We start from the raw sequence: 56,832 nt of genomic DNA, 5'->3' as shown, positions 1-56,832 counted from the left end.
CGCCACGATCTTCCCGACCCAGCTCGGCATGGCCGCGAGCTGGGACCCCGAGCTGGTCGAACGGGTCGCGCGGGTCACCGCGGTCGAGGCCGCGGCGACCGGTGTGCACTGGACGTTCTCGCCGGTGCTGTGCATCGCCCGCGACCTGCGCTGGGGCCGGGTCGACGAGACGTTCGGCGAGGACCCGGTGCTGATCGGCGAGCTCGCGGCGGCGATGGTCCGCGGCTACCAGGGCGACGGGCTGACCGACGAGACCGCGATCCTCGCGACCGCCAAGCACTTCGCCGGGTACTCGGAGACCCAGGGCGGCCGGGACGCGAGCGAGGCCGACCTCAGCAGGCGCAAGCTGCGGTCGTGGTTCCTGCCGCCGTTCGAGAAGGTCGCGCGCGAGGGTTGTGCGACGTTCATGCTCGGCTACCAGACCACCGACGGCGTGCCGATCACCGTCAACTCGTGGCTGCTCGACGAGGTCCTGCGCGGCGAGTGGGGCTACCGGGGCACGCTCATCACCGACTGGGACAACGTCGGCCGGATGGTCTGGGAGCAGAAGGTCCAGCCCGACCACGCGCACGCCGCCGCTGCCGCCGTGAAGGCCGGCAACGACATGATCATGACCACCCCGCAGTTCTTCGAGGGCGCGCTGCAGGCCGTCGAGTCCGGGTTGCTGGCCGAGTCCGACCTCGACAGCGCGGTCACCCGCATCCTCACGCTCAAGTTCGAGCTCGGCCTGTTCGAGAACCCGCGCCGGCCCGACACCGAGCGCCAGCGCACGATGATCAACCACGCCGACCACGCCGCCCTGAACCTCGACGTGGCCCGCCGGTCGCTCGTGCTGCTGCGCAACGACGGCGTGCTGCCCGTCCGCAAGGGCAGGATCGCGCTCGTCGGCCCGCTCGCCGACGACGCCCAGACCCAGCTCGGCGACTGGGCCGGCTCGTCCGGTCAGGCCGACTGGCTGCCCGACGGCCAGCCGCGCGACATGATCACCACGGTGCTGGACGGCCTCAGGGAGTTCTCCGAGGTCACCTACGCGCGCGGGGCGGACATCCTCACGCTCGAAGCCGACCCCGAGGGCGATACGTTCCCGGACGGCCAGCCGCGCCCGCAGGTCGTCGCGCCGTGCCCGCCGAACCCGGAGCTCATCGCCGAAGCCGTCGCCACCGCCCAGGACGCGGACCACGTCGTGGCCGTCGTCGGTGACCGCATCGAGCTGGTCGGCGAGGGCCGGTCCACCGCCACGCTCGACCTGATCGGCGGTCAGATCGCGCTGCTCGACGCGCTCGCCGCGACCGGCAAGCCGCTGATCGTGGTGCTGCTGGCCTCGAAGCCGCTGGTGCTGCCCGACAGCGCCCGCAACGCCGCCGCGGTGATCTGGGCGGCGAACCCCGGCATGCAGGGCGGCCGGGCGATCGCCGAGCTGGTGCACGGCCTGATCGAGCCGAGCGGCCGGCTGCCGATCTCGTTCGCGGCGCACGCGGGCCAGCAGCCGACCTACTACAACCAGATCCGCGGCCAGCACGGCACCCGCTACGCCGACCTGACCCAGGAGCCGGCGTTCGCGTTCGGCGAGGGCCTGTCCTTCACCACCGTCGAGTACACCGACCTGCACGTGGACACGTCGGTGCTGGGCCCGGACGAGACGGTCCAGGCCTCGATCACGCTGCGCAACACCGGGTCGCGGCCCGCGCGCGAGACCGTGCAGGTCTACGTGAGCGACGCCGTGACGTCGGTCAGCTGGGCCGACAAGGAGCTCAAGGCGTTCCGGCAGGTCGACGTGGCGCCGGGCGAGAGCGTGACGGTGCGGCTGGAGGTCCCGGTCTCGGCGTGCTCGATCGTCGACGCGCTGGGCAACCGGGTCGTCGAGCCCGGCGACTTCGTGCTGCTCGTGGGGCCGTCGTCGAAGGACTCGGCCCTGCGCAGGGCCGAGTTCACCGTCAAGGCGCCGTGCTGATCGTCAGGTAGCGGGGCGGGAGCGCCACCGCAGCGGTGACGGCCCGCTTCACGGCCGGCACGAGGTCCGCGTCCACCAGCGCGACCGCGGGCCGGCCGGGCGGGTCCACCAGCAGGCTCGCTCCACGGGCACCCGCCCGCACCGCCGCACGCACCACCACGTCCTGCTCCTGATCGGGGTCCTGGGCGTGGTGGTAGGCGGTCAACGCGGCCCCGAGGTCGTCGGTGTCGCGCACGAAGGGCCGTTCGCGCTGCGGTTCGACCCGGCGCACCCGCGTGTCGACGACCAGCAACCGCTGCCCCGGCAGGTCGAGCGGCACGACGGGCTCGTCCTCGAACGCCACGCCGGCCAGCTCGCGCAACGCCAGCCCCACGGCCGTCCGCAACGCCGGCCCCGCCGACAGCCCGCTCCCCTGCGGCAGGTCCACGCTGCACATCAGCGTCGCCCCACCACCGACGCCTCGCACCGGCGAAGCCCACGCGGGCACCTCGTCCGACGGCAGCAGCGCCCGTTCGGCCGGTCGGTTCACCGACACCAGCTCCAGCAGTCCGTCGTCGCGCCGGTCACCCGCGACGATCGCACCCCACCTGCCCGGCACCCGCACCAGGCCACCCAGCAGCCGCAGCACGCCGGGCGCGTACCAGACACCGGCCGCGGACCGGCCGAAGGTGCGCCGGAACGCGTGCGGCACGAGCCTCAGCTCCGGTGCGACGTCCGGCCGGTCCGCGAGGTCGACCGGGGCGTTCATGCCTTGAGCGCCAGCAGCCGGTAGGCGTTGCCGCCGTCGCTGCGCGCGGCCAGGAACCGGTTCACGGTCTGGTCCAGCGCCATCGCCACGAAGAACGCCGGGATGCCCAGCGCCCACACGCCGAAGCTGCGCAACCGGCGCAGCCGCACCCGTTCCGGCCGCCACGGCGCGGGCGTCCGCGGGGCCTTGGCACCCAGCCACAACAGCAGCGCCAGCGTGAAGTCGTTGCACAGGTGGGCTTTCGACCGTTCCCGCGCCACGGTCACGAGACCGCGGTCGGCCAGTGCGTGCTCCAGGTTGCCGATCGGCATCATGTGCTGGTGCTGCGGCTGGAACCACGGCATCCAGTACTGCCCGAACAACCGCCCGAGCCGCCACTCCGGGTCCGGCAGCTCGATCAGCAGGTAACCGCCCTGCGGCAGCACGTCCGCCGCGATGTCCAGCTCCTCCCACGGGTCCCGCACGTGCTCCAGGTAGTGGTGCATGCTGATCACGTCGTAGCGGCCCTTGAGCTCGCCCGCGAAGTCCTTGAAGCTGCCCCGGTAGGCGTGCTCGATCCGGCCGAGCCGGGCGGCGTCCTCGATCGCGGCGCCCTGGTCGAGCCCGTCGAACGCGGTGTCCGGCAGGACCTCCTTGGCGCCCAGGCAGAAGTGCGCGTGCCCGGAGCCGACGTCCAGCCACCGCTCGGGTTTCACGAACGGCTCCACCATGCGCGCCCGGCCGTAGTACGGCGAGGTCTTGCCGGAGAACACCGCGTCGGCCGACGACTCGCCCAGGCCGTCGTAGAAGTCGCGGTAGTAGAAGCCGAGGCCTTCCTCGGTCAGCCGCGGGTTCTGCCAGACGTGCGCGCACCGGACGCAGCGGTCCATGGTGAACGTGCCGGGCTTGCGCTGCACCAGGTCGTGCGCGGTCACCCACCGCCGCAGGTCGCTGCTGCCGCAGGACGGGCAGGTGTCGCGCCGGGTCTCGTGGAAGTCGCGCCCGAGTCGCTCGGTGTACCAGGGCGCGGCCTGCTCCAGCGTCTCGGCCTGCCGGAGCTCGGCGGTGGACTTCTTGCCACCGGCCGTCTTGAGCCACAGGTAGGGCGTGCGCAGGAACCGCGGCACCCACAGGTCCCTGGGCCGCAACGGGGTTCCCGCGAACACGAGGAGCGGGTGCGCCCAGTAGGCGGCCAGCGCGGCCAGGCCCCACGGCCAGTCGACGACCACGGCGGCGGCCACCACCGCGTAGCCGATCATCGAACCCGCGATCCACAGCGACGGCCGCTTGCCGATCTGCCGCAACGTCGCCGCGCGGTACCCGAGGTCGTAAGGCCCGGCCTTCAGCCCCGGCGCGACCGCGAGGTCGACCTCGGCGGGCACGTGGTCCTTGACGCGGCGCACGAACGCGACGAGCTCGGTCGGGTCGTCCGGGTCGACCTCCTCGGCGTACCTCTCGCGCACCAGCACGGCCTGTGCCGCGCTCGCCCCGCGCACCCACCGGTCGGCCCGGTACCGCGCGGGGTCGACCGCGCCGAGCAGGTCCAGCGCTGCCGCGGTCGGCAGGTCGCGCGGCACCAGGTCGACCAGGTCGGCGTCACCGGCGTCCCAGGAGCCCTCCGGGTGGACACCGGTGGCGGTGACCAGGGCGTGCCCGCTCACGCCCGGTGCCAGCACGCGCAGTTTCGCCGCACGGGAACGCAGGCGCACGACGTCGACCAAGACGACCAGCACCACGAGCACGGTGAGGATCACCCCGCCACCACCTTCTCCAGTCGATCGGCGGCGGCTGCGGCGCCGCCAGCCGCTGTGAACGACTTCCGCACGAGCTCCGCGGCGGCCGCGTACTCCGGCTCGCCCAGCACGGATTCCAGTGCGCTGCGAATATCTGTCGCGCGGGCCCGCGAGTAGGTCAGCCGGACGCCCGCTCCGGCCGCGACGACCTGGGCGGCGACGGTCGGCTGGTCGTCCCGGATCGGCGCCACGACCAGCGGCAACCCGTGTGCCAGCGCCTCGCAGACCGTGTTGTGGCCGCCGTGCGTGACCACCGCGCTCAGGTGCGGCATCAGCGCGAGCTGCGGCACCGAGGGCTGCACCAGGACGTTGGCCGGCGCCGGTCGTTCGGGCGCCACCATGACGACCTGGACGTCGAGGTCGGCCACCGCCTCCACGGCCTGGGTGAAGAACCGCTCCCCCGCAGGGCCGTTCAGCGTGCCCAGCGAGATCAGCACGGCGCGGTCGCCGAGCCGGTCCCACGGGAACCGCGCCCGTTCGACGCGGTGGGCGAGCGCCGGCCCGACGAACGCCACCTCGTCACCGAAGTCACCGCGCACCAGCGCCTTCGAGCTGTAGACCAGCACCAGCCGGTCGGAGAACCGGACGTCGCCGCCCGCGAAGTCGTGCAGCAGGCCCCGCACCCAGGCGTCGACCTTCGGCATCGTCCGCAGCGGGTTGACCAGCTCGGCCGAGGTCGCCGCGGACGTCGCCCACGGCACCCCGGCGTTCTTCGCCACGCACGGCCCGGCCAGCGCCTGCTGGTCCGCGACGACCACGTCCGGCGCGAAGTCCCGCACCGCCGCGGCGACGCCGGGCACCATCGCGTGGCCGAGCGGGATGAGGAACTCCTCCCAGAAGAACTTCAGCACCGCCATGCCGCGCAACGCGAGCCACCGCTCCCGCTTGGCCCGGATGTCGTTCTCCAGCACGTCGTCGATCGCCGGGTACACCACCGCGCCGTCGGGCAGCAGCGGTGCCAGCGTGCCGGGGTGCCCGACCCACGCGACGGCGTGGCCGCGGGCGAGCAGCTCACCGCCCACGGACGCGGTCGGGTTGACGTGACCGGTCAGCGGCGGCACGACGAACAGGAACCGGCTCATGACGGCAACCAGTCGCAGAGGACGTCGAGCAGCTCGCCGGTGGCCTCGCGCAGCACGGTGTGGCCGAGGCCGGTCACGACGTGCAGCCGGCAGGACGGAATCCGCTCCGCCAGCTCGGCCGCGGCGCCGACCAGCTCGGACTCCGCGCCGAACACGCCGAGCACCGGGCAGCGCACCTCGGTGAGGTCGAGCTTGGCACCGGAACCGAGGTCGTCGATCAGCGTGGTGCCGTTGAGCAACGCGTTGGCGTTGACGGCGAGCTTGGCGATCTTGCGCTGCCCGAGGGCCATGAGCTGGTCCTGGGTGCGGTCGAACTCCAGGCCGAGTGCGGCCACGGTCAGCGTGTTCGTGATGTCCTCGAACCACGCGTCGCCGACCACTCCCCCGACCGCCGACTCGACCAGCACCACGCCGGCCACGCGGTCCGGCGACCGGACCGCGGCGTGCATGGCGACCACACCGCCGTAGCTGTTGCCCAGCAGGAACACCGGCTCGGTCACGCCGATCTCGTCCAGCACGGCCACGAGGTCCAGCGCGCTCTCCTCGGGCGTGTACCCCGACGGCGGGCGTTCGGACAGGCCGTGGCCGCGCAGGTCGAACAGCACGGTGCCGAAACCCCTGGCCGCCAGCGGAGCCGCCAGCGTGTAGTAGAAGCTGGACAGGTTGTCCATGACCAGGCCGTGCACGAACACGATGGTCGGCACGTTCCCCGTGGGCCCGAGCCGCTGCACGTGGAACCGCAGCCCGCGGGCGTGGACCTCAGACACGGGCCGTGATGTGGTCGACGAGCCGGCCCACGGACATCGCCATGATCTCGTCGATGTCCATGTCCGCGAGGAACGCCACGAGGTCGATGCCGTAGTGGGCGTTGAGCTTGTCGGCCAGCGCCACGAACTCGATCGACTCCAGGCCGAGGTCGTCGCTGAACGTGGTGTCCCTGGTGATCTCCACGCCCAGCAGGAAGTCCGGGCCGACCACCTCGGTGATGAGTTCCGCTACCTGCTGCAGCACCTCGTCCATCACTTCTCCGTCTTCACGCGTGCGGCGGCTTTTCCCTGTTCGGCAACGACTTCGAGCTGCGGCACCGCGAACGCCCCGCGCACCCGCGCGTCGGCGGACACGGTCAGCTCCGCGGGGTGGACCGGTCCGGCACCGCGGTTCCACAGCCACGAGCGCACGGCGTCCTTCACCGCGATCACCCGCAGCAGCCAGTCGCGTTGCGCGGGCACGTCGAGCCCGGCGTAGTGCGCCCGTTCCGCGGAGTTCAGGTAGCGGCGCATGATCAGGTCGCGGGTGGCGCTGTCGGACCAGTTCTCGGTGACGCGCAGCCACTCACCGTCCGGAGTGGACAGGATCTCGGTGCCGGGGCGCAGCTTGACCCGCCAGATCCGGTCGTCGGTGGTGAACCGGCGGGTGGTCCAGCCGGTGATGCGGCACCACAGCGCCCCGGCCGCGGTCAGCTCGGCGTCGGCGACCATCGTCTGCGCGGTCACCTCGCGGATGCGGGCCGTGCAGCGGACGTCGCCGGTCGGCGCCGGGCCGTGGAACGACACCCGCTCGATCCCGGTGGGCAGCACGGTCTGGTCGACGGTGTGCACCACCTGCATCCAGTGGCCGATCAGCTGCCCGGCGCTGTCGAGCAACGCCCCCGGTGCGGGCAACGGCGTCAGCACGCCCGCGATCCCGTTGTCCGCCAGCGAGTCGATCCGCGTGACACCCGCGTACGCCGGACCGTGGAACATCCAGTTGTCCCGGTACAGCTCCTCGGCGCTGACCGGTGGCACGCGGGTGCCGTGCAACGCGATCTCCACCGGCTGCGGTGCCACGGGTGCCATCAGCACCACGCCCTCGGCGTAGTCGCCGACCTTCACCGCGACCCGGTCGGGCCCTTCGGAGCGTGCGCTGATCTTCACGGTCGTAGCGGGCAGCGCCGTGAGCCAGCGCTTGGCCTTCACGTCGGCGAACCCGTGCACGGTCCCGCCGGTGAGCCTGCGGGCGGCGTCGGCGAAGACCTCCAGCAGGCCGGTCGCCGGCACGATCGGGAACCCGTCCGCGAGGTCGGGCCACCCCGGTGCCTGCGGGAACACCGAGTGGTCCACCAGCTCCGGCATGGTGCGCAGCGAGAACTCGCGGGTGAACCCGGCCTCGCTGGGCCGCAGCGCACCGGCCACCTCGCGGGCGACGGCGTTGGTGTGGGCCAGGAGCTTGGTGACCGCGGCCGACACCGGGCTGTCGCCGGCGACCACAACGGGATCGGTGCCGAGCGGGTCGACGGTGATCTTCGGGGTGCCCAGCCGCAACCGCACCCGGTGGGAGGTGCCGCGCTTGAGGCCGAACGCCCACAGCGCTTCCGGGGCGATGTCGGCGTTCACGGCGAGGTGCGGCCGGTCGGACAGGGTGTCGGCGACGAACCCCGGCAGGCTGCCCTGGCCGACCTGGACGAACGCGCGGAACCCGGCGGAGTGCAGGCGGTGCAGCAGCGGCCGGAACCGGACCGGTTCGACCAGGTGCCGCAGCACCAGGTCGCGGACGTCCTCCGCGCGCATCGGTTCCAGTGAGTTGGCCGACCACACCGGGACGTCCGAGGTGCGGACCGGCAGCTGGTCGAGCATCTCCTTCGCCCGGCCGAGGTAGGGCGCGAGCGCGGGCGTGTGGAAGCCGGTGCGGAACGGCATCAGCTGCGCCATCACGCCGTTGGCCTTCAACGTCTCCAACACGGGTTCGAGCAGCTCGACCGGGCCGCAGACCACCGACTGGTGCGGGCAGTTGTCGTGGCTGATCGTCACACCCTCGACCAGGTACTGCTCCGCGGTGTCCGCGGAGCAGCCCAGTGCGGCGTAGGCGATGTCGACCACCGCGACGGCGCCGGGACCGAGCACGTCGACGAACCGGTCGATCGTCGGGTAGATGCCGCCGACGACCATCGCGGTCCACTCGCCCATGCTGTGCCCGGCGAGCGCTCCGGGCGTGATGCCCTGCGCCATCAGCTCGCGCGCCGCACGGCGGCCGTCCTGCAGCAGCTGCACGGCGTGGTCGACGACCTCGCCGGTGAACTCGCGTTCGAAGCCGGGGAACACGAACGCGACCTGGTCGGTGCTGCTCAGCAGCGGCTGCGGGGAGAACCAGATGTCGTGCCTGCCCGGCCAGGCCTTGCCCTGGGCGATGACGCGTTCGGCGAGCTTGAGCCTGCGGTCGTCGGGGTTGCCGACGGCGAGCCGGAACGCGCGGTCTGCGGTGGAGGGCCTGCGTTCCCGCACGGCCTCGGCCAGCTCCGCAGCGGTGTCGGCGGCGAAGGTCATGACGGGCTTGCGCGGCCGGGCGACCGTGTGGCCGTCGAGCACGGCGTGGGCGTTGATCCCGCCGAACCCGAAGGCGTTCACGACCGCGCGGTGCGGGCCCTCCCAGTCGCGGGCCTCGGTCACCGGCGCGAAGCGGGTGCCGGTCAGCGCCGGGTGCGGCCGCTCGACGTGCAGGGTCGGCGGCAGCGTGCGGTGGTGCAGCGCGAGAGCGGCCTTGATCAGCCCGGCCATCCCGGCGGCCGGCATGGCGTGGCCGATCATAGACTTCACCGTGCCGATGCCGATCTCGTCGCCCTCGGCACCGAAGGCGTTGATCATCGTGGCGAGCTCGGCGGCGTCACCGGCGGGCGTCGCGGTGCCGTGCGCCTCCACCAGGCCGGGTGCGTCGGTGCGCGGGTCGAGCCCGGCGTTGGCCCAGGCCCGGTGCACGGCCAGGAGCTGGCCCTCGGGGTTGGGCGTCATCATGCTCGTCGCGCGGCCGTCGCTCGCGGTGCCGATGCCGCGGATCACGGCGTAGACGCGTTCGTCGCCAACGTCCTCCAGGCGCTTCAGCAGCACCATGCCGACACCCTCGGACAGCAGCGTGCCGTCGGCGTCCGCGTCGAACGGCCGGATGCGCTCGCTCGGGCTCAACGCGCGGAGCTGCGTGAACACGCTCCACAGCGTCGGGTGGTGGCAGACGTGCACCGCCCCGGCCAGCATGGCGTCCGCGCGGCCCTCCTGGAGCTCGCGGACGGCGTGCTCGACGGCGACCAGACCGGACGCGCAGGCCGCGTCCACCGTGTACGCGGTGCCGCGCAGGTCGAACCGGTTGGCGATGCGGGAGGCGGCGAGGTTCGGCACCAGGCCGATCGACGCCTCCGGCTGCTCGGGGCCGAACCGGTCGCGGACCGCCTGCCGCACCGTGCCGAGATCCGCGCCGCCCAGTCCGGGGAACAGGTCGCGGACCACCGACAGCACCTCGTCGGCGAGCCGCACGCGCTGGTCGAGCCGGGCGCAACCGGGCGTGAGGTAGCCGCCGCGACCGACGACGACACCGATCCGCTCCCGGTCCGGCAGGGCGGTCTCGCCGCCGGCGTCCGCGATCGCCTCCGCGGCCGTGGCGAGCGCCAGCAGCTGATCGGGTTCCGCACCGTCCACCGTGGACGGCATGATGCCGAACCTGGTCGGGTCGAACTCGGCCAGGTCGTCGACGAACCCGCCCCTGCGGCAGTAGAACCGGTCGCCGCTGGTGCTGTTCTGGTCGTAGTAGGTCGCCGGGTCCCACCGGCCGGGCGGGACCTGGCCGACGGCGTCCACCCCGGACGCGATGTTGCGCCAGAACGTCGTGGCGTCGGGCGCTCCCGGGAAGACCGCGCCGATGCCGACGATCGCTACGCCTCCCATCGGTAGACCACCTGCACGTCGTTCCCGGCGGCGATCTCGTTCAGCAGAGCGGCAACGCCTTCGTCGGGCTGGATCAGCGGGATGCCGCGGCGCTCGTACTCCGCGGTGAGCCCGACCGCCATGCCCGCGCCGGCCCAGGGCCCCCAGTCGACGGCGACCACCCTGCGCTGGGTGCCCCAGAACCGGGCCATCCGGTCGAGCGCGTCGTTCGCGGCGCTGTAGTCGGCTTGGCCGCAGTTGCCGAACACGCCGCTGACGCTGCCGAACAGCACGAGGAAGCCCTCGTCGAACGCCTTGACACCGTTGACCTTCGTCGCCCAGACCCGGTCGAACGACTCCTGGGTCTTGTCCGCGATCAGCCTGTCGTCGAGCACACCGGCGCCGTGGACCACGCCGTCGAGCCGGCCGAACCGGGCGCGGACGTCGTCGAGCACCCGGCCCACCGCCTCGACGTCGGTGACGTCGCATTCGTGGTAGCGCACGCTCGACGCCGTGGCGCGCAACCGTTCCAGCGTCGCGCGCACCTCGCGTTCGGCGAGCACCCCGCGCGCCTTGGCGGGCACGTCGTCGGTGACGCCGAGCTCGAACAGCGCCTTGACGACCTCGGGTTCGGTCGTGGCGTGCGCGAGCCGGTGGTCCTCGGGTGCGATCGGGGTGCGGCCGATCAGCTCGACGTGGCAGCCGGTGCGTTCGGCGAGCGCGACCGCGGCCAGTGCGGTGATGCCGCGGGCGCCACCGGTGAACAGCACCACGCTGTCGGCGTCCAGCGACAGGGTCCCGCTGGGCAGCTCGGTCGCCACGGCGTCGAGCACCTGCCGGCGACCGGCCTGGTGGCCGACGACCGCCGGGCCGGGACCGAGCTCGTCGAGCAGCGCGGTGGCGATGTCGCGGTGGCTCTCCTTGGGGTTCACGTCGACCGCGCGCACCACCAGCTCCGGGTGCTCCAGCGCGGCGGTGCGGACGAGCCCGTGCAGGCCGATGTCCGCGGGCAGCTCGTCGGCGGTGTGGTCGAAGCCGAACGTGCCGCCGCCGGTGGTGACCACGACCAGGTGCACACCGGTGGTGACGCAGGCCTTGACCTCGCTGAACGCCTCCGGCAGCCGGGCGCCCAGCCGCACGACGACGTCGACGCCGGTCAGGTCGGCGGGGAACGACGGCTCGACGCGCGGGCGGGCGGTGTGCTTCTCCAGCAGGTCGGCGAGCTCCAGGCCGATGCCGTTGTCGTCGACGACCAGGACGGTCCTGCCGGTGAGGTCGACCGGTTCGGCCGGTCCGGCGGGGACGACCTGCGGGACGCGCCGGACGAGCTTCCCGCCGGTCACCGTGCGCGCGGGCCGGCCCGGCACGGGCTGCGGGGTGGCCTCGCCGAACCAGCCGACGATCCCGTCGATCGTCTTGAGCTGCGCCAGCTCGTCCACCGAACCCGCTGCGCCCAGCTCCTGCACCAGCTCGCCCACGATCTCGGCCCGTTTGATCGAGTCGATCGACAGGTCCGCCTCCAGGTCGAGGCCCGGTTGCAGCATCTCGACGGGGTAGCCGGTCCGCGTGCTGATCGTCCGCAGCACCACGGCCCGCACGTCCTTGCCCGGCACGGCCACCGGGGCGGCGGCACCGAACCAGCCGACGATCCCGTCGATCGTCTTGAGCTGCGCCAGCTCGTCCACCGAACCGGACGCGCCCAGTGCCTGCACCAGCTCACCGACGATCTCGGTGCGCTTGATCGAGTCGATCGACAGGTCCGCTTCCAGGTCCAGTCCCGGTTGCAGCATCTCGACGGGGTAGCCGGTGCGGGTGCTGATCGTCCGCAGCACCACCGCGGCCACGTCTTCCTGCTGCGGCACCACGGGTTCCGGTGCCTTGACCACGGCGTCGACCACCGGCATCGGCGGCGGGACGGCCGCGGGCGCGGTGCCGAGGTAGCTCAGCAGCACGTCGCGCTGGGCGCTGACCGCGTCGCGCATGCCGTCGAGGAACTTCTCCACGATCTCGTCCCGGCCCAGGCCCGGCCCGAGCCGCAGGGTGGGGAGCTCGGTCGCGGGCCGCAACCCACCGGGCAGTGCGTCTCCGTTCGCGTCCCGCACGAGACCTCCGTCCACGTACCACTTCGGCCGCGGCGGCACGGCCGTGGCGGGTTCGGCCCTGTCCTCGAACAACGGCGCGGCGTCCACCTCGACACCGGCGACCGCGAGTGCGGCGAGCGTGCGCAGGAACGTCACGTGGTCGTCGCAGCGCAGCGCCCGGTGCGGCCGGTCGCCGAGCGTCCGGCCGACCAGCGCGGTCAGCACCCCGCCCGGCCCGGCCTCGACGAAGATCCGCGCGCCCGCCGCGTACATCGACTCGACCTGCTCGGCGAACCTGACCCGGCCGGCGAGCTGGTCGGCCAGCCCGGTGCGGACGTCGGTGTGCGGTGCGGCGGTCACGTTCGACCACACCGGGAACCGCGGCTCGCCGACCGGCACGGCCGCGAGCTCCTCGGCGAACCGGTCCCGCGCCCCTGCCATCAGCGGGCTGTGGAACGCGGCAGCGACCGGGATGGGTTTGACGGTCAGGCCGGCGTCCCGCAGCAGGGCGACGGCGTTCTCCACCGCGGCCGTCGGCCCGGAGACCACGACCTGGTCGGGCGCGTTGTGGTTGGCCACCACCACGTCCGGCGGGAGCAGTGCCTCGACCTCGGCCACCGGGGCGGTCACCGCGGCCATGGTGCCGGGGTCGTCGCCGGCCGCGTCGAGCATCGCCCGCGCCCTGGCCGCGCTGAGGTCGAGCAGGTCGGCGTCCTCGACCGCCCCGGCGGCGGTCAGCGCGACCAGCTCGCCGTAGCTGTGACCGCCGGCCAGGTCCGGCCGCACGCCGACGGAGTCGAGCAACGCGGTCACGGCCAGCCCGGCGATCCCGAGCGCGGGCTGGGCGTTGCGGGTGTCGGTGAGCTCCGCGCGCTGGCGGGCCACGTCGTCCGCGGTCAGTGCGGCCGGCGGGAACATCACGCGTTCGTAGCGCGGGTCCACCAGCTCCTGCAGCCACGGGAACGCCGTGACCAGGTCCAGCAGCATGCCCGGTCGTTGGCTGCCCTGGCCGGGGTAGAGGAACGCGACCTTCGGCCGTTCCCCGTCCCGCAGCAGCACGACGTCCGACGCGCGCCACGCCTCGACGTCCGCCAACGCCCGGCTCAGGCCGTCGTGGTCGCTCACCACGAACGCCGCCTGCACCGTGCCGCTGCCGCAGGCGGCCGCCAGGTTCCGCAGCGGCGTGCGGTCGTCGACCAGTGCCTTGAGCCGTGCGGCTTCCCGTTGTGCTGCCTCGGGGTTCTCGCCGCGCACGAGGAACAGCTCGGCCGGCCACGCGGTCAGCCCGTGCCGCGGCTCGTCCGCGCCGGTGTACCCGGTGAGCACGGTGTGGAAGTTGGTGCCGCCGAAGCCGAACGCGCTGACGCCCGCGACCCGGTCCCGCGCGGCCCAGGTGCGGTGGCCGAACGCGAACGGGCTGGTCCGCGCATCCCAGAAAGCGTTGGGCCGCTTGACGTGCAACGTCCCCGGCCGGATTCCGGTGTGGACGGCCAGTGCCGCCTTGATCACCCCGGCGAGCCCTGCCGCGCACTTGGTGTGCCCGATCTGCGACTTCACCGAGCCGATCGTGCAGCTGCCCGGTTCGACGCCGGCGAACATCTCGGTGAGCGCGGCGAGCTCGGTCCGGTCGCCGACGACGGTCCCGGTGCCGTGCGCCTCGACCAGGCCCACGTCCCGCACGGACACACCCGCCGACGCGTACGCCCGGCGCAGTGCCCGTTGCTGGCCTTCCGGTCGTGGCGCGGTGAGCCCGAGCGAGCGGCCGTCGCTGGACGCGCCGATGCCCTTGACGACCGCGTAGATCCGGTCGCCGTCGCGTTCGGCGTCCTCAAGCCGTTTGAGCACCACGCACGCCACGCCCTCGCCGAGCGCGATGCCGTCCGCCGCCGAGTCGAACGTGGCGCAGCGGCCCTGGGCCGACAACGCCTTGACCGAGGCGAACATCTGGTAGTCGTGGGCGCTGTTGTGCAGGTCGACGGCACCGCACAGGACCATGTCGCTGGTGCCGCCGACGAGCTCCTTGCACGCCACGTCGAGCGCGGCGAGGCTGGACGCGCAGGCCGCGTCGACCGTGTAGTTGGCGCCGCCCAGGTCGAGCCGGTTCGCGACCCGGCCGGCGATCACGTTGCCGAGCACGCCGGGGAACGAGTCCTCGGTCAGCGCGGGCAGGTGGTCGTCCAGGCCCTTGACGCCCAGCGCGGGCAACGCCGTGCGGACCGTGTAGGCGTTCGCGAGGTCCGCACCGGCCTCGGCGCCGAAGATCACCGAGGTGCGTTCGCGGTCGAACACCCGCGTGGCGTACCCGGCGTCCTCCAACGCCCGCGCGCTGACCTCCAGTGCCAGCAGCTGAGCGGGTTCGATCGAGGTCAGCGACGCGGGCGGGATGCCGTAGGCCAGCGGGTCGAACGCCGTGCGCGGGAGGAACCCGCCCCAGCGGAACGGGCTGCCGTACCGCTCCGGCGACCACCGGTCCGGCGGGACCTCGGTGATGGAGTCGGTGCCCGCGAGCACGTTGGCCCAGAACTCGGCCACGTCCCGCGCACCCGGCATGATCGCGGCCATGCCGACGATGGCGACGTCCAGCGGCTGAGCCGTCCCGTCGGCGCGGGTGTGCTCCGGCAGGACGCCGGAGACGATCTCCTCGTGCAGCGCGGCGATCGTGGTCCGCTCGGATCGCAGGGTCGCGACCTGGCCGATCATGAACATGCCCTCGCGGCGCTGCTCGTCCTCGCCGACCTCGACGAGCCCGTCGCCGGAGCGCACGAGCCCTCGGCTGGCCAGCCGCAACCGGCCCAGGTTGAGCTGTTCGAGCCGTTCCCAGCTCTCCTGCCGGGGCAGGTCCGCCAGCTCGGCCCGCGCCTGCTCGAACGTGTCCACATAGGACGTCTGCGCGCACCGGACGGCGTGGCCGGGCGAGGTCTCCAGCAGCGCCGTGTCCGCGCACTCCAGCGCGACCTGCTGGAACACCGGCTGGATCGCGCCGTGCTCGACGGCCTCCTCGGTGAACAGGTAGGCCGTGCCGACGAGCACGCCGATCGCGGCACCGCGGGCGGCGAGCGGGGCCGTCAGCGCGTCGACCATCGCGGCCGACCGGGCGTCGTGGACACCGCCCGCGAACAGCGCGACGACGCCCTCCTCCCGCCCGCGCAGCACGTCGATCTGCTGCTGCCACAACGTGAAGCTGGTCCGCGGCCCGGTGTGCCCTCCGCACTCGGAGCCCTCGAAGACGAACTTGCGCGCGCCCTCGTCGAGGAACCGGCGCAGCAGAGCGGGTGACGGGACGTGCAGGAACGCCTCGATCCCGGCGTCCTCCAGCTCCCGCGCCTGGGCCGGGGTGCCGCCGGCGACGATCGCGTACCTCGGCCTGGTCCTCAGCACCGCCGCCAGCTGCCGGGCCCGCAGCTCCGCAGGCGCGAAGCCGAGCAGACCCACGCCCCACGGCCGGTCGCCGAGCTTCCCGGCGGTCGCCACGAGCAGCTCGTGGACCTGCTCGCCCTCCATCAGGGCGAGCGCGAGGAACGGCAGCGCACCGCCTTCCGCCACCGCCGCGGCGAACGCGGGCTGGTCGCTGACGCGGGTCATCGGCCCCTGGGCGATCGGGTAGCGCAGGCCGGGAACGCGGTCGCAGAACGGCCCGCCGACGCGGATCGAGCGGTGTTCGCCCGCGTGTGCGAGATTGTCGCCGATCGCCCGGTCAATGGCCCCGACGACGCCTCCGACGGTGCCGAACGAGGTGCGGTTGAATTCCGCGAACGCACCTTCCTGGCCTATTTCGAGAGCGTTCTGCCGAACATGAACACGCACGCCTTCACGGACAACGGTGTCGGCGCCGTCCATCACGCTGATCGCGTTGACAAATTCGCCGGAAATATGTTTTCGCGCTTCGCGCACGAGTGCCAGCTGGCCTTCCAGCACCACCCCGCGCGCACCGCCGGCGACGGCCGCGGCAGCCGTGTCCGCACCGATGCTCCCCCACAGCCAGACCGGCAGATCGGTCAGCGCGATCACCTGCTGGAGCAGCACGAACGCGGGCGAACCACCCACTCGGCCGCCCGCCTCGGCACCCTTCGCGACCAGGCCGGTCGCACCCCACCCGATCGCCGCAACCGCCTCCGCCACCGAGGTGACGACCACCAGGACACGGCGTTCGCCCAGTTCAGAGCGGTCGGGAACGGGGTCGGCCAGGTCCACCACGGCCGTGTCGGCGGCCTCGGGCAACGCGGCGGTCAGCGGCCCGCGCACTCGCACCCCGAACGTGCCGGAGTGCCGTGCGCGGACCTGGGAGAGGTCTCTGACCGCGTGCGGCCCGAGGTCGAGCACGCCGAGGCCACCCGCCCGTTCGGCGGCGACCACGAGGGCCGGGTTGGGGGTGCCGAACGGACTCAGGCACAGCACCCGTTCAGGATCCGACAGCATGTCCACTGCGCTCACTTCCTCACCCTGCAGGGTGGGGAGAAAGGAATTCAGCTTGCGTTCCTACTGGCCGGTACGGTTACTTCGTGATCACCGTACGCACAAACCACAGGTGCCGTCGAGGGGGGTGCTGAAACTTTCTCACGTACGTAACCTGGCGAATGAAGCCGAACGGCCGGGTCTGGTACTCCGGATCGGTGATGGTGCGACGTGCTATGGCCTCCGGGGTACCGGTCCGACCGCTCGTCCGCGCGAAACACCCGCGTGATCCCGGTCGATGCCGCCAGTTCGTCGAACGGGAGCCGAGCTCCTCAGGCCAGCACCTCCGCGACGTCGGCCCGGATCGACGCCGACCGCCCGGCCAGGTCGCCGGGCACCTCCGCGTGGTCGCGGTTGATCCGCACCAGCCGTGCGTGCGGAAGACCGCGCACCAGCGACTCCACCGGCCGGCGGATCACGGTGGGCGTGCTGAACCCGGCCCCGATCTCGACGACGACCAGCTTCCCCGCCGCCGCCAGCCACTCGCGCAGACGGGTGCCGTCCGGCTCGTAGTGGTCGGGCACGTACTCGGGTCCCTTGTGCACGTTGAGGAACACCGCACCGCCACATCGCGGGCACGCCGGGACCGCCGAGGTCTCCCCGGTGTCCGGGTCGTACGCCGCCAGTGCCGCCTCCACGACCGGCCGGCTCTCCCAGGTTTCACGGGTGCACGGCGTTTCGCACTGGTAGCGCCCGTAGTCGCCCTGCGGTGACCAGACGTCGGCGAAACCGTTGCGCGCGAACAAACCGTCCACGTTGGAGGTGAGGACGAAGTTGTCCTTCCCGCCGACGACCTCGCGCAGCCGGGTGTAGACCGGGTTCGGTGCCGGGGCGAAGCGGATGTCGTCGACGTGCACCGCCCAGTAGCCCCACAGCAGCCGTGGCGGCAGCGGCAGCCCGATGAGCTGGTAGCGGGCCCGCAGCCCAGTGCGGTGCAGCACGGGGAACAGCTCGGCGAACCGTTCGGTGTCGGAGTAGTCGTACCCGGCCGCCGCCGACAGCCCCGCACCCGCCGCGACCAGCACCCGGTCCGCGTCGTCGAGCCAGCGTTCCCAGGTCATCGCAACGCCTTCCGGTAGGCCGTGTCGTCGTCGCCGCTGAAGGTCGTGAAGACGACGCGGTCGAGTCGCCCGGGGTGGGCGGCGAGCCAGTCGCGGACGACCTCGACGGCGATGTGCGCCGCCGGCTGTTTGGGGAAACCGAAGATGCCGGTGCTGATCGCGCAGAACGCGAGCGTGCGGATCGTGCCGACCTCGGCGGCCAGGTCGAGGCACGACCGGTACGCGTCGGCCAGGGCCTGTTCGTGCGCGGGCTTGACGGTGCCGCGCACGATCGGCCCGACGGTGTGCAGCACGAACCGCGCCGGCAGGTGGTAACCGCGGGTGATCTTCGCGAGGCCCGTGGGTTCCGGTGCGGCCTGCGCGGCCATGATGCGGTGGCAGTCCTCGCGCAGCCGCGGGCCGGCTGCGGCGTGGATCGCGTTGTCGACGCACGGGTGCATCGGCTGGAAACAGCCCAGCAGGGCGTCATTCGCGGCGTTGACGATCGCGTCGGCCCTGAGCAACGTGATGTCGCCGCGCCACACGGCGATCGGTGCGGCCAGCCCGCCCGCGTCGGCAGGCGCGCTCTGCTCGCGTTCACCGCCGAGGACCGCGTCGAGCACCGCCTGCAGGTCGGGAGCGACCGGGGCGGGTTCGCGCACGGTCAGCAGCGACCGCAGCAGCAGGCGGCGTCCGGCGGGACCGCGCGGGAGGGTGGGGCGACCCACCCGCGGGTCCTCGCCGAGCAGCCGCAGCGCGAGCCCGGTCAGCCCGTCGAGGTGACGGGCCGGTGCGGGCGGGCGGAGCGGGTGGAACGGTTCGTCGAGCGCGACCGCGTCCCGGTAGTCGCGCAACGGCAGTGCGGTGATCACGGCTCAGAACAGGCCGTTGCCGTGCGGGAGCTCCGCGGGCACCGGGGTGATCACGTCCCAGTGCTCGACGATCCGGCCGTCCGCGACCCGGAACAGGTCCCAGTACGCGACCGGCTCGCCGAACTCGCCCTCGGACTGCAGCAGCACCAGGTCGCCCTCGGCCACGACCCGGTGCACGGTCTTGTAGACGAGGTGGCGGCCCTGCTCGGCCCACCGCGCGGCGGCGGCGCCGAACCCGTCGAGCCCGTCGGCGGCCTCGGGGTTGTGCTGCAGGTAGGTCTCGGTGGAGATGTAGTCGGTGAGCACGGAGTAGTCGGCGTCCTGCAGCACGCGCTGCGCGAACTCGGCGACCAACGCGCGGTTGTGCTCGGTGCCGGTGCCGGCGGGCCCCGCCGGACCGTCCGTCTGGGACCGTCCGCTCACCGTCGGATCGACGACCGGCGTGAGCGCGTCCCAGTGCTCGGCGAGCTTGCCGTCCTCGACCCGGAACAGGTCGAACGCGACCAGCGGCTGCGGCCCGAAGCCGTGGTAGACGCCGTGCAGCGCAACGAGATCGCCGTCGGCGACCACACGGGCCGGTTCGTAGCGGAAGCCGTCCGGCAGGCTCGCGACGAGCCCGCGCAACGCCTCGGGTCCGTCGCCGATGAGCGCGCTGTGCTGGCGGTAGTCCGGTGCGACCCAGCGGTCCACAGCGGACGGGTCCCTGTCGCCGAACAGCTCGCCGGTGGCCTTGAGCACGAGTTCTTTGGTGTCCATGCGGAGAACTCTGCCGCTCCGGCAGCCGCCGGACGAGGTAGGATCCGGCTTCACCATGGTCAGAAGTGGACAGCTTGCCGAGTTCGGCTTCAGCAACCCCGACCGGCCGAGGCTGGGGTTGGAGGTGCTGGACCTCGCGCAGCTTCGCGGCAGGCTCAGCGAGAACACCCTGCTCCAGGTGCACAGGACCGACTTCCACCAGCTCTTCGTGATCACCGCCGGGCGGGGTTCGTGCATGGTCGATTTCGTGGACCACCCGTGCGCGCCGGGCACCGTGCTGCACGTCAGCCCCGGCCGGGTGCTGCGGTTGCCCGCCGGGGCGTTGAAGGCGCACGCCGTGCTGTTCACGCCCGCGTTCCCGCCGCCGCTGGACGGCGCCCGTCCGCTGCTCAGCCCGTTCGGCCCGGTGCGGTGGCAGGTGCCGGCCGGTGACCGGGCCGCGCTGGACCGGTCGGCCCGCGACCTGCGTGCCGAGTACCGGCGGGTGGTCGGGTCCGGTGAGCCGGTCGACCTGCTGCGTCAGCTCGCGGGCGTGCTCCTGCTGCGGGTCGCCCGGCTGCTCGCGGACACCGGCGGACCCGGCGACCCGCGGTTCGAGCGGTTCCAGCAGGAGCTGGAGCGGTCGTTCGCCCGCAGCCGCAACGCCGCCGACTACGCGGCGCGGGTCGGCTACTCGCTGCGCGGCCTGAACCGGATCTGCGTCGCGGCGACCGGCCGTTCGGCCAAGGCGCTGATCGACGCGCGGGTGGCGTTGGAGGCCAAGCGCCTGCTGGTGCACACCGACCTGTCGGCGGCGGCGATCGGGCACCGGCTGGGGTTCAGCGAGGCCACGAACTTCGCGAAGTTCTTCACCCGCGAGGCGGGCGTGTCACCCGGCGCGTTCCGCCAGTAGCTGCTCGATCGTCCTGCTCGCGATCCCGGCGAGGAACGGGTTGGTGTCGCGGTAGTACGGCAGCGCGAGCACGGCCAGGTGCAGCGCCCAGCCGCGTGCGCGGGCCCAGGTGGCGTCGTCGAACTCGGCCAGCTCGCGCCGGAACGCCCTGCGGCCGCGGTCGTCGAGGTAGAGCCAGGCCGTCATGAGGTCCGCCGCGGGGTCACCGACACCGGCGGCGCCCCAGTCGATCACGCCGGTCAGCACCCCGCCGGTGAACAGCAGGTTGCCCTCGTGCAGGTCGGCGTGCAGCCAGCGGGCCGGCCGGTCCCAGCGCGGCGCGGCGAGCGCCTCCTCCCACAGGGCGACCAGCCGCGGGTCACCGCCCAGCTCCGCGATGCACCGGCGCACCGCTTCGTCGTCACGCGCGGCGTCCGTTCGCCCGCGGTAGTCGGTCCACGGCCGCCCGGTGGCTTCGACGTCGTGCAACGCGTGGACCAGTTCGGCCAGGCGGAACGGGGTGTCGCGGGCGACGGCCTCGACCGGTGCGGTGGTGCCGCCGAGCCAGCGCACCACCGACCACTGCGCCGGGTAGCGCTCGGTGGGTTCCCCGAGTGCGAGCGGTTCCGGCACGGCGACCGGGAGGTGCGGTGCGACCACGGGAACGGTGGCGGCCTCCTTGGCCGCGTCGTCCCTGGACCACTCGCGCCGCGGCAGCCGCACGGCCAGCTCGTCGCCGAGCCGGTACATCGCGTTGCTGGTGCCGCCGTCCCCGACCGCGCGGATCGGCAACCCGTGCCAGTGCGGGAACTGCGCGCGGACCAGTTCGTCCACGAGGGACACGTCCGTGGCGATCACGCCGTCGAGCATCGACCAACTCCCCCAGCGACCCGGTGTGCCGATGCAACACCGGAGCCGCCGGGGAAAGCAACCGATTCAGCACCGGAACCAGAGCGCGCCCCCTCTGGAACCGGCGATTCGTGGTGGCCGGGTGAACGGCGAAGCGGTGGCCTCCCGCAGCGGCACCGGGAGGCCACCGGGTCTCATCCCGCGCGGCGGTCGGCCAGCCGCACGACGTCCGCGGCGCGTTCGACCCGCACCCGCCCCGCGGCCACCAGGTAGCCGACGCCGCGCACGGTCTGGACCACCTCACCGGCGGCACCGAGCTTCTGCCGCACGCGGCGCACGTGGACGTCGACCGTGCGGCCACCGCTGTGGTCGTCGTCGACGCCCCACACCGCGGACATCAGCTCGCGGCGGCGGTGCACCCGGTCGGGGTGCTCGCACAGGTGCAGCAGCAGGTCGAACTCCAGCCGGGTCAGCTCGATCGTCCTGCCCTGGAAGACGACCTGCCGGGCGTGCGGCAGGATCCGCACGTCGGGATCGGGTTCCGCGGTCACCAGGCCCACGTCCTTCAACGCCCCGAGCAGCCGCGCCGCGGCCTGGTCGTCGTCGGTCTCGATGGTCAGCACAAGTCGCACGACAGCCCTCTCACGACGTCTTCGGCAGGCCGGGAGGGTTGACCTCCGAGGTCGGCACCGCCTCGTCGGCCAGTCCCCAGCGCTTCAGCACCTCCGCGTACTTGCCGTTCGCGATCAGCTGGTTGAGCGCCTCCTGCACGGGGACGACCAACCCGTTGCCCTTCAGCGTGGTCACCGCGATCTTGCCCTGCACCGCGGCGCCGCCGGAGAAGGTGCCGATCACCTCGGTCTGCCCGGACACCGCCGCGTGGTAGGCGGCGGTGGGGTTCGGGCCGAGGTAGGCGTCGATGCGGCCGGACTGCAGCGCCAGGTAGTAGTCGGAGGAGTTCTGGAAGTACTTGACGTCGGTGGCCTTCAGGCCGTCCGCCACGTTCCTGGTGCTCCAGTCGACGAGGATCTTCTCCTGGTTCGTGCCGGAGGTCACCGCGATCACCTTGCCCGCGACGTCCTTCGGCCCCCGCACCTTCCAGGTGCCGCCCTTCTTCGCCTCGAACGCGAGCGTGTCGAGCCGGTAGGTGGCGAAGTCGTACTTCTCCTTGCGGGCCTCGGTCACCGTGATGTTCGACAGGCCCACGTCCACGGCACCGCTGTCGATGCCGACGAACAGGTTCTCCCACGACGAGGTCTCCAGCCGCGGTCTGAGCCCCAGCACGTCCGCGACGAGGTGGGCGATGTCGGTCTCCACCCCGATCACCGTCCGGTCGTCGGTGGCGTAGAACCGCAGTGGCGGCGCTGTGCCCGTCGATCCGCCGACCACCAGCTCACCCCGGGAGCGGAACTCCTCCGGCACCTTGGCGGCGATCTTGTCGTCCTTCGCCGCCGTGACCCGGTTCTGGTCGGGACCCAGGCTGACGCTCAGGCCCGACACGGTGGCGGGCTCGCTCTCCGCCGTTCCACAGGCCGCCAGCACCAGCACCAGACCGGCGAGAAGTGACTTGCGCACAACAGACTCCCTTCACAGCACCTTGGACAGGAAAGCGCGGGTGCGCTCGTGGACCGGGTGGTCGAGCACCTGCGCCGGCGGGCCCTCCTCGACGACCACTCCCCCGTCGAGGAAGACGACGCGGTCGGCCACCTCGCGGGCGAAACCGACCTCGTGGGTGACGACGACCATCGTGGTGCCGGAGCGGGCCAGGTCGCGCAGCACGTCGAGGACCTCGCCGACCAGCTCGGGGTCGAGCGCGGAGGTGGGTTCGTCGAACAGCACGACCTTCGGCCGGGTGGCCAGCGCGCGGGCGATCGCGACCCGTTGCTGCTGGCCGCCCGAGAGCTGCCGCGGGTACGCGTCCTCCTTGTCCGCCAGGCCGACCCGCGCGAGCAGGGCGCGTCCCTCCGCGTGGATCTCGTCGCGCGCCCGGCCGTGGGCGAGCGGCGCCTCGACGACGTTCTGCAGCGCGGTCAGGTGCGGGAAGAGGTTGAAGTTCTGGAACACGAACCCGATCTGCGCGCGTTGCCGGAGCACCTCGCGCTCCTTGAGCTCGTACAGCCTGCGCCCGGAGCGCCGGTAGCCGACCAGCGCGCCATCGATGCTGATGAACCCGCGGTCGACCTTCTCCAGGTGGTTGATCGTCCGCAGCAGCGTCGACTTGCCGGAACCCGACGGGCCCAGCACCACCACGACCTCGCCGGCCGCGACCTCCAGCGACACCCCGCGCAGCACCTCGGTGGCGCCGAAGCTCTTGTGCACGCCCAGCACCTCGATCACCGGCGGGCTCCTCGCGCGAAGTACCGCTCGACGTGGTGCTGACCGATCGAGAGCAGCGTGGTCAGGACGATGTACCAGACGGTCGCGACCATCAGCAGGGCCACGACCCGCGCGTTGCGGCCGTAGATCACCTGCACCTGGTAGAACAGCTCGCCGATCGCCATCACCGAGACGACCGAGGTGCCCTTGAACAGGCTGATCACCTCGTTGGCCGCGTTGGGCAGGATGGCGCGCATCGCCTGCGGCAGAACGATCCTGCGCAGCTGCCGGGACCTGGGGATGCCCAGTGCGGCCGCGGCCTCCAGCTGGCCGGGCTCGACCGAGATCACGCCGGAGCGCACGATCTCGGCGGCGTAGGCGGCCTGGTGCAGCGCGAGCCCGAGGACGGCGGCGCCCATCGGGCTGATCAGCTGCACGGTCTCGAAGGAGTACAGCTCCGGGCCGAACGGGATGCCAACCGACAACCGCTGGTAGAGGTAGGAGATGTTGAACCAGAACAACAACTGCACGATCAGCGGGATCGACCGGAACGCCCACACGTACGTCCAGCCGACGCCCTGCAGGAACGGGCTGCGGGACAACCGCAGCAGCGCCACCGCGATGCCCAGCGCGAAGCCGAGCACCGTCCCGAGCACGGTGAGCACGATCGTGGTGCCCACCGCGCGCAGGACGGACTCGGCGGTGAAGTAGCGGGCGAACGTCGGCCAGTCCCAGCCCGGGTTGGTGACCAGGCCGTGCACGAACTGGGCGACGAGGACCAGCACGACCGCGACGCCCACCCACCGCCACGGGTGGCGGGCCGGCACGACCGACAGGGCAGCCAGATCGTCCGATCTGTCCTTTGTGGACGGTGGAGCGAGAGCAGAGGACATGGCGGGTCCTTGTCGGCCGGGTGGGTCAGAACGGGGCGCGTGGCGCGGAACTCACCGTAGGTACCGGCCGATCAGGGGAGCAAGGGCGTCCACGTGGTGAACAACTATCGGACACCGAGGTGATCGCGCAGTGTCGGGCCGGTGTAGTCGGTGCGGAAGACACCGCGCTCCTGCAACAGCGGCACCACCGTGTCTGCGAACTCGTCGAGCCCGCCGGGGGTCACGTGCGGCACCAGGATGAAGCCGTCCGCCGCGTCCTGCTGCACCAGGTCGTCGATCTGCGCGGCGACGCTCGCCGCCGACCCCGTGAACGTCTGCCGCGCGCTCACGTCGATCACCAGGTCGCGGATCGACAGGTTCTTCGCCGCGGCCTTCTCCCGCCACTCGCGCACGGTGGCGGCGGGGTCCTTGAACATCCGCACGCTGGCCCGGCCGCGCGCGATGGTGTTTTCGCCGACGAGCGGCTCGACCTCGGGCAGCGGCCCGTCCGGGTCGTAGGAGCTCAGGTCGCGGTTCCAGACCTGTTCGAGGAACCGGATCGCGGTCGCGCCGCTGACCTGCTGACGCCGCACCACGGCGGCCTTCTCCTGCGCGTCGGCGTCGGTGTCGCCGAGCACGAACGTGGCCGCGGGCAGGATCTTGAGCTGCTCCGGTGACCGCCCGTACCGCGCGAGCCGCCCCTTGACGTCGCGGTAGAACCGCTGGCCCTCCTCCAGGGTGGCGTAGCGGGAGAAGATGGCGTCCGCGGTGGCGGCGGCGAACTCGCGGCCCTCCTCCGAGTCACCGGCCTGCAGGATCACCGGACGGCCCTGGGGCGAGCGGGGCACGCCGAACGTGCCGCTGATGTCGAAATGCCGGTCCCGGTGCTCGAACGTGCCGACACCGGTGTCGAAGAGCTTCCAGGCCGTGCGCAGGAACGACTCGGCCCTGCTGTAGCGGTCCTCCTGGGCCAGGAAGCCGCCGCGGCGGAAGTTCTCGCCGGTGAACGCGTCCCACGACGTGACGACGTTCCACGCCGCCCGCCCGTCCGACAGGTGGTCGAGCGAGGCGAACTGCCGCGCCACCTCGTAGGGTTCGTTGAACGTCGAGTTGATCGTGCCGGCGAGCCCGAGCCGGTCGGTGACGGCCGCGAGCGCCGCCAGCACGGTGAACGTGTCCGGCCGGCCGACCACGTCCAGGTCGTGGATCTGCCCGCCCTGCTCGCGCAGCCGCAGTCCCTCCGCCAGGAAGAAGAAGTCGAACTTCGCCCGTTCCGCCGTCTGCGCCAGGTGGACGAACGAGGAGAACTCGATGTGGCTGCCGGCCTGCGGGTCGCTCCAGACCGTGGTGTTGTTCACGCCGGGAAAGTGCGCGGCGAGGTGGATCTGCTTGGTCATCGCGCGCTCCCTGCGGCGTAGCGGTTCTCCGGACGGGCCAGGCCGAGGTGCCCGCGCAGTGTCGTGTGCTCGTACTCGGTGCGGAACACCCCGCGCTCCCGCAGCCGCGGGACCAGCTCGCGGGTGACCGTGTGCAGGTCGCCGTGCAGCCGGAACCCGGCGAAGCCCTCCTCCTGCCAGCGCAGCAGCTCGTCGGGCGTCACCGTGGCGTCGACGTCCCGGTACACGAGCCGGTCGGACGCGGAGGCGTTGTCGGAGAACACGATGTCCGCGAACCCCGGCTCGGTCGCGGCCACCGGCGGGTGGCCCTGCGGCGGCCGCGGCGTGATCGACGGGCCGCGGACGTTGAACCACCTGCCCTCGAAGTCGATGTGGTGCAGCTTCTCCCGGTCGATGAACCGCCCGGTGGCGACGTCGCGGATCTCCGCGTCGTCCTCCCAGCTGTCCCACAACCGCCGCAGCACCTCTGCGTAGTCGGCGGCCTCCTCCCACAGCTCGTCAGCCGTGCCGACGTCTCGCCGCCCGAAGTGCCCGGCATGCACCGGATCGGGCGCGACGTCGAGCAACACGCCGCCGCGTCCGCCGCTCACGTGGTCGAGCGTCGCAATCGCCTTCGACACGTGGAACGGTTCGGTGTGCGTGACGACCGCGGTGGGCAGCAGCCCGATCCGGCTGGTCAGCGGTGCGACCCGAGCGGCGATCAGCACCGCGTCGAGCCCCGGTGCGCCACCGAGCGCGTCGTCGAACGTCACGAAGTCCAGCTTGGCGTCCTCCGCCTCGCGCACGAGCCCCGCCCAGTACCGCGCGGTGAGCTCGCCGGTCACGGGCAGTGCGACGGCCAGGTGCAGTGGTGCGACCACCGGTCCCCCTCTCGTCGGGTCCTCGCAGTCTGGCCGCGCGGGAGGGGGCCGCGCTGTGACGGCCACCAGGTGAGAAGGATCGCGTGATCGGGAATATTTCGACGCTTGCGCGCTCCCCGTCCGGTGTCGCGGTCTTGCGCATGTCGACTCGAAAGGGCGTGTGCGCCCTCGCGCTGGGAGCGGGCTTGCGGCTCGCTGGGCGGAAGTCGAGGCGCACAACGACAAAGGTTTCGCGTCGACGCTCGCGGTCGGCACCAACGGCGTGCGGAGCCCGCTCGCCGACCGGGTGCGCGGCGGCTACGGCGCCTGGCCGGGCCGGGGGTCCTGGGCGGTGTCCCGGCCGGCGGGAACGGTGGCGAACACCGTCTTGCCCCCGGCGGCCAGCGGCCTGGTGCCCCACTCGCCGGCGAGCCCCTCGATCATCACGATGCCCCGGCCCCGGTCGCCGCCCAGTCGTGAGGACCCGTGCACGGGCGGCAGCGCGGAGTCGTCGTCGACCTCGACGACGACCTCGCCGGACGTCTTGTCGAGGAAGACCCGCAGCCGGCCGGTGCCGGACGTGTGGTCCAGGACGTTGCAGACCAGCTCCGTCACGACCAGCAGGACGTCGAAGCGGTGCCGTTCGCCGAGGTCGGCCAGGACCTCGGCGACACTCTCCCGCAGCTCCGGGGTAGCGGTCTCGGGCGTGACGGGCAAGTCCAGGACGAGCAACAGCGGATCTTCGTCGGCGGGCGCCACGGAAGCCTCCAGATGACCACGCTCGGAACCACCGGAGGACTCCGTCGCGCTACCTGCGACCAGCGGCAAAGCCAGACGACCCCACCCTAGCCCCCGTACGGCCGTCCGGCCGATCGCACGCGGTTGCGCGGAAGTCCGCGGCGCGTGGGGTAGGGTCGGGATCGTTGGGGTTCCAGTTGCCGGCATCCAGCCGCCGCGGACCCCTCCTGCCCGGTCCGGCGCTGTACCTCCGGCCGGAGATTGGAGCACCGGCTTGTCGCCGGATCGCCCGCACGACCTGCTCGCACCGCTCCTCCCGGGTACCTCGTCGGTCGGGCAGGTGCGCTCATGACCCGACCCGACAGCACCAAGGGAGCAGCCGTCTGCTTCGCCGAGGCCCGCGTCGCCGCGGAACACGCGGAGGCCGCTCAGCAGCGCCAGGCCGCGCGCCGGGTGGCGGAGCACTCCCGTGACGTGGACGACTGCCGCGACCTGCTGCTGATGCTGGGCCTGGCGGCCGCCGCCGGCTCCCGTTCCGCTCGCCAGGACCGCGTCCAGGCGTTCCCGGGCGTCTCCTCGGAGGCGTCCGCGCTGACCAGCCCGTGAAATTCGAGGTCTGGTCCGGCCTGAAGGAACCGCAGGCCGTGACCGTCCACGTTCTCCAGGGCTGACCACAGGGCGGTGCACCTCCCGGGGTGCACCGCCCTCGTGCTCACTCCACTTCGGACTCCGGTGCGGCGGCAGCAATCCGATCACCGGACGGCTTCGAAGAACGGTCGTGAAACCGGGACGACCACGTGCGATCAACCCGCACCTGCTGACCGGTGCTCACGCACTCGGCGCGCTGCCCGACGCCGAGCGGGCCTCGTTCGAGGCGCACCTGGACCGGTGCCCGGCCTGCACGGACGAGGTGACCGGCCTGCGGGGCACTGCCGCACGACTCGGCCTCGCCGCAAGCCAGACCGTCCCCGTCGCCCTGCGGCCACGGGTGCTGGACGCGGTCGGCCAGGTCCGGCAGGTGCCGCCGTTCTCCGAGGTCAGGTCCGAGCTCTCCCGGCGCCAAGGCCTGCGGCGGGCCGCGGCGATCATCTCGGTCGCGTGCGCGGCCGCCGCCGTCGTGGGCGGTGTGCACGGTGCGCTGACCCCGGAGACCACCACCGCCGTCGCCGTGTCGCCGCACTCCGCGACGGGCGACCTGCTGGCGGCACCGGACCTGCGGCTCGTCACCGCACCGGCGTGCACCGCGGCGATCTCGCAGAGCCGTGACGCGATGCTGTTCATGGCCGATGACCTGCGCACCCTGCCCCGCGATCGGGCGTACCAGCTGTGGCTGGTCGACCGCCACGGGCCCCGATCGGCGGGCGTGCTGCGCGCACCGGCTCGGTCGGCGTCGATGCTCGTCACCGGGATCGCGGGAGCCCGCGAGGCCCTGCTCACCGTCGAGCCGGCCGGCGGGTCACCGAGCCCGACCAGCGCCGCCGTTCTCACCGTCGACCTGGCCTGACCCGCCAATCCGGTGCGCACGGCGCACCGAATCCCGGGGCGTGACCGATCGCGTCCTCGCCGTCTTCGACGACCTCGACGCCTGCGTCATCACGAGGTCGGTGCGGCTGCTGAACCACGGCGCCGTGATCGTGGTGCACCTGCGCGAACCGGCGAACCGGCCGCTGTTCCGGCTCTCCGACGCGACGACGGTCCACATCGGACCGTTCGACGAGCGGACATGGGGGAACTCCGGGAACCGCCTGTGACAGCGCGGTTCCCGGAGTCGCGGTACTGCTGCTCTGGAGATGTCAGGCAGGCAGCAGGACCGTGTCGATGAGGTACACGGTCGCGTTCGCGGTCTTCACGCCGCCGCAGATCACGTTGGCGTCGTTGGCCTTGATCGCGTTACCGGAACCGGACACCTTCACCACGCCACCCTCGACCGTCTTCTGGTCGCCGGCGATCTTGTCGGGCGCGATCTGGCCGGGCACCACGTGGTAGGTCAGGATCTTGGTCAGCAGGGCGTCGTCGGTCTTGAGCTTCTCGATCGTCGCGGCGTCGATCTTCGCGAACGCCGAGTCGACCGGCGCGAACACGGTGAACTCGGCGCCGTTGAGCGTCGAGACCAGGTCGACCTTCGGGTTGAGCTTGCCGGACACGGCGCTGACCAGCGTCGTGAGCAGCGGGTTGTTGCTCGCGGCGACGGCGACCGGGTCGGCGGCCATGCCCGCGACGGAACCGGCACCCGACGGCACCTGCTTCGCGTAGTCGGCACAGCCGGGGCCGACGAGGTTCGAGGCGGGGTTGGCCATCGCCGACGAGGACGGCGGTGCCATCGAGGTCGCCGACGTGGTCGCGGTGGTGGAGCTCGAGCTGGCCATGTCACCCGAGCCACAGGCCGCACCGAAGAGGGCGAGCGAGGCGGCGCCGACGGCCAGGACGGTCTTGCGGACGGTCTTGTTCATGACGGGACATCTCCAAGGGGTTTCGAGCAGTTGATGTGAGTAGTTCGCACCGCATGGCCGATCGGATGGGTGCGGTTATCGGTTCGTTACCGAAGAATCCGCAAATCGCGCGTGACCTGCACAAATGAGTTTTTCGTCCACAGTGGACGCACAACCGGCGTGGAATCCCGTCTGTCATGCACTCTTCCGTGGACCAATCCATACTCGGTACGGACCCGAAGACCCTGGGTGGAACAAGGAGACATCGCACCCGACTTCACCCTCACCGACGACAACGGCGAACCGCGCACCCTGTCGGCCTTCCTGGCCACGGGCCCGGTCGTGCTGTTCTTCTACCCCGCGGCGATGACCGGCGGCTGCACCGAGGAGAGCTGCCACTTCCGCGACCTGGCTGCGGAGTTCGGCGAGGTCGGCGCACACCGGATCGGCATCAGCCCGGACACCGTGTCCAAACAACGCGCGTTCGCCACCACCTACGGCTTCGACTACCCGCTTCTGTCCGATGCGGACGGTGCGGTCGCGAAGCAGTTCGGCGTGTGGCGGCGGTTCAGCCCGCTGCGCGCGAAGCGGCGCACGTTCGTCATCGACATCGACCGCACGGTGCTCCGCCTGATCAAGGGCGAGCTGAACTTCACCGTTCACGCCGACGAGGCCCTCGCGGTCCTGCGAACGCGCGCGGCCGAGATGTCTTGACCCGGCCAGTCGGCACGGCGCCGGATTTCACCTAGTCTGTGATCATGGCCGAGCTGACCTCCCCGACGCCCCAGGAAGCCTTCGAGTTGCTGCTGTCGGGCAACCACCGGTTCGTCGCCGGTACGCCCGAGCACCCGAACCAGGACGCGACCCGCCGCACCGAGATCGCACCGGCGCAGCGCCCGTTCGCCGTGCTGTTCGGGTGCTCGGACTCGCGACTGGCCGCCGAGATCATCTTCGACCGCGGTCTGGGCGACCTGTTCGTGGTCCGCACAGCGGGCCACGTCGTCGGTGCCGAGGTGATCGGCAGCGTCGAGTACGGCGTGGACGTGCTGGACTGCCCGCTCGTCGTGGTCCTCGGCCACGACGCCTGCGGTGCGGTCGCCGCCGCCTGCGCGGCCCTCGACGAGGGCGCGGTGCCCGCCGGGTACATCCGCGACGTCGTCGAACGGGTGACCCCCAGCGTGCTGGCGGCACGCGCCGCCGGCCGCGTGGAGGCCGACGAGGTCCTCGCCGAACACGTCAGCCGCACCGTGGACCTGCTGCTCGACCGCTCCCGCCTGCTCGCCGACCGGGTCGCCGCAGGCAAGGCGGCCGTCGTCGGCCTCTGCTACCGGCTCGCCGACGGCAGCGCACGCCTGGTCGCGGCGCGTGGGCTGGACGTTCCGGTCACGGCGGACTAGCCACGACCGCCGGTGGGACTCCTGCAGTTGGGGCGTCCTGCTGTCGGCGGGAGTCCTGCGGTTAGGGCGTCCGTCACGACGGCATGGCCCGGTGTCGGCGGGAGTCACGCGACCAGGGCATCCCGCCACCGACCGGACTCACGCGGCCCGGGGCGTCCCCGTCACAGCGGACATCCGCCGCCGACTGGACGCCCCGCCATGAGCCGAACTCCCGCCACGTCCGCGTCCACCCCCGGCCGCGCCGCCTCAGTCGGTCGGCCGGGGTCCCGCGGCGCGGTGCAGCCGGTTGGCGATGGCGAGCCCCAGCCCGGCCTCCTCCGGCGGCGAGGCCACGACGACGTCGCAGTCCCGCTGGTCGAGCTCCCGCAGGAAGCCGTACAGCCCCCGCGCGTAGGCGGCGTCCGAGTCGGGGACGCGCACCACGGCGTGCACGTCCGGCTCGGCACCGGCGTAGGACGCGGGCACCAGCACCCCCACCCGGTGCCCCATGCCCTGCACGAGCTCCGCCTCGGCGACGACCTGCTCCGGCTCGACGAGGACGACCCGTGCCCGCGGCGCGTAGTGCGAGGGGTGCTGGCCCGGCACCCGGACGCTGCTGGTCGAGTGCACCGCCACGGGCACGCCCAGCACCTCTTCGAGCTCCTCCCGGGTCACGCCGCCGGGCCGGAGCACGCTCGGGACGTCACCGGTGGCGTCGACGATGGTCGACTCGACGCCGACCGCGCAGGGGCCGCCGTCCAGGACGAGGTCGACGGCGTCGCCGAGCTCCGCGCGGACGTGGTCGGCCGTGGTGGGGCTGACCGAGCCGAAGCGGTTCGCGGAGGGGGCCGCCACGCCGCCGCCGAACGCCGAGAGCAGCGCCAGCGCCACGGGGTGGTCGGGCACGCGCAGGGCCACCGTCTCCAGGCCGCCCGTCGCCTCCAGCGGTACTCGGGCACCGCGGCGCAGGACCAGCGTCAGCGGTCCCGGCCAGAACCGCTCCGCCAGCAGCCGCGCGGTGGCGGGCACGTCCTCCGCCCAGTCGGCCAACTGGCCGGCGCTGCCGATGTGGACGATCAGCGGGTGCGTGGGCGGGCGGCCCTTGGCCTCGAACACGCGGCGCACCGCGGCCGGGTCCTCGGCGTTCGCGCCCAGGCCGTAGACGGTCTCCGTGGGAAGGGCCACCAGGCCTCCGGCGCGGAGCACGCCGACCGCCTTCTCGATGTCGTTGGTTCCTGCTGACACCGGACGATCCTCCCACCCGGCGCGACCTCACCCCGCGGCACGGGTGGAGGCGGGGGGCGCGGCCTGCCGGTCACGCCCCCGCCGATGTCGACCGCCCGACGCCCCGGTCCACCGGCGCCTGACGGGACTCCTCTCACCGCACGCGGCGAGAATGCCCGGACCGCACCCGGCCAACCACGCTCCGGTACACACTTTCGTGTGCGATCGGTGCTGCTCAGGCCTGTGAAGGCGGTGCCGTTCGTATCGTCGCCGGAGTGGGAGACGAACGGTCAGCCGGGCAGGACGTGTCGGAACTGGGCATCGAGATGCTGCCCGTCGCGCTGGCGAACCTGCGCGCCGAGCTCGCCGAGGCCCGCGGCTTCATCAGCGACCTGGCCGGGATGGCACCGGAGCAGGCCGACAGCTCGTGGTGCGACCGGCTCGACGACGAGTACCGCGACGCGGGTGCCGGGCAGGCGGCGATGGCGCGGCAGCTGGAGCGGTGGCGCCGGGACCACCCGGACGCCGCCGGCCTGGACGAGCTCGCCGCGCTCATCGCCGACGTCGAGCCCGTCCGCCAGGAACTGCTGCGGCAGCTCGCACGGCTGCGCTGTGCGCGGGCCGTCCCCGACCCGCGCCAGGCCCCTGACCCGCGTCAGGCCCCCGACGCGCGTCTGACCGCGCCGGACGAGGCCTGACCCACACCGCCCGTTGATCGACAACCCGTGCCCGGCGTGACAGGCTGGAAACGGGGATCTCGGGAGGAGTGACACCAGTGGAAGCCAAGACCGACCTGCGGGACAACGCAGTGGTCCTCCAGATCACCGGCGAGGTCGACACCTACACCGCGCCGCTGCTGCGCGAGCACCTGGACGAGGCGTTCGCCCAGGCCGCGGACCGCCGGCTCGCGGTGGTGCTGAACGTGACGGACGTGTCGTTCATGGCGTCGTCCGGGCTGTCCGTGCTGGTCGAGTACCACCTGCGCGGCGTCGACAAGGGCACACCGCTGCGGGTCGTGGCACCGGCCGGGAGCGTCCTGCGGGCCCTGCGCGCGACCACGCTGAACGAGATGATCGAGCTGCACGCCAGCGTGCCGGAGGCACTTTCCGGCCGCTGAGGCCGAAAAAGATGTTTGCGCTCGAAGAATGCGGGAACCAGGCAGGCAGCCGACAGCCGACAGGAAGGCCGCCATGCCGCCGGACCGCCTCCTCGCCGACAGGTACGTGCTCGCCGAGTTGCTGGGCACGGGTGGCATGGCCGACGTCCACCGCGCCTGGGACACCCGGCTGCAACGGCACGTGGCGGTCAAGCTGTTCCACAACGGCTCCGAGGTCTCCCACGAGCGGAGGTTCGACAACGAGGTCAGAACCCTGGCCTCGCTGTCGCACCCCAGGCTCGTGGATGTGCACGACGCCGGGACGAGCGACGGCACACCGTTCGTCGTCCTCCAGCTCATCGACGGCTGCACGCTGCGCGAGCGCATCAACAGCGCCCCGCTGACGGTCGGTGAGGTCCGCCTGCTCGGCGCCGACCTGGCCGAGGCGCTCGCCCACGTGCACGAGACGGGCGTGGTGCACCGCGACATCAAGCCGTCCAACATCCTGCTCGACGAGGACGGCAACGCCCACCTCGCCGACTTCGGCCTCGCCCGCCTGGTCGGCACGACCCGGCTCACCAGGTCCGACCAGGTCGTCGGCACCGCCGCCTACCTGGCACCGGAACAGGTGCGCGGCGAGGACCCCGGCAGCGCCGTCGACGTCTACGCGCTCGGCCTGGTCCTGCTCGAATGCCTCACCGGCCGCCGCGAGTTCGAAGGCAGCGAGATCGAGTCGGCCGTCGCCCGCCTGCACCGCCGGCCCGCGGTCCCCGACGACCTCCCCACCGACCTGCACCGCCTGCTGACGCTGATGACCTCGCTGTCCCCGCGCCGCCGCCCGACCGCCGCGGACTGCGCCCGCATCCTGCGTGCTTCTGACGACTCGGCCACGCACATCGCTCTGCCGCAGCCCCGGCGCCGCCTGCACCACGTCCTCAAGGCCGCGGCCGTGGCGACCCTGGTCGCCACGGCCGGTCTCACCGCGGTCGCGCTGGCACCGCAGCCGCCCGTGGAGTCCGCACCCGCCCCGTCCACGCCGTCGGCTCCCGCCGCGACGACCACCGCTCCCCCCGCGCCGGTTCCGGTGCCGGTGGCGGTGGCGGTCGAGCAGCAGGCCGAGGTCACCAGCCCGCAGCAGGTCCAGCCCGTCCCCCAGCCGAAGGCGGGCAAGCCCGCGTCGCCACCCGGCAAGAAGGCCGAGAAGGCCAAGGGCCCGCACGGCAAGCGCTGACGGTCACCGCTGCCGCTGGCGCCCCTTCCACCAGTTCACGGCGAACCCCGCGGCCAGGAGGGCGACGGGGACGAGGAGGATCCAGGGGCTGTCCGGAACGTGGTCGTACCGTCCGGAAACTTCAGCAAGGATGACCATGGACCCGGCGTACCCCCGTGCCGCGAACCGGCAAACACGGGGGCGTCCGGGTGGCCGAACGGACTGCTCCGCCCGGCCACCCGGCTACGACCTGGCCGACGACGGCGCTACCCGCGGAGCCGTGGGTCGCAACATCGGCACGAACGCGTCCCGGTGCACCCAGGCCAGGTGGACCTCGGCCGCCGCGAGCACCACGGCGAGCACCGCACCACTGGGCTCCAGCAGCACGTGGAACCCGAAGATCCCGACCACCAGCGGCGCCAGCAGCGCCAGTGCAAGCGGCACGAACCTGTTGACCAGCAACATGATCCCGGCCACCAGCTCGACGACCTTGGTGACGGGCACGATGAACCCGCTCTCCCCCAGCGCGGTGGCGAACGCGACCGCCTCGGCCGACATGCCGTCGGTCGACTGCGACCCGATCCCGAACAGGCCGGTGAACCCGGAGAACGCGAACAGCGCTCCGAACAACACCCGCACGACAACGTTGATGTACTTCACGGTCTTCCCCATGCGGATCATCCTGGAACCTCCACGAAACTGGAGGTAAAGGCCTGTTCGCCCGCAGCAGAAGGCACTGGCCGGGCGCACGGGGGGTCAGGACTCATCCGGTTCCCGTCAGCACCTGCCTGTCCAACGTCCGCACCAGGTCGTGTGCGCGGCCGAGGTGGCGTTCGGCGGCGCCGGGAGCACCGTGCCGCAGTTCCAGCTCCCCCAACGCTTGCAGGCACTCGGCCTCGTTGCGGCGGTCGCCGTTGCGGCGGAAGACGCCGGCGGCGCGTTCGAGGGCGGGACCGGCCCTGGTGGGGTCGTCGAGGCCGGCGTACACACTGCCGATGCGCTGCTCGGCGTAGGCGGCGCAGCGCTCGTCTCCGATCTCGTTGAAGATGGTGAGCGCCTGGACGAGGCAGCGCAGCGCCTCCGTGCTGTTGCCGCAGGTCTGCCGGTACTGGCTCATCGTCCGCAGGATCACGGCCTCGCGGTGCCGGTCGCCGAGCTCCCGCGCGATGCGCAACCCGTCCGCGATCACGGCGCCGGCGTGGCAGCCGTGGCCCTGCTGGAACCACATGAAGCCGATCGAGCTGCGCAGCTGGGCCTGCATGGGCGGGTGCCCGACCCGGTCGAGCAGGGCCAGCGCGTCACCGGCGCAGCGCAGGGCGAGGTCGGTGCGGTCGAGCACGCGCCACACGGTGGACAGGCCGGCCAGTGCGAGCGCCTCCCCGCGCCGGTCGCCGAGGTCGCGGTACAGCCGCAGGGACTCCTCCAGCGCCGTCCGCGCCTCGTCCAGCTCGTCGAGGTAGACGTGGACCTGGCCGATGCCCTGCAGCAGCGCGGCCTGGCCGTGCGCGTTGCCCGCGGCACGGGTGGCGTCGAGCGCGATCCGGTGGCTGCGCCGCCAGTCCTGGTAGAGGCTGCGGTGGTCGTAGTACGGCACGAACGCGAGTGCGAGCTCCCACACGAGCTCGTCGAGTCCCCATTCGGCGCCGAGCTCCACGGCCCGCAGCAACGTCGCCCGTTCGACGTCGAACCACGCGACCGGGTCGGCCACGACGTGGTCCGGCTGCCAGCGGTCCGACCGTCCGGGGGTGTGCTGGAACAACGCGGGGTGGAACAGGTCGCGGGCCTGCTCGGCCAGGGCGAGCCAGGCGCCCAGCACCCGCCGCACGGCGGCACGGCGTTCGGTCTCGCTGTAGTGGTCGGCGGCGGCGCGGGCGGCGTAGGTGCGCAGCAGGTCGTGCAGCCGGTACCGGGGTTGGCCCGCCGCGTCGGTGCCGACCAGGCGGAGCAGGTTGGCGTCGACGAGGGCGTCCAGCACGTCCTCGGCGTCGCGCTCACCGGTGAGCGCGCCGACCACCCACCCCGGCAGGGTCTCCGCGCCGAGCAGGCCCATCAGCCGGAACGCCCGTCCGGCCGCCTCGGGCAGCTGCCGCACGCTCAGCTGGAAGCTGGCCCGCACGTCGAGGTCGCCCACGCGCAGCTCGGCCAGCCGGCGGGACTCGTCCTCCAGCCGTTCGCGCAGAAGCCCCAGCGTCCACGCGCCGCGGCTGGCGAGGCGTGCCCCGGCGATCCGGATGGCCAGCGGGAGGTACCCGCACAGGCGGACGATCGCGTCCGACGCCTCCGGTTCGCGGTCGATCCGGTCCGCGCCACCGACCCGCGCCAGCAGCGTGCGGGCGTCGGCGGGAGGCAGCACGTCCAGCTCGACGTGGTGCGCGCCCTCCAGGTCGGTGAGCCACCGCCTGCTGGTCACGAGCACCGCGCACCCGTCGGACGGCGGCAGCAGCGGCCGCACCTGACCGGCACCGGCGGCGTCGTCGAGCAGCACCAGCACCCGGCGCCCGGCGAGCCGGGAGCGGTACAGGCCGGCCCGCTCGTGCAGGCTGTCCGGCATCACCGCGTCGGTGACGCCCAGCGCGCGCAGCAGCTCCGCGAGCAGCGCCGCGGGATCTCTCGGCACGGCGGCCGTGCCCGCCAGGTCGAGGTACAGCTGGCCGTCGGGGAACCGCTCGCGCGCACGGTGGCCGGCCTTGACGGCGAGCATCGACTTGCCGGTGCCGGGAGCGCCGACGACCACCGGCACCCGTCCACCGGTGAGCAGCCCGAGCACCGCGTCCAGTGCCGTCTCCCGGCCGGTGAAGTCGGCGATGTCGGCTGGCAGCTGGCGCGGCTGCCGGGTCTCCGGCTCGCGGATGGCGCTCACCAGGTCGAGCGCCGGGTCGGCCCGCAGCACCTGGGCGTGCACGCGTTGCAGGCGGTGGCCGGGGTTGGCGCCGAGCTCGTCGGCGAGGAGCCGGCGGACGTCCTCGTACACGGCGAGGGCGTCGGCTTGGCGTTCACCGCGGTACAGCCCGATCATCAGCAGTTCGCGCACCCGTTCCCGGTACGGGTGCTCGGCCGCGAGGCGGGACAGCTCGGCGACGGCGAGGCCGTGCTCACCGCGCAGGAGGTCCAGCTCGGCCAGGTCTTCGAGGGCGGCCAGGCGGTACTCCTCCAGCCGGATGCGCTCGGTCTCCGCCGCAGGGGTGTCGATGCCGCTGAACGCCGGTCCCCGCCACAGCGCCACGGCCTGCGACAGCCGTTGCCACGCGGAGGCGAGGTCACCGTCGTTCCTGGTCGTCCGCGCCTGGGCCAGGCCTCGGGCGAACACGGCGCTGTCGAGCTGTTCGGGCGCCACCCGCAGCCGGTACCCCGAGCCCACCGTCTCCAGCACGCCGCCGTCGTCACCCAGCGACCGGCGCAGGTCGCCGACGCACTTCTGCACGAGGTTGAGCGCGCTGCGCGGCGGTCTCGTCCCCCAGGCGCACTCGATGATCCGGTCGCGGTCCACGCAATCGTTCGCGTGCAACAACAACAGCCCGAGGACCTGGCAGCTCTTCCCAGGCCTGAGCCCTACCGCGTCCGATCCCCTCCACACGACCACGGGTCCGAGGACCCCGAACCGAAGATCTGGCATCGCGCTGTCCCTCCCCGTCGCCAACGGTACGCCGACCAGTGACTTTCCGTGAGATTTCCGTGACGGTGCAGCACCGCCCTGCACAGTCCTGAGCAGACCGGAAACCGTTGCGAAGGGGACAGCGATGAGCTTCGTCGGAAGAGCAGCACGATCGGTGATGACCGCACTGCCGCTGGCCGCCGTGGTGGTGGGCGCGGGGGTCGTGTCGGCGGCACCCGCGAACGCGGCGGTGTCGTGTTCGGGCACCATCAGCTACAGCGACACCATCGGCGGCGTCGGTGAGCTGACGATCTTCTACAACAGCTCCGACGGCGGCACGAACAGCGCCTGCTTCTACCACCGGGGCGCGGCCTACGGGGTAGCCGCACCGACCTACGTCCGGACCTTCCGCTGCGTCGAGAGCAGCGGCGAGGGCCAGCCCTGCACGATCGACCGCTCCTCCACCCCGGACCTGGACAACTACCGCTACTACGCGGGGCCCAGGGGCGTCACGGGCACGGCCAGCCGCTGCGTGGCCGCCGTCGGCTACATCGACTGGCACGGCTTCCGCTACCAGATCAGCAGCGGCCGGCAGGGCTGCTGACCGGCGCCGGGTCCGCACGTCACGTCCGACCACCAGCGAGGAGAGATCGTGTTCGGGAAGTCCATTCGCAACTGCGGGATCGCCGCCGCCGTCATCGGGCTCATCGCGGCGGTCCCCGTCCAGGCCGGCGCGGCACCGGGGGTGCGGGCGTCGTTCGAGGGGCGGACCATCAACCTGGCCCGGAGCTGGGACGGCGCGCAGGTCTGCGCCGAGCTCGCCCTCGGCGACGTCCGCTGTTTCCGGACGCCGCAGCAACTCGCCGCCGCCACGCGCGAGGCCGGCATCGCGGCGGCGGAGGACTGCAAGAACACGTGGGTCTGCCTCTGGGCCGACATCAACCACACCGGCAGGCGGCTGCAGTGGAACCTGCCGGGCAAGAAGAAGCTCGCCGACTGGGGGTTCCGCGACCAGGCCAGCAGCGGGGCGCTGCACCGCATCCAGGGCGGGGCGACGCTGGTCAACTACCGCACCGCGCTCCCGAACCAGGAGGCGTTCCTGCGCGCGGGCGGCATCTACTCCGACTTCCGCGAGTTCGGCTGGAACGACAAGGCCGACGAGATCCAGGTCGGATAGGTCGCGGTCGCTTTCGCCGGCCATCGGGAGAACGTCGGCCCGCGGTGCTCCCCGGCCCTTTCCTGAATTCGCCATTCGACATCCTTGGCGGCAGTTTTGCCCACGCGCGCAGCTTTCGTGCCGATCCGCGCACCCGGTACTGGATCTTCCGGCCGCATCCGGACACCATGTACCGAACCGTCGGAACGAGGGAGTGTGCGCCCGTGGTCAGGGTGGGCAGCATGGACGAGGCCGAGCGCCTCAAGAATTCGCTGCGGGACGGGAGCGTCGCCGAGGTCGTGGGGTCGGCCGCCGGCATCGGTGTGGGCGGCCTGGTGGGCGTCCCGACGACCGGTGCGGACCGCATCGAGGTCGACCCCGCCGACTTCGACCAGGCCATTCGCCAGCTGCACCGGCGCAGGGACGAGCTGGCGGGGCACCTCGCGGACAGCGCCGTGCTGGCGGCACCGCTGCCGGACGGCAAGGGGCCGGTCGCACGGCAGATGCGCAAGGCGTTCGGGCTGCGGGCCCGCGACGTCGAGGGTGGCGTGCGGGCCGCGTTGCAGTCCTACGTGCAGCAGCTCGACCTCGTGATCGACGCGCTGGAGAACGTGAAGAAAATGCACGTTGCCGTTGACGAGAACACCGCGGCGGCATTCAAGGGGCAGGCATGAGCGGGCGCGACAAGGGTTACCACTCCGAGGAGCACAAACCCACCGCGAAGCAGCTCAGGCGCGAGCGGAGGCGCAGCAGGGAACGCCGCGCGAACCTGCGCGAGGAGGCGTTCGACTCCGGGACCATCCGCTGGGAGGTCTACACCCACCAGCAGATGTGGAACATGGTGCACTCGGCTGACCTGCCGGGGATGTCCGTGCGGACCGCTCAGTGGCAGGAGCTCGCACCGCAGCTGCGCCACACCTCGCGCGCCGTGCAGGAGGTCGTCAACCGGCTGACCGCGTCGTGGCGCGGGCCCTCGGCCGAGCTCGCGGCCCAGGCGGCGACGGCGCTGACGTCGTGGGGCGAGACGGTCGGCGACTCCGCCGAGCGGGTCGCCAGGGGCATGGACACCTACACGACGGTGCTCCAGGAGACCAAGCGGCGGCTGCCGGAACCCGTGCACTACTGGGCGGAACGGCACTTCCGGGAGGGCTACGACGTCAAGGTGGCCGACGGGCCGCAGGGGCTGAACCTGCTCGAACAGCTCACCGACGACCACATGCCGACCAAGACCGAGGCGCGCAACGCCAAGGCCGAGGCGGTGGCCGTCATGCAGGTCTACGAGAACGAGAGCCGGCACACCCGCTCCACGCTGCCGGTGTTCGACACGGCACCGCCGACCGCGCAGCAACCGGGTCCCACCACACCGCCGCCCACGGTGGTCCTGGGGCCCGACCCCGTCCCGCGCCCCGATCCGGCGCCGAGGCCGGGGCCGACGCCCACGCCGCAACCACCGGAGCAGGTACCGGACGTTCCGGTGCCGCCCGCCGCCGACGACGACACGGGTGTGGCCTCGGTCGGCCCTTCCGCCACGGGAACGCTCAACGGCACGACGACGTTCGGCGGACCGTTCGGCACCTCTGGACCTCAGGGAACGCACGGGACGCACGGCTTCCTCGGCGGCGCGTCCGGCGGCACGTCCGGTGGCACCGCGCCGGGGACGCCGGGCGCCGGACCGGGAGTGCCCGGCGGCGCCACCGGTGTGCTCGGCCAGCAGGCCGGCCGGGGCACCGCGGCGGGCCTGGGCGGCCGCGGATCGGCCGGTGTCCCCGGAACGCCGGGGTACGGCATGGCGCCGCCGTTCGGTGGCGGCAACGACGAGGAACGCCACCACACCAACCGGTACGCGGAGAAGATGGACCTCCTCGACGACATCCCGCCGGGTGCGCCGCCGGTGCTGGGCGAATGAGCGACGGCTACGTCACCGACGTCGCCGCGGTGCGGGCCGCGGCGACCCGGCTGGACGGCACGGCTGCCGAGGTCGAGGCGGTGACCACCGCACTCGGCCAGGGCTCCGGCGGCGACCTCGGCCCCGGCGTCACGGCGGCGGCGGACGAGCTGCTGCGGTCGTGGGCGGACCGGACCGCGGCGCTGCGCACCGAGCTCGCCGAGGCCGCCGACGAGCTGCGCGCGGCCGGTGCCGCCTACCGCGACGCCGACGAGCTGCACCATGGCTGACTACCGGGGCCTCGGGTTCGACCCGGTGCCGGGCGATCCGGGCGCCGTCGCCGCGGCGAGCGACCGCTGCCGCCACCGCGTCGAGGTCCCGGCGCCGCCCACCGGGTGGACGGGCGCGGCGGCGGACGCGTTCACGGCACGGCTCGCGCAGGTGCGCGACGAGCTCGAAACCGCGCAGCGCACCCTCGGGGCGGCTGCCGATGCGTTGGACGACTGGGCGGGGACGGTGCTGGCGAACCAGCGCAGGGCCGAGGAGCTGGACCGGCGCGCACGCGCGCTGCGGGGTGCGGTCGACGACGCGGACAACGCCGTGGTGATCGCGTCGTTCCGCGGCGGACCGGAGCACGTGGCCGCCTCCGCGCGGCTGGAGGAGCTGCGCGGCGAGCTCGACGGCGTGCTCGCGGCCGCCCGCGACCTGGAGGCCGACCACCGCAGCGCCGCCCGGCGGGTCGAGGAGCGGTTGCGCCGCCTCGTCTCCGGCGGTGTCGAGGCGGCCGGGCACGTGCCGAGCCGCGCCGACCTGTTCGACGGGATCGTCCGTGCGTTGAACGACCACTCGGCGCTGGCCGGTGCGCTGGCCGGTGTGCTGGTCACGACGCCGCGCACCGCAGACACACCGGCGGGCGGGGCGGCCGCCTTCGCGTCGGCACTCGGTCAGCGGTGAGACTCACGCCGGTACGGGGCGTCATCCCGGTCGCAGTGGGCTCGGTCGAGACGACCTCCGCCGAGCTGTTGGCGTTGCTGCGGCAGCTGCGCGGCCCAGACCGGGCACGTGACCCCGGCCTGGAGGTCGCGGCGACGCAGGCCGCCGAGCTGGCCCAGCGCCACCACGCGAGCTTCGTGGCGGTCGTCGAGCACCGCGACGCCGACCCGGCGGTCCTGGTGGCCGGCCTGGTCGCGGTGGAGCGCGCGCTCAGCGCGGAGGCCGCGGAGGAGCTGTGCTTCCACCTCGCCGACGCCGGTGGCCCCGGCATCAAGGAACTGACCACCGCCACGACCGGCACCGGCTACCCGGTGGCGATCGTCGAGCGGGTTCCGGTCGACGGCGTCGGGGCGCAGCTCCAGATCGTCGTGCCCGACCCGGCGCGCCCGCGGATCGCCGTGTTCACCCTGCACTCCCCCAGCGGGCGCGGGTGGCTGGAGCTGGCGGGCATCACCGGGCGGTTCGTGAACGGGGTGGAGTTCACCTCGCCAGAGCGCGCCGGCGGTACTCCGTCGGCGGCTGCCCGACCAGCGCGCGGAAGGCCCGGGAGAAGTGCGTCGCACTGACGAACCCGCAGTCGCGGGAGATCTCACCGACACCGCGGTCGGCCTTCGCCGGGTCGGCCAGCAGCGCCTTGGCGCGGTCGATGCGCAGCACCTTGATCCGCTCGGCGACGTTCGGCTCCCCCTCGAACACCTGGTAGAGGCGGCGCAGCGAGATGTTCAGCGCCTTGGCGACCCGCCCCGGCGTCAGGTCCGGCTCACCGAGGTGCGCGCGGATGTGATCGAGCGCGGCACGCCGGTGCCCGGTGGCGATGTCGGCGCGTTCCAGCTCCTCCCGCAACGCGCTGCGCAGCACCAGCTCCGCCAGCCCGACCAGGTGGTGCGCCGCGCCCACCGGGTCCAGGACGTCGCGCGCGGTGACGAGGTGCCCGACCGCGCTCGCGAACGCGCTGCGCAGACCGGCACCGACCGCGACGGGCTGGAACATCAGCGGCCGCAGCTCGCGCACTCCCGTCGACAGCCGGGTCTCCGGCACGGTCAGCATGATCGCGCCGACCGGCAGCACGTGCAGCGAGCAGTCGCCGAACACGTGCACGGCCTCCGGCAGCGACCGGTGCACCGGGCACCTCATCAGCAACTGGACGGCCGCCGGCGTCCGCGCGGACGGCGCACCGGTGAACGCGGCTTTCGCCGCGGCGGCACCGGAAGCACGCACGACCAGCACACCGCTCGCGACCTCTGCGTCGTGCTGCACGCGGTCAAGACTAACCACGGGAGTCCTCATGGCACGACGTTTGCCCGCAACCGGCGCGGTGGTCCTGTCCCACCTGGAGTTCGACCTGGTGTGGGAGGACCTCGGCTTCGGTGACCTGCCCGCCGCGCTCGACGTGCCGTCCCACGGCGCCACCGAGGACGAGCGCGACCAGCTGGCCGTGGACGTGTTCGCGGAACTGGCCCGCGCCGGCCTGGCGGACGACCACGGCGACGTCGTCCCCGAGCTGGAGGAGCTGCTCGGGATGCTGCGCCACCACGCGGTGTCCGTCGACGCCCTGGTGTTCGGCGACCAGCCGTGGCGCGTCCTGGCCGCGGTCAGGGGCAGCCGCGGCGTGCTCGCCGTGCTGAACAACGAGGAGCTGGCCCTCGAACCCATCGCGCGCACCGACCTCGTGCGGGCCGTGGCGAAGCTGCTCGGCGACCACCCGGCCGGACCGGGCGACCAGGTGCGGCTGCCGCGCCCGGCGTACTCGGCGGCCCTGCGCGGACACGTGGAGAGCGGGTACCACGGCCTGGAACGGGCCCTGGCCGACGCGGGTGTGCGCGGCAGCGCGATGCGCCCGCTGATCACCATCGCGGAGGCGGGCCGGCTCGGGGCGGGGCAGCTGGCCGTGACCGGCAGCCGCGGGCGCTCGCCGGTGCTCACCTGGTCGGACACCAGGGCGGGCCGGTACGTCATCACGACCGAGGCCATCCGCGACGAGCAGTGGGTCCGGGTGGTGCCCGCCGACCTGGCCTGGATCACCCGGCGCCTCACCGACATGCTGGCCGAGGCCTCGTAGTCCGGTCCGGTCAGACCGGCACGAGCTCCGCCAGGACCGCCTCGTCCAGCACGGCCGCCAGCACCGCCTCCCCTTCCTGCAGCGCCTCCTGCGCGGCGCACTCGACGAGCCGGTGGATGCGCGCCGCCAGCGCCGCGGGCCGCACCGCCATCGCCCGCGGACCGAGGTCGAGCCCGACGAGCTTGCCGTGCAGGTCGACCGTCACCACCACGTCGTCCTCCCGCGCGGAGCAGGTGATCGCGTCCAGCGCGGCACGGACGCCGAGCGGTTCGCGGTCGTCGTCCTCGGCCAGCATCTCCTCGACGGTCTGCGGTTCGTGCGTCATCGGACCATCCAGCTCTCGGGTGTCGTGGACTCGATCTCCTCGACGAGCGCGGGGTCGGCGTGGATGCCGAGCGCCTCCAGGTGCTCGCCGCCGAGAACGTGCCTGGCGCGTTCGCCGGCCCGCGCGGTCGCCGTGCGCACCAGGGTCAGGATCTCGTCGGCGAGCGCGGCGCGGCCCAGCCGCATCGACCGCTCGGTCAGCGTGATGGCGCGCAGCCCGCCGCCCACGCCGACCTCGATCGCGATGCCCGTGGCGTGGTGGGCGTGTCCGGTGGTCACGGGTGCACTCCTCCGTAGAACTTGGTGCTGCTGAGCTGGTGGGTGTTGCGGCGCACCTGGTCGCCGGAGTTGCCCTCGATCAGGGTGACCGTGTTCCCGTCGACCTTCTCGACGATGCCGATGTGCTTGCTGGTGGCGGGGCTCTGCGGCCCGGTGCCGAACAGCAGCACGTCGCCGGGCCGCACGTGCTGCTTCAGGTCGCCGTTGCCGTAGGCCTTGCCGTTTCGCTGGCCCCAGCGGTAGACGTCCCCGGTGAACGGCAGGACCGGGATGTCCACACCGGCCCTGCGCCACATCGCCGTGGCGAACGACGAGCACCAGAAGGTCGTCGGCCCGTACGGGTTGCGGTTGCTGCCCGGCGGGTTCTCCCGCGTGCCGATCTCGCCGCGGGCGGCGGACACGATCTTGCGCACCTTCGCACCGGACAGCTTCGTCGCGCCACCGCCACCGCCACCGCCGCCGCGTCGTGCCGCGCGCGGATCGGCGATGCCGTCGTCCTGGATCTCCTTGGTGAGCGCGCGCAGCTTCCGCCCGGCTTCGTCGAGCTCGGCCTTGACCTGTCGCACTGTGCGCACCGACTCCCGCGTGTACTGCGGCTCCAGGTCGGCCGCGGCGGCCACCGCCTTCATCAGCGCGGCCCGCGATCCGCTCGCGACCCCCGCGTCGAGCAGCGCGGCGGCCTTGGTGACGTACTCGTCGACCAGCCGTTGTGCCGCGGTGTGCCCGGTGAGCAGCGCGCTGCTCGCCCCTGCCACCACCTTCTCGGCCTCGGTGCCGGCCGCCGCCGTCATCCTGAGCTGCTTGCCCAGCCGGTCGGACCGCCGTTCGAACTGCTCGGAGTTCGCCCCCTGCCAGTGGCCGAGCGCGGTCCCCGCGGCCTTGCGCACGGCGTCGCGCTGGTCCTCCAGCGCACTGCCCGCCTGGTGCAGCGCGAACTGCACGCGCATCGCGTCGTCCGCCTTGCCCGCCAAGGCGTTGCGGTGCCCGACCATCCTCCTGGCGAACTGCAGCGCCATCGCTCGCGTGTCCACGTCATCCTCGCTTCAAGTCGTCGGCGATCGCGTCGTCCTGCGCCCGGTAGGCCCCCGCCATGCGCCCGGTGGAGCGCGCCAGCCGGTCGGCGTTGCGGCCGACCCCGTCGACCTGCCGGTGCAGCGCCGCGCCGAACGCCTCCAGCGCCGACGCGAACCCGGTCTCCTTGCCGATCCGCCCGAAGCTGTCGTCGGCGATCTTGCCGACCTGCCGGACGTGCCGGGTGCCGATCGCCGCGATGTCGTCGGCGATGCCCCTGCCCTGCCGCACATAGCGGTCCAGCGCCTCCGGGTCCACCGCGAACCCGCCACCGCCCCCGCCACCGTCCCTGCCCCCGCGCTCCGGCCGTGCCGGCGCCCGCCGCGGGCTGTCCTTCGCCGCCCGGCGCGCGATGTCGAGGTACTTCCGGTAGGCACCGTTGGTGTAGGTCGACCACGGCGTCCACGACTTGCCGTCACCGGAGATCGCGTTGGCCACCTTGGCATTGGTCCGCGGGTCGAACAGGTCGCGGTTCGAGTCGAGCCCGTGCTGCCGGCGCCGCTCGGGCCCCATCGCGCCCAGCATGTTGATCTGCCACAGCCCGTAGGAGTCGTCCGGCGGCCTGCTGTTGTGCGCCCGCGGGTCCCCACCGGACTCCGCGAGGGCGACGGCGATCGCGATCGTGAGGCCCTGTCCTTCGAACCCGGCGGCACGGGCGTGCTGTGCGATCTGCTCGGGGCTCAACCTGCTCATGCCGGTGAGCTTGGCCGGTGGCCGATCACCGCGACAGGGGCGTTGCGCGCTGGGACAGCTCCAGTGCACGGCTGGACCAGTGGCCGTGCACCGGAGCCGTGCGACCGCCGGTTGATCCAGATCACACAAGTCGTTGCGCCCCAACGCCTCCCTCCCGGGAACATTCGCCGGCCCCGCTTCGTCTTCCGGGTGAGTGTTGCTGCGACTGGAGAGGAGCAGGGGGAAGTGGAGCTGTTGCCGCTGCGAACCGACTTCGACGTGCGCTGGCGCGGCTACGACCAGGACCAGGTCCAGCACTACGTGCACGCGGCGGAGAGCGAGACGACAGCGCTCACCGCCGACCGCGACGCCGCCCTGGCCCAGGCCGAGTCCCTTGCCCGGCAACTGGAAGCCGCCCGCACGGAGATCGCCGAGCTGCGCGCCCGCGTCGACCGGATCTGCCGGACACCGATCGACCCCGAGGCGCTCACCGAACGCACCCGGCGCATGGTCGAGCTGGCCCACGCCGAAGCCGAGGAGATCACCACCCGCGCCCGCAGCGCCGCCGAGCAGGACTGGGCGAACGCCCACCGCGCCGCCGAACGCCTGCGCCAGCGCGCCGAGCACCTCGTGACCGACCTCGACCGGCGCCGCGCGGACGTGGAGACCGAGCACCGCGAGCTGATGACCCGCGCCCACGCACAGGTCGAGACGATGACCCGGCACGCGGAACGGCGCCGCCGCCAGCTCGACGACCAGGCCGCGCAGCTCCGCCGGCAGGTCGAGGCGGACTTCGAGCAGGCCATGACCCAGCGCCGCGCCGAACAGATGCGTGCGCTGGAGGAGCAGCAGCGCTCCGCTCAGGCCCGCGCCGAGAAGACCGTCCGCGACGCCACCGAGCACGCGCGGCGGATCGTCACCGAAGCCGAGCACCGCGTCGAGGTCCTGCGTCAGCACCGCAAGCGCATCGGCGACCAACTGCTCGCCGCACAGGCACTCCTGGCCGACATCGAGCCCGTGCTGGCGGCGTTGCCCGAGGAGAACCTGCTGAAGATGGACGTCATCCACCCCGATCGGCGCGCTCGCGAACCCGTTCACCGCTGAGCACTCCGGATCGTCGCCTCAAGCGTCGCCACGGACGGATCGGCACCTTCCTCCAACCGCTGGGGTTTCCGCGAGGAGGGCGAGGCCGGGTGGCAGCCGCTGAGCACGTCGAGATCAAGGTGGCCTGGCGACAGCGCAACGCTGGGATCTCCCACACCGAACCAGTGGTCAACAACGAGCTCTACTCATGCGCCAACCTGTTGCCGTATGTGCTTTACCTGGGCAAACGATGACAGTTCATGGTTCGGCAGACTCCGAGACCTTCACCGGAAGGAGCCTGCCGTGAAACATGTTCTCGACGCGTACTACTTCTCTCCCGAGAACCGCGGCCGGACCCCTGTGAGGGTGGACTCGGAGGCGAAGCTCGACCAGGTGCTTGCCGATGTCCTGGCCAACGAACAGCCCCACCCGACTGTCGTGTACCTGCGGGATCGCCCGAAGGTCGGTGCGCTCAAGCTCCCGGACCACCAGCTGAAGTTCGACATCGATGTGCCACACCGGGTCGCGGCCATGCACGCCATGGACCACCGAGTTTCGCGGCCGACGATGATCCGGTGTCACGGCCCGGATCAGGCCGTCCTGTCTCGTCCGAGATGAAGGACGACGAAATGTGTGCGTGGGTCACCCGCCGGACCGATGAACACCCACACGGGAATTCGGCCACCCGTCCCGATGATCGGGACATCACGCTGTACGTCGACGTGGACACGCGCACCCGGTTCCCCGCGGATGCCCTCATCCCGTTGGCAAAGCTCAGAGAGGCGCTGCTGGAGCTCGCGGAAACAGGTCAACGCCCCACCTGCGTGCACTGGCAGGAGTCGGACGTCTTCTGATCCACCCCGGGCCGGAGCTCAGAACGCGTACCGGACCCGCAGGTACGGAGCCTGCTCCGCGACCAGTGCGAGGAACGAGTCGAGCAGTTCCCGCTTGAGCCCCCGCCGGTACCGCACGTTGACCCCACCGCCCTCGCTGCGCTTGACCTCCTGCAGGTCCGGGCGCCACAGCAGGTCCTCCGCCCGCGGGTGCCAGCGCAGGTTGACCTCGTGCAGCGGCTGGTTGTGGGTGAGCATGATGACCTCGGCGGCCAGCTGCGCGCGGGTGGCGGGTGAGACCGCGTCGCCGAGCGACTGGAGCAGCTGCCGCCAGTCCTCCAGCCAGCCGTCGTGCACGACGACCGGGCTGAGGTTCACGTGCACCTCGTAGCCGGCGGCGCGGAAGTCGTCGAGGGCGGCGAGGCGGTCGGCGACGGGGGTGGTGCGGATGTCGAGCAGTTTCGCGGTGCGTTCGGGCATCAGCGAGAAGCGGACGCGGGTGCGGCCCCGCGGGTCCCAGTCCAGCAGGTCGCGGTTGACGTACTTGGTCGCGAAGGACGCCTTGGCGGTGGGCAGGCCGCGGAACAGCCGCACCAGGTCCCGCACGTTGTCGCTGACCAGTGCGTCCGCCGAGCAGTCGGAGTTCTCGCCGATGTCGTAGACCCACGCGTGGTCGTCGATCTGGCCGGGCTCGGTCAGCGGGCCCTGCCGGGCGACGTGGCGGGCCAGGTAGCCGGTGATCTGGTCGATGTTCGCGAACACCGTGATCGGGTTGGAGTAGCCCTTGCGCCGCGGCACGTAGCAGTAGGCGCAGGCCATCGCGCAGCCGTTGGCGGTGGACGGGGCGATGAAGTGCGCGGAACGGCCGTTGGGGCGCGCGCTCAGCGACTTCTTCACCCCGAGCACCAGCGCCTCGCGCTTGATCCGCACCCACCGCTGGGCGTTGGCCTCGTCGCCGTGCAGCTCGGGGATGCGCCAGTGGCTGTCGACCTCGACCCGCTGCGCGTCCGGGAACCGGTCGAGCACCTCGCGGCCGCGCGGCAGCAGCGCGGCCGCGGGCTCCACGTAGATGCGGGTCGGGTTCAGCAGCGGTGTCGAGGTGCTCACCCCTGCAGTGTCCACACGGCACCGACAAAAACCGCGCGCATGCGCGCTACCAGGGTGAACACGTGGCGCAACTCTCCTCCGGCGACCCGGTCACGTCTGCTGGATCTCGGAGATCTGCAGGTGCCGGGCGCCCTGCAGGGTCAGCGGGATGTTCAGGTAGTCGGCACCGGAGCGGGCCATCCAGATCCACCCCCGCAGCACGCTGTTCGGGTCGAAGACGTGGCAGTCGTGCCGGGTCCAGGCCAGGCTGCGGCTGAAGCCGTTGTACTCCTCGACGTCGAGCAGGTCGATCTTGAGGCTGTCGCCCTCGGTGCCGGCGACGCGGCCGGTCTCCCAGCTGACCTCGGAGAGCACGGTCGGGCAGCACTCGACGGTGACCAGGCCGAAGCGGGCGGTGTGCAGGCGTCTGCCGAACGGGGCCAGCGCCACCTTGCACGCGAAGACCAGGACGCTGGAGGCGTCGGTGTGCTCGCCGAACAGCAGGCCGGTGTGGAAGCCGGCGATGTGCACGTCGCGCAGGTAGACGACCGCGTTGTTGCCGCCGCCGGGCAGGACGACGCCGGTGGACCACGGGATCTCCGGCTCGACCACCGCGGGCAGCGGGTCCGGGGTGCACACGCGGACGCCGCGCAGGCGGACCTGCGGTGCCCACAGCAGGTTCAGGCCGGCCAGCGACGGGTTCGACGGCACCTGGACGGCGATGTTCGTGACCGCCACGGCCACGCGGTTGAAGCCGCCCCACACGTTGCCCTTCGGCGAGGCGATCACGGCCGGGGGCATGCCGGTCGCGAGGCCGTCCCAGGTGGCGGTGACCGTCGACTTCAGCATGGTGCCCGCCGCCGTCTGCCGGCCGTCCGGGATGAACTGCAGGCCCTGCTGGGTGCCGGCGCCGGCGAGCTCGACCGTGATCTGCGGGCCGGAGGTGCGTTCCGGGAACAGCAGCTGGCCGGCCGCGTGGGTGGGGCCGGGGCGAGGTCGGGCCGGTGGTGTGGCGAGCAGGTAGGTCCTGGCGTCGAACTCGACGCGTGCGTAGCCGTTCGCGCGTGCGGCGAAGGCGCAGGCCGCGTCGATCGCGCGCTGCACGGCGGCGGTGTCGTCGGTGCGGCCGTCTCCCCTGGCGCCGAAGTGCGCCACCCGGAAGACGTGCGAGCCGGTGGCGGCCTCGGCGGCGGGGGTGGTCGCGGCCAGCAGGCCCGCACCACCCGCGGTCACCACGCCGGCACGGAGGAAAAGGCGACGATTCGTGTGATCGCCCGTTTCGATCATGAATCTGATCATGATCGAAACGGGTGATCAGCGTCAATTTGCGACAGCCCCGCACGGGGAAAGCATCAACTCATCGAGTGAACGAACCCCATTCTCCGCACATTCGCCCGATCCGGTGAGCACCATTGACGGCCACCTCACGAATCGGCCCTCGCGGGCACCGGCGTCACGGCCCAGGGCGGTCTCCACCGAGCCGCCGCCGATGTCGAGCACGGCTTCCTGCGGGTCCAGCGGCAGCCGCTCGCCGGACGGAAATCCGAAGAACATTCCCGGCCGATCGAATTCGCCGCCGCGCACCGGACCGGCGCGACCGCCGGGATCGTCGCGGAGAAGGACACGACCAGGCTTCCAGTAATGTCATTCGCGTTCGCTGAGGTGAGCTTGAGCAGACAGGTGCCCACCTCCACGTGGTTTCGCCGTGCAGTGGAGGGTTCTGGATGAGTGGCACGAGTGCGCCGGCCGATGTCCTGGCCGGTCAGGACGCCGCGCGAAGAGCGGCGGAGCTGCCGGAGCTGCGGCAGCTGCTCGCCGGGCTCACCGCCGTGCGCGACGGCGACTTCGGGATCCGCCTGCCCGACGACTCCGACGGGCTGCTCGGCGAGATCGCCACCGTCTTCAACGGCATGGTCGACCAGCTGTCGCTGTTCACCTCCGAGGTCACCCGCGTCGCGCGCGAGGTCGGCACGGACGGGCGCCTCGGCGGACAGGCCGAGGTGCCGGGCGTGTCCGGCACGTGGAAGGACCTCACCGACTCGGTGAACGCCATGGCGGGCAACCTGACCAGCCAGGTCCGCGACATCGCCCAGGTCGCCACCGCGGTCGCCCGCGGCGACCTCAGCCAGAAGATCGACGTCGACGCGCGCGGCGAGATCCTGGAGCTGAAGAACACCGTCAACACGATGGTCGACCAGCTCTCCTCGTTCGCCGACGAGGTCACCCGCGTGGCCCGCGAGGTGGGCAGCGAGGGCCGGCTGGGCGGTCAGGCCGAGGTGCCCGGCGTCGGCGGCGTGTGGCTGGACCTCACGAACTCCGTGAACTTCATGGCGGGCAACCTGACCGACCAGGTCCGCAACATCGCCCAGGTGACCACCGCCGTCGCGCGCGGCGACCTCAGCCAGAAGATCACGGTCACCGCGCGCGGCGAGATCCTCGAACTGAAGAACACCATCAACACGATGGTCGACCAGCTCTCCTCCTTCGCCGACGAGGTCACCCGCGTCTCCCGCGAGGTCGGCACCGAGGGCGCCCTGGGCGGTCAGGCCGACGTGAAGGGCGTGTCCGGCACGTGGCGCGACCTCACCGACTCGGTGAACTTCATGGCGGGCAACCTGACCGCGCAGGTGCGCTCCATCGCCCAGGTCGCCACGGCGGTCGCCCGCGGCGACCTCAGCCAGAAGATCACCGTGACGGCCCGCGGCGAGATCCTGGAGCTCAAGGACACCATCAACACGATGGTCGACCAGCTCTCCTCCTTCGCCGACGAGGTCACCCGCGTCTCCCGCGAGGTCGGCACGGACGGGCGCCTCGGCGGCCAGGCGGACGTGAAGGGCGTGTCCGGCACGTGGAAGGACCTCACCGAGTCCGTCAACGTCATGGCGGACAACCTCACCGCGCAGGTGCGCTCCATCGCGCAGGTGACGACGGCGGTGGCGCGCGGTGACCTGAGCCAGAAGATCCGCGTGGACGCGCGCGGCGAGATCCTGGAGCTGAAGGAGACCATCAACACGATGGTCGACCAGCTGTCCGGCTTCGCCGACGAGGTCACCCGCGTGTCCCGCGAGGTCGGCACCGAGGGCAACCTCGGCGGCCAGGCGACCGTGCGCGGTGTCTCCGGCACGTGGAAGCACCTGACGGACAACGTGAACGTCATGGCCTCCAACCTCACCAACCAGGTGCGGTCGATCGCCCAGGTCGCCACGGCGGTGGCCCGCGGCGACCTGTCCCAGAAGATCACCGTCGAGGCCAAGGGCGAGGTCGCCGCGCTGGCCGGCGTGATCAACACGATGGTCGACACGCTGTCCGCGTTCGCCGACGAGGTCACCCGCGTGGCCCGCGAGGTCGGCACCGAGGGCATGCTCGGCGGTCAGGCACGGGTGCCGAACGTGGCGGGCACCTGGAAGGACCTGACCGACAACGTCAACTTCATGGCGAACAACCTGACCAACCAGGTCCGCAACATCGCCCAGGTCACCACCGCCGTCGCGCAGGGCGACCTGACCAAGAAGATCGACGTCGACGCCCGCGGCGAGATCCTGGAGCTCAAGACCACGATCAACACGATGGTCGACCAGCTCAGTTCCTTCGCCGCCGAGGTCACCCGCGTGGCCCGCGAGGTCGGCAGCGAGGGCCGGTTGGGTGGTCAGGCCGAGGTCGAGGGCGTGTCCGGCACGTGGAAGCGGCTCACCGAGAACGTCAACGAGCTGGCCGGGAACCTGACCCGCCAGGTGCGCGCGATCGCCGAGGTGACGAGCGCGGTCGCCGAGGGCGACCTGACCCGGTCGATCACCGTCGAGGCCTCCGGTGAGGTCGCCGAGCTCAAGGACAACATCAACTCGATGGTGGAGTCGTTGCGCGACTCCACGAAGGCCAACGAGGACCAGGACTGGCTGAAGTCCAACCTGGCCCGCATCTCCGGGCTCATGCAGGGCCGCAGGGACCTCGCCGTCGTCGCCGAGCTGATCATGGACGAGCTGACGCCGCTGGTGTCGGCCCAGTTCGGCGCGTTCTACCTGGCCGACGACACCGAGGACCGCCAGGAGCTGCGGCTGATCAGCTCCTACGGCCACCCCGACGACGGTTCGCGGACCACCCGGTTCCGGTTCGGGCAGTCGCTCGTCGGGCAGGCCGCGCGCAGCCGCCGCACGATCGCCGTGGACGAGATGCCGGCCGACTACGTCGCCATCACCTCCGGTCTCGGCCGCACCGCACCGGTCAACCTGCTGGTGCTGCCGATCGTCGTGGAGGACCAGGTCCTCGGCGTCATCGAGGTCGCGTCGGTGCACCGCTTCACCGACATCCACCGCGACTTCCTCGACCAGCTGATGGAGGCCATCGGCGTCAACGTCAACACCATCATCGCCAACGCCCGCACCGACGAGCTGCTCACCGAGTCCCAGCGGCTCGCGGAGGAGCTGCAGTCGCGCTCCGGTGAGCTGCAGGCCCGCCAGGAGGAGCTGCAGCGCTCCAACAAGGAGCTGGAGGAGAAGGCGGAGCTGCTCGCGATCCAGAACAGCGACATCGAGACGAAGAACCTGGAGATCGAGCAGGCGCGGCAGCAGCTGGAGGTCCGCGCGCAGGAGCTGACGCTCGCCTCGAAGTACAAGTCGGAGTTCCTGGCCAACATGAGCCACGAGCTGCGCACCCCGCTCAACAGCCTGCTGATCCTCGCGCAGCTGCTGGCCCAGAACCCCAGCCGCAACCTCACCCCGAAGCAGGTCGAGTACGCGGGCATCATCCACTCCGCCGGCTCCGACCTGCTGGGGTTGATCAACGACATCCTCGACCTGTCCAAGATCGAGGCCGGCAAGATGGACATCACGCCGGAACGCGTGTCGCTGCGGCGGCTGCTGGACTACGTCGAGGTCACGTTCCGCCCGCTCACCTCGCAGAAGGGGCTGAGCTTCCAGCTGAGCACCTCGCCGGGCACGCCGCCGGAGCTCGTCACCGACGACACCCGCCTGCAGCAGGTGCTGCGCAACCTGCTGTCCAACGCGGTCAAGTTCACCGAGACCGGCGGTGTCGAGCTGCGCATCGGGCTCGCCGACCAGGACGAGCTGCCGCACGCGGTCCGCGCGCACGGCCAGGCCATCCGGTTCCAGGTCAGCGACACCGGCATCGGCATCGCCGAGCACCAGCTTGAGTCGATCTTCGGTGCGTTCCAGCAGGCCGACGGCACCACCAGCCGCAAGTACGGCGGCACCGGGCTGGGCCTGTCGATCAGCCGCGAGATCGCCTACCTGCTCGGCGGGTCGATCACCGCGGAGAGCACCCTGGGCAGGGGCAGCACCTTCACCCTGTACCTGCCGGTGCACAGCAGCGAGTTCGCCGAGCCCGTGCAGGAGGCGGCGACGGCGGCGGCCGAACCCGCTGTCGCGGCGGAGGAACCCGCACCGGCCGCCACGCACCAGCGGCGGCTGCTGGTCGTGGAGGAACGGCCGCAGGGCCTGCTCTCCCTGGTCGCGCAGAGCGCGGTGACCGACCTGTCGGCGAGCAACGACCCGCGCGGGCCGGTGGAGGTGGTCACCGCCGTCGGCCGCGAGGAGGCGGCGGCCGCGCTCGCGACCGAGCCGTGCCACTGCGTCGTGCTGGAGCTGGACATGCCCGACGGTGCCGCGCTGCGGTTCCTGGAGGCGCTCGACGGTGACACCGCCACCCGCACGATTCCCGTGCTGGCGCACAACAACCGCAGGCTGCCGGCGCAGTACGAGCAGCAGCTGCAGACGCGCAGCAGCACCCGCCCGCTCGAGCTGCTGTCCAGCCTGGACGAGCTGCGGGAGCGGATCGCGTTGCACCTCAACGCGGACGGCCCCGAGGACGTGCTGCCCCTCGTGCGTCCCGAGCAGCCGCGGCCGCCGGCCGCGCACCGGGTGAACGGGCAGCTGGCCGGTCGCACGGTGCTGATCGTCGACGACGACGCCCGCAACCTGTTCGCGCTCAGCAGCATCCTGGAGCTGCACGACGTGCGGGTGCTGCACGCGGAGAACGGCAGGGAGGGCATCGAGGCGCTGGTCAGCCACCCGGAGATCGACCTGATCCTGATGGACGTGATGATGCCGGAGATGGACGGCTACGCCGCCACCGCCGCGATCCGCTCCATGCCCGACCACGCGGAGGTCCCGATCATCGCCGTCACGGCGAAGGCGATGCCGGGCGACCGGGACAAGAGCATCTCGGCGGGCGCCAACGACTACGTCACCAAACCGGTCGACGCCGACGACCTGGTGGCCTGCGTGCACCGGTGGATGCGCACCCGGTGACCGCCGACGAGGCCGGTGTCGGCCGGCTCGCGGGCACCGTCGCCCGCCTGCACCGGGAGATCGAGCAGGCACGGGCGGCAGCGGACGGCCGGGCGCTGGTGGAGCTCGCCAAGGGCGTGCTCGTCGAACGCCTGCGCTGCGGTCCCGCGCAGGCGGCCGAGCAGCTCGCCCTGCTCGCGGACCGGGCGGGCACCACCCAGCTGCAGCTCGCCGTGGAGATCATCAACGAGGTCTCCGGCGACGAGCTCACCGCGGTCCCCGCCGCGGCCGGCGACCACACCGCCACGACGGCGATCCGGTTGCGGACAGCGGAAAGCGGCGCTCTGCACGCCGACGACACGCAGTCGGTGGCCCAGTCGCTCTTCGACCACGCGCTGGCCCCGCTGGGCGCGAGCGCCGTGGCGATCTGGCTGGCCGGTGCGGACGCCTCGCTCACCCTCGCCGGACACGCCGGGTTCGGCACCGGTGAGGCACACCGCTGGCGCTACGTCCCTCCCGGCGTGCCGACACCCGCACGCCGGGCGCTCCTGGAGCGGGAGGCGGTGTGGATCGGCGACCTGGGCGCGTCGGGGCTGCCGTCGATCGGTGCCGGCCTGCTCGGCCGCGTCACCGTCCCGGCCGGCACCGGCGGCCGCATCACCGGCGTGCTGGAGATCTGCTGGCCCACCGGGCTCGCACCGCAGCCGTTGAGCGTGCACAAGCAGGTGGAGGCGCTGGCGGAGCTGTGCGCCGCCACCCTGGACAGCACCGCGGTCGTGCGCGTGGCCGACCACGCGGCGCCCGCGCCGGCGGAGCTGGTGGACCTCGCCGACGGGCTGCTCGACCCGGCGTTCGTGCTGGGCCCCGAGGTCTCGCCGGAGGGCACGATCACCGACTTCCGCATCCACCACGTCAACAGCCG

Annotated in this window: 54 protein-coding genes (2 of these 54 running past the window's edge); 24 read left to right on the top strand and 30 right to left on the bottom strand. The window is 72.4% G+C overall.

The window, feature by feature from the left end; translation table 11 throughout:
- Nucleotides 1-1,951: the 3' portion of an exo-beta-d-1,3/1,6-glucosidase gene (locus ACZ7CH_RS27315; RefSeq protein WP_360384895.1), read on the top strand. It extends 281 nt beyond the left edge of the window; only the last 1,951 of its 2,232 coding nucleotides appear in the window; its start codon lies beyond the left edge, outside the window; the stop codon is at nt 1,949-1,951.
- On the opposite strand, the gene ACZ7CH_RS27310 is transcribed toward ACZ7CH_RS27315, so the two are convergent.
- The 10 genes from ACZ7CH_RS27310 to ACZ7CH_RS27265 all read right to left on the bottom strand — a co-directional run bounded on the left by ACZ7CH_RS27310 (nt 1,935) and on the right by ACZ7CH_RS27265 (nt 19,418).
- Complete coding sequence (locus ACZ7CH_RS27310; RefSeq protein ID WP_470375248.1) at nt 1,935-2,699, bottom strand: hypothetical protein; 765 nt, start codon at nt 2,697-2,699, stop codon at nt 1,935-1,937. The genes ACZ7CH_RS27315 and ACZ7CH_RS27310 overlap by 17 nt on opposite strands.
- Nucleotides 2,696-4,432 carry a class I SAM-dependent methyltransferase gene (locus tag ACZ7CH_RS27305; protein WP_360384899.1) on the bottom strand — a complete coding sequence of 579 codons (1,737 nt, stop codon included), beginning with the start codon at nt 4,430-4,432 and terminating at the stop codon, nt 2,696-2,698. Before ACZ7CH_RS27305 ends, ACZ7CH_RS27310 begins: the two co-directional genes overlap by 4 nt.
- Nucleotides 4,429-5,553: a glycosyltransferase gene (locus tag ACZ7CH_RS27300; protein ID WP_470375247.1), complete on the bottom strand. Its 1,125-nt coding sequence runs from the start codon at nt 5,551-5,553 to the stop codon at nt 4,429-4,431. The genes ACZ7CH_RS27305 and ACZ7CH_RS27300 overlap by 4 nt, the downstream gene beginning before the upstream one ends.
- Nucleotides 5,550-6,320 carry an alpha/beta fold hydrolase gene (locus ACZ7CH_RS27295; protein WP_470375246.1) on the bottom strand — a complete coding sequence of 257 codons (771 nt, stop codon included), beginning with the start codon at nt 6,318-6,320 and terminating at the stop codon, nt 5,550-5,552. Before ACZ7CH_RS27295 ends, ACZ7CH_RS27300 begins: the two co-directional genes overlap by 4 nt.
- The gene (locus tag ACZ7CH_RS27290; protein ID WP_470375245.1) at nt 6,313-6,573 is read right to left on the bottom strand and encodes an acyl carrier protein; all 261 of its coding nucleotides are present in this window, start codon (nt 6,571-6,573) and stop codon (nt 6,313-6,315) included. The genes ACZ7CH_RS27295 and ACZ7CH_RS27290 overlap by 8 nt, the downstream gene beginning before the upstream one ends.
- Nucleotides 6,573-10,238, bottom strand: coding sequence for a beta-ketoacyl synthase N-terminal-like domain-containing protein (locus ACZ7CH_RS27285; protein WP_470375244.1), 3,666 nt, complete (start codon nt 10,236-10,238; stop codon nt 6,573-6,575). The genes ACZ7CH_RS27290 and ACZ7CH_RS27285 overlap by 1 nt, the downstream gene beginning before the upstream one ends.
- On the bottom strand, nt 10,226-16,729 hold the full coding sequence (locus ACZ7CH_RS27280) for an SDR family NAD(P)-dependent oxidoreductase (RefSeq protein ID WP_470375243.1): 6,504 nt from the start codon (nt 16,727-16,729) through the stop codon (nt 10,226-10,228). Before ACZ7CH_RS27280 ends, ACZ7CH_RS27285 begins: the two co-directional genes overlap by 13 nt.
- 293 nt (nt 16,730-17,022) lie before the next feature.
- On the bottom strand, nt 17,023-17,811 hold the full coding sequence (locus ACZ7CH_RS27275; protein ID WP_470375242.1) for an SIR2 family NAD-dependent protein deacylase: 789 nt from the start codon (nt 17,809-17,811) through the stop codon (nt 17,023-17,025).
- The gene (locus ACZ7CH_RS27270; protein ID WP_470375241.1) at nt 17,808-18,662 is read right to left on the bottom strand and encodes a protein-ADP-ribose hydrolase; all 855 of its coding nucleotides are present in this window, start codon (nt 18,660-18,662) and stop codon (nt 17,808-17,810) included. The genes ACZ7CH_RS27275 and ACZ7CH_RS27270 overlap by 4 nt, the downstream gene beginning before the upstream one ends.
- A gap of 3 nt (nt 18,663-18,665) precedes the next feature.
- Nucleotides 18,666-19,418 carry a nuclear transport factor 2 family protein gene (locus ACZ7CH_RS27265; RefSeq protein WP_360384914.1) on the bottom strand — a complete coding sequence of 251 codons (753 nt, stop codon included), beginning with the start codon at nt 19,416-19,418 and terminating at the stop codon, nt 18,666-18,668.
- Between the two features lie 55 nt (nt 19,419-19,473).
- Here ACZ7CH_RS27265 and ACZ7CH_RS27260 point away from each other — a divergent pair, with 55 nt between their 5' ends.
- Nucleotides 19,474-20,310, top strand: a complete 837-nt coding sequence (locus ACZ7CH_RS27260; RefSeq protein WP_470375240.1) for an AraC family transcriptional regulator — start codon at nt 19,474-19,476, stop codon at nt 20,308-20,310.
- On the opposite strand, the gene ACZ7CH_RS27255 is transcribed toward ACZ7CH_RS27260, so the two are convergent.
- The 8 genes from ACZ7CH_RS27255 to ACZ7CH_RS27220 form a co-directional block, all read right to left on the bottom strand.
- Entirely contained in the window at nt 20,287-21,159 is an 873-nt protein-coding gene (locus tag ACZ7CH_RS27255; RefSeq protein WP_470375239.1) for an aminoglycoside phosphotransferase family protein, read from the bottom strand. The genes ACZ7CH_RS27260 and ACZ7CH_RS27255 overlap by 24 nt on opposite strands.
- A gap of 173 nt (nt 21,160-21,332) precedes the next feature.
- Nucleotides 21,333-21,770: a winged helix-turn-helix domain-containing protein gene (locus ACZ7CH_RS27250; protein WP_360384920.1), complete on the bottom strand. Its 438-nt coding sequence runs from the start codon at nt 21,768-21,770 to the stop codon at nt 21,333-21,335.
- A 10-nt stretch (nt 21,771-21,780) separates the two neighbouring features.
- Entirely contained in the window at nt 21,781-22,713 is a 933-nt protein-coding gene (locus ACZ7CH_RS27245; protein WP_470375238.1) for an ABC transporter substrate-binding protein, read from the bottom strand.
- 12 nt (nt 22,714-22,725) lie between these two features.
- Complete coding sequence (locus ACZ7CH_RS27240) at nt 22,726-23,475, bottom strand: amino acid ABC transporter ATP-binding protein (protein WP_360384924.1); 750 nt, start codon at nt 23,473-23,475, stop codon at nt 22,726-22,728.
- On the bottom strand, nt 23,472-24,347 hold the full coding sequence (locus tag ACZ7CH_RS27235; protein WP_360384926.1) for an amino acid ABC transporter permease: 876 nt from the start codon (nt 24,345-24,347) through the stop codon (nt 23,472-23,474). The genes ACZ7CH_RS27240 and ACZ7CH_RS27235 overlap by 4 nt, the downstream gene beginning before the upstream one ends.
- A 104-nt stretch (nt 24,348-24,451) precedes the next feature.
- On the bottom strand, nt 24,452-25,723 hold the full coding sequence (locus ACZ7CH_RS27230) for an LLM class flavin-dependent oxidoreductase (protein ID WP_470375237.1): 1,272 nt from the start codon (nt 25,721-25,723) through the stop codon (nt 24,452-24,454).
- Nucleotides 25,720-26,583: an LLM class flavin-dependent oxidoreductase gene (locus ACZ7CH_RS27225; RefSeq protein ID WP_470375236.1), complete on the bottom strand. Its 864-nt coding sequence runs from the start codon at nt 26,581-26,583 to the stop codon at nt 25,720-25,722. The genes ACZ7CH_RS27230 and ACZ7CH_RS27225 overlap by 4 nt, the downstream gene beginning before the upstream one ends.
- A 297-nt stretch (nt 26,584-26,880) precedes the next feature.
- On the bottom strand, nt 26,881-27,321 hold the full coding sequence (locus ACZ7CH_RS27220) for an ATP-binding protein (RefSeq protein WP_470375235.1): 441 nt from the start codon (nt 27,319-27,321) through the stop codon (nt 26,881-26,883).
- A 327-nt stretch (nt 27,322-27,648) separates the two neighbouring features.
- On the opposite strand from ACZ7CH_RS27220, the gene ACZ7CH_RS27215 reads away from it, so the two are divergent.
- The 3 genes from ACZ7CH_RS27215 (at nt 27,649) to ACZ7CH_RS27205 (ending at nt 29,051) form a co-directional block, all read left to right on the top strand.
- Nucleotides 27,649-27,906, top strand: coding sequence for a hypothetical protein (locus ACZ7CH_RS27215; RefSeq protein WP_360384934.1), 258 nt, complete (start codon nt 27,649-27,651; stop codon nt 27,904-27,906).
- Nucleotides 27,907-28,078: 172 nt separating this feature from the next.
- The gene (locus tag ACZ7CH_RS27210; protein WP_470375234.1) at nt 28,079-28,804 is read left to right on the top strand and encodes an anti-sigma factor; all 726 of its coding nucleotides are present in this window, start codon (nt 28,079-28,081) and stop codon (nt 28,802-28,804) included.
- A gap of 40 nt (nt 28,805-28,844) precedes the next feature.
- A complete protein-coding gene (locus ACZ7CH_RS27205) occupies nt 28,845-29,051 on the top strand; it encodes a hypothetical protein (RefSeq protein WP_470372271.1) in 207 nt (68 codons plus the stop codon).
- Between the two features lie 42 nt (nt 29,052-29,093).
- On the opposite strand, the gene ACZ7CH_RS27200 is transcribed toward ACZ7CH_RS27205, so the two are convergent.
- A complete protein-coding gene (locus ACZ7CH_RS27200; protein ID WP_470375233.1) occupies nt 29,094-29,750 on the bottom strand; it encodes a fasciclin domain-containing protein in 657 nt (218 codons plus the stop codon).
- 228 nt (nt 29,751-29,978) lie between these two features.
- On the opposite strand from ACZ7CH_RS27200, the gene ACZ7CH_RS27195 reads away from it, so the two are divergent.
- Nucleotides 29,979-30,443 (top strand): peroxiredoxin, encoded by a 465-nt coding sequence (locus ACZ7CH_RS27195; RefSeq protein ID WP_470375232.1) that lies wholly within the window; start codon nt 29,979-29,981, stop codon nt 30,441-30,443.
- A gap of 44 nt (nt 30,444-30,487) precedes the next feature.
- Nucleotides 30,488-31,126, top strand: a complete 639-nt coding sequence (locus ACZ7CH_RS27190) for a carbonic anhydrase (RefSeq protein ID WP_458432855.1) — start codon at nt 30,488-30,490, stop codon at nt 31,124-31,126.
- Nucleotides 31,127-31,372: 246 nt separating this feature from the next.
- Here the strand turns inward: ACZ7CH_RS27190 and ACZ7CH_RS27185 are convergent, their stop codons facing one another.
- On the bottom strand, nt 31,373-32,350 hold the full coding sequence (locus ACZ7CH_RS27185) for an L-threonylcarbamoyladenylate synthase (protein ID WP_470372439.1): 978 nt from the start codon (nt 32,348-32,350) through the stop codon (nt 31,373-31,375).
- Nucleotides 32,351-32,604: 254 nt separating this feature from the next.
- Between ACZ7CH_RS27185 and ACZ7CH_RS27180 the strand changes: the two genes are divergently transcribed.
- From ACZ7CH_RS27180 to ACZ7CH_RS27170, 3 genes are all read left to right on the top strand, one after another.
- Entirely contained in the window at nt 32,605-33,027 is a 423-nt protein-coding gene (locus tag ACZ7CH_RS27180) for a hypothetical protein (protein WP_470375231.1), read from the top strand.
- Nucleotides 33,028-33,104: 77 nt separating this feature from the next.
- A complete protein-coding gene (locus tag ACZ7CH_RS27175; RefSeq protein WP_458432858.1) occupies nt 33,105-33,446 on the top strand; it encodes an STAS domain-containing protein in 342 nt (113 codons plus the stop codon).
- Between the two features lie 73 nt (nt 33,447-33,519).
- A complete protein-coding gene (locus ACZ7CH_RS27170; RefSeq protein WP_470375230.1) occupies nt 33,520-34,656 on the top strand; it encodes a serine/threonine-protein kinase in 1,137 nt (378 codons plus the stop codon).
- A 222-nt stretch (nt 34,657-34,878) separates the two neighbouring features.
- On the opposite strand, the gene ACZ7CH_RS27165 is transcribed toward ACZ7CH_RS27170, so the two are convergent.
- The gene (locus ACZ7CH_RS27165; protein WP_360400356.1) at nt 34,879-35,307 is read right to left on the bottom strand and encodes a DoxX family membrane protein; all 429 of its coding nucleotides are present in this window, start codon (nt 35,305-35,307) and stop codon (nt 34,879-34,881) included.
- Nucleotides 35,308-35,398: 91 nt separating this feature from the next.
- Nucleotides 35,399-38,248: an AfsR/SARP family transcriptional regulator gene (locus ACZ7CH_RS27160; protein ID WP_360400359.1), complete on the bottom strand. Its 2,850-nt coding sequence runs from the start codon at nt 38,246-38,248 to the stop codon at nt 35,399-35,401.
- Between the two features lie 124 nt (nt 38,249-38,372).
- Here ACZ7CH_RS27160 and ACZ7CH_RS27155 point away from each other — a divergent pair, with 124 nt between their 5' ends.
- The 7 genes from ACZ7CH_RS27155 to ACZ7CH_RS27125 all read left to right on the top strand — a co-directional run bounded on the left by ACZ7CH_RS27155 (nt 38,373) and on the right by ACZ7CH_RS27125 (nt 42,827).
- Nucleotides 38,373-38,831: a hypothetical protein gene (locus ACZ7CH_RS27155; RefSeq protein ID WP_360400362.1), complete on the top strand. Its 459-nt coding sequence runs from the start codon at nt 38,373-38,375 to the stop codon at nt 38,829-38,831.
- Nucleotides 38,832-38,879: 48 nt separating this feature from the next.
- A complete protein-coding gene (locus ACZ7CH_RS27150) occupies nt 38,880-39,404 on the top strand; it encodes a peptidase inhibitor family I36 protein (RefSeq protein WP_470372437.1) in 525 nt (174 codons plus the stop codon).
- A gap of 221 nt (nt 39,405-39,625) precedes the next feature.
- Nucleotides 39,626-40,057, top strand: coding sequence for a hypothetical protein (locus ACZ7CH_RS27145; RefSeq protein ID WP_360400368.1), 432 nt, complete (start codon nt 39,626-39,628; stop codon nt 40,055-40,057).
- Nucleotides 40,054-41,289 carry a PPE domain-containing protein gene (locus tag ACZ7CH_RS27140; RefSeq protein ID WP_458432863.1) on the top strand — a complete coding sequence of 412 codons (1,236 nt, stop codon included), beginning with the start codon at nt 40,054-40,056 and terminating at the stop codon, nt 41,287-41,289. Before ACZ7CH_RS27145 ends, ACZ7CH_RS27140 begins: the two co-directional genes overlap by 4 nt.
- Complete coding sequence (locus ACZ7CH_RS27135; RefSeq protein ID WP_458432864.1) at nt 41,286-41,558, top strand: type VII secretion target; 273 nt, start codon at nt 41,286-41,288, stop codon at nt 41,556-41,558. The genes ACZ7CH_RS27140 and ACZ7CH_RS27135 overlap by 4 nt, the downstream gene beginning before the upstream one ends.
- Nucleotides 41,551-42,222, top strand: a complete 672-nt coding sequence (locus tag ACZ7CH_RS27130; RefSeq protein WP_470375229.1) for a hypothetical protein — start codon at nt 41,551-41,553, stop codon at nt 42,220-42,222. Before ACZ7CH_RS27135 ends, ACZ7CH_RS27130 begins: the two co-directional genes overlap by 8 nt.
- Before the next feature lie 35 nt (nt 42,223-42,257).
- On the top strand, nt 42,258-42,827 hold the full coding sequence (locus ACZ7CH_RS27125; protein WP_360400380.1) for a hypothetical protein: 570 nt from the start codon (nt 42,258-42,260) through the stop codon (nt 42,825-42,827).
- Here ACZ7CH_RS27125 and ACZ7CH_RS27120 read toward each other — a convergent pair.
- A complete protein-coding gene (locus ACZ7CH_RS27120; RefSeq protein WP_470375228.1) occupies nt 42,742-43,518 on the bottom strand; it encodes a helix-turn-helix domain-containing protein in 777 nt (258 codons plus the stop codon). The genes ACZ7CH_RS27125 and ACZ7CH_RS27120 overlap by 86 nt on opposite strands.
- A gap of 28 nt (nt 43,519-43,546) precedes the next feature.
- On the opposite strand from ACZ7CH_RS27120, the gene ACZ7CH_RS27115 reads away from it, so the two are divergent.
- Nucleotides 43,547-44,320 (top strand): ESX secretion-associated protein EspG, encoded by a 774-nt coding sequence (locus ACZ7CH_RS27115; protein ID WP_360400386.1) that lies wholly within the window; start codon nt 43,547-43,549, stop codon nt 44,318-44,320.
- A gap of 10 nt (nt 44,321-44,330) precedes the next feature.
- On the opposite strand, the gene ACZ7CH_RS27110 is transcribed toward ACZ7CH_RS27115, so the two are convergent.
- From ACZ7CH_RS27110 to ACZ7CH_RS27095, 4 genes are read right to left on the bottom strand one after another with little or no spacing between them, the layout of a single operon-like run.
- Entirely contained in the window at nt 44,331-44,645 is a 315-nt protein-coding gene (locus tag ACZ7CH_RS27110) for a hypothetical protein (protein WP_360400389.1), read from the bottom strand.
- The gene (locus ACZ7CH_RS27105) at nt 44,642-44,923 is read right to left on the bottom strand and encodes a YbaB/EbfC family DNA-binding protein (RefSeq protein WP_360400392.1); all 282 of its coding nucleotides are present in this window, start codon (nt 44,921-44,923) and stop codon (nt 44,642-44,644) included. The genes ACZ7CH_RS27110 and ACZ7CH_RS27105 overlap by 4 nt, the downstream gene beginning before the upstream one ends.
- Entirely contained in the window at nt 44,920-45,954 is a 1,035-nt protein-coding gene (locus ACZ7CH_RS27100) for a CHAP domain-containing protein (protein ID WP_360400395.1), read from the bottom strand. Before ACZ7CH_RS27100 ends, ACZ7CH_RS27105 begins: the two co-directional genes overlap by 4 nt.
- 1 nt (nt 45,955) lies before the next feature.
- The gene (locus ACZ7CH_RS27095; protein ID WP_470375227.1) at nt 45,956-46,687 is read right to left on the bottom strand and encodes a transglycosylase SLT domain-containing protein; all 732 of its coding nucleotides are present in this window, start codon (nt 46,685-46,687) and stop codon (nt 45,956-45,958) included.
- 225 nt (nt 46,688-46,912) lie between these two features.
- On the opposite strand from ACZ7CH_RS27095, the gene ACZ7CH_RS27090 reads away from it, so the two are divergent.
- The 4 genes from ACZ7CH_RS27090 (at nt 46,913) to ACZ7CH_RS27075 (ending at nt 48,603) form a co-directional block, all read left to right on the top strand.
- Entirely contained in the window at nt 46,913-47,770 is an 858-nt protein-coding gene (locus ACZ7CH_RS27090; protein WP_360400401.1) for a coiled-coil domain-containing protein, read from the top strand.
- Between the two features lie 89 nt (nt 47,771-47,859).
- Nucleotides 47,860-48,003: a hypothetical protein gene (locus ACZ7CH_RS27085; RefSeq protein WP_360400404.1), complete on the top strand. Its 144-nt coding sequence runs from the start codon at nt 47,860-47,862 to the stop codon at nt 48,001-48,003.
- 49 nt (nt 48,004-48,052) lie between these two features.
- Complete coding sequence (locus tag ACZ7CH_RS27080; protein ID WP_458432873.1) at nt 48,053-48,367, top strand: hypothetical protein; 315 nt, start codon at nt 48,053-48,055, stop codon at nt 48,365-48,367.
- Nucleotides 48,364-48,603, top strand: coding sequence for an Imm1 family immunity protein (locus ACZ7CH_RS27075; protein ID WP_470375226.1), 240 nt, complete (start codon nt 48,364-48,366; stop codon nt 48,601-48,603). Before ACZ7CH_RS27080 ends, ACZ7CH_RS27075 begins: the two co-directional genes overlap by 4 nt.
- Nucleotides 48,604-48,621: 18 nt before the next feature.
- On the opposite strand, the gene ACZ7CH_RS27070 is transcribed toward ACZ7CH_RS27075, so the two are convergent.
- The 3 genes from ACZ7CH_RS27070 to ACZ7CH_RS27060 all read right to left on the bottom strand — a co-directional run bounded on the left by ACZ7CH_RS27070 (nt 48,622) and on the right by ACZ7CH_RS27060 (nt 51,252).
- Entirely contained in the window at nt 48,622-49,689 is a 1,068-nt protein-coding gene (locus ACZ7CH_RS27070; protein WP_458432874.1) for a spore photoproduct lyase family protein, read from the bottom strand.
- 90 nt (nt 49,690-49,779) lie between these two features.
- Nucleotides 49,780-50,904, bottom strand: coding sequence for a hypothetical protein (locus ACZ7CH_RS27065; protein ID WP_360400416.1), 1,125 nt, complete (start codon nt 50,902-50,904; stop codon nt 49,780-49,782).
- A gap of 84 nt (nt 50,905-50,988) precedes the next feature.
- Complete coding sequence (locus ACZ7CH_RS27060) at nt 50,989-51,252, bottom strand: hypothetical protein (RefSeq protein ID WP_470375225.1); 264 nt, start codon at nt 51,250-51,252, stop codon at nt 50,989-50,991.
- Nucleotides 51,253-51,392: 140 nt separating this feature from the next.
- Here ACZ7CH_RS27060 and ACZ7CH_RS27055 point away from each other — a divergent pair, with 140 nt between their 5' ends.
- Both ACZ7CH_RS27055 and ACZ7CH_RS27050 read left to right on the top strand, forming a co-directional pair.
- Nucleotides 51,393-55,931, top strand: a complete 4,539-nt coding sequence (locus ACZ7CH_RS27055; protein WP_360400422.1) for a HAMP domain-containing protein — start codon at nt 51,393-51,395, stop codon at nt 55,929-55,931.
- Nucleotides 55,913-56,832, top strand: the beginning of a protein-coding gene (locus ACZ7CH_RS27050; protein WP_470375224.1) for a SpoIIE family protein phosphatase. Its footprint extends 1,393 nt past the window's final position; 920 of the gene's 2,313 nt are visible here — the first part of the coding sequence; the start codon lies at nt 55,913-55,915; the stop codon falls past the right edge of the window. The genes ACZ7CH_RS27055 and ACZ7CH_RS27050 overlap by 19 nt, the downstream gene beginning before the upstream one ends.

The organism is Lentzea sp. NPDC037011, from assembly GCF_055607425.1.
Note: the sequence above shows the minus strand (reverse complement) of the source record. Positions and strands in the feature narration are given on the sequence as shown.

Coding starts and splice junctions, on each gene's coding strand:
- ACZ7CH_RS27310 (WP_470375248.1), bottom strand. CDS start 2,699: ATGAACGCCCCGGTCGACCTCGCGGACCGGCCGGACGTCGCACCGGAG.
- ACZ7CH_RS27300 (WP_470375247.1), bottom strand. CDS start 5,553: ATGAGCCGGTTCCTGTTCGTCGTGCCGCCGCTGACCGGTCACGTCAAC.
- ACZ7CH_RS27290 (WP_470375245.1), bottom strand. CDS start 6,573: ATGGACGAGGTGCTGCAGCAGGTAGCGGAACTCATCACCGAGGTGGTC.
- ACZ7CH_RS27285 (WP_470375244.1), bottom strand. CDS start 10,238: ATGGGAGGCGTAGCGATCGTCGGCATCGGCGCGGTCTTCCCGGGAGCG.
- ACZ7CH_RS27275 (WP_470375242.1), bottom strand. CDS start 17,811: ATGACCTGGGAACGCTGGCTCGACGACGCGGACCGGGTGCTGGTCGCG.
- ACZ7CH_RS27265 (WP_360384914.1), bottom strand. CDS start 19,418: ATGGACACCAAAGAACTCGTGCTCAAGGCCACCGGCGAGCTGTTCGGC.
- ACZ7CH_RS27260 (WP_470375240.1), top strand. CDS start 19,474: ATGGTCAGAAGTGGACAGCTTGCCGAGTTCGGCTTCAGCAACCCCGAC.
- ACZ7CH_RS27255 (WP_470375239.1), bottom strand. CDS start 21,159: ATGCTCGACGGCGTGATCGCCACGGACGTGTCCCTCGTGGACGAACTG.
- ACZ7CH_RS27235 (WP_360384926.1), bottom strand. CDS start 24,347: ATGTCCTCTGCTCTCGCTCCACCGTCCACAAAGGACAGATCGGACGAT.
- ACZ7CH_RS27230 (WP_470375237.1), bottom strand. CDS start 25,723: ATGACCAAGCAGATCCACCTCGCCGCGCACTTTCCCGGCGTGAACAAC.
- ACZ7CH_RS27215 (WP_360384934.1), top strand. CDS start 27,649: ATGACCCGACCCGACAGCACCAAGGGAGCAGCCGTCTGCTTCGCCGAG.
- ACZ7CH_RS27200 (WP_470375233.1), bottom strand. CDS start 29,750: ATGAACAAGACCGTCCGCAAGACCGTCCTGGCCGTCGGCGCCGCCTCG.
- ACZ7CH_RS27190 (WP_458432855.1), top strand. CDS start 30,488: ATGGCCGAGCTGACCTCCCCGACGCCCCAGGAAGCCTTCGAGTTGCTG.
- ACZ7CH_RS27170 (WP_470375230.1), top strand. CDS start 33,520: ATGCCGCCGGACCGCCTCCTCGCCGACAGGTACGTGCTCGCCGAGTTG.
- ACZ7CH_RS27165 (WP_360400356.1), bottom strand. CDS start 35,307: ATGGGGAAGACCGTGAAGTACATCAACGTTGTCGTGCGGGTGTTGTTC.
- ACZ7CH_RS27160 (WP_360400359.1), bottom strand. CDS start 38,248: ATGCCAGATCTTCGGTTCGGGGTCCTCGGACCCGTGGTCGTGTGGAGG.
- ACZ7CH_RS27155 (WP_360400362.1), top strand. CDS start 38,373: ATGAGCTTCGTCGGAAGAGCAGCACGATCGGTGATGACCGCACTGCCG.
- ACZ7CH_RS27145 (WP_360400368.1), top strand. CDS start 39,626: ATGGACGAGGCCGAGCGCCTCAAGAATTCGCTGCGGGACGGGAGCGTC.
- ACZ7CH_RS27140 (WP_458432863.1), top strand. CDS start 40,054: ATGAGCGGGCGCGACAAGGGTTACCACTCCGAGGAGCACAAACCCACC.
- ACZ7CH_RS27135 (WP_458432864.1), top strand. CDS start 41,286: ATGAGCGACGGCTACGTCACCGACGTCGCCGCGGTGCGGGCCGCGGCG.
- ACZ7CH_RS27130 (WP_470375229.1), top strand. CDS start 41,551: ATGGCTGACTACCGGGGCCTCGGGTTCGACCCGGTGCCGGGCGATCCG.
- ACZ7CH_RS27115 (WP_360400386.1), top strand. CDS start 43,547: ATGGCACGACGTTTGCCCGCAACCGGCGCGGTGGTCCTGTCCCACCTG.
- ACZ7CH_RS27110 (WP_360400389.1), bottom strand. CDS start 44,645: ATGACGCACGAACCGCAGACCGTCGAGGAGATGCTGGCCGAGGACGAC.
- ACZ7CH_RS27095 (WP_470375227.1), bottom strand. CDS start 46,687: ATGAGCAGGTTGAGCCCCGAGCAGATCGCACAGCACGCCCGTGCCGCC.
- ACZ7CH_RS27075 (WP_470375226.1), top strand. CDS start 48,364: ATGAAGGACGACGAAATGTGTGCGTGGGTCACCCGCCGGACCGATGAA.
- ACZ7CH_RS27055 (WP_360400422.1), top strand. CDS start 51,393: ATGAGTGGCACGAGTGCGCCGGCCGATGTCCTGGCCGGTCAGGACGCC.